Origin of the sequence: Sphingomonas sp. Leaf4 (assembly GCF_920939515.1) — a bacterium.
Lineage (GTDB): Bacteria > Pseudomonadota > Alphaproteobacteria > Sphingomonadales > Sphingomonadaceae > Sphingomonas.
Map to the genome: position 1 here is coordinate 56,893 of NZ_CAKLBB010000008.1, position 56,611 is coordinate 113,503.

At 68.7% G+C, this 56,611-nt stretch carries 53 protein-coding genes (2 of these 53 running past the window's edge); 33 read left to right on the top strand and 20 right to left on the bottom strand.

All coding sequences use genetic code 11. The annotated features are described in order from the left end of the window. From LRA89_RS13340 to hflK, 3 genes are all read right to left on the bottom strand, one after another. Nucleotides 1-1,185: the 5' portion of a Do family serine endopeptidase gene (locus LRA89_RS13340; protein WP_230770924.1), read on the bottom strand. Its footprint begins 345 nt before the window's first position; only the first 1,185 of its 1,530 coding nucleotides appear in the window; the start codon lies at nt 1,183-1,185; its stop codon lies beyond the left edge, outside the window. Between the two features lie 92 nt (nt 1,186-1,277). Then, entirely contained in the window at nt 1,278-2,147 is an 870-nt protein-coding gene (hflC, locus tag LRA89_RS13345; RefSeq protein ID WP_230770926.1) for a protease modulator HflC, read from the bottom strand. Continuing rightward, nucleotides 2,144-3,289: a protease modulator HflK gene (hflK, locus tag LRA89_RS13350; protein ID WP_055761832.1), complete on the bottom strand. Its 1,146-nt coding sequence runs from the start codon at nt 3,287-3,289 to the stop codon at nt 2,144-2,146. The genes hflC and hflK overlap by 4 nt, the downstream gene beginning before the upstream one ends. 70 nt (nt 3,290-3,359) lie before the next feature. Here hflK and LRA89_RS13355 point away from each other — a divergent pair, with 70 nt between their 5' ends. Continuing rightward, nucleotides 3,360-4,328, top strand: a complete 969-nt coding sequence (locus LRA89_RS13355; RefSeq protein WP_230770928.1) for an Mrp/NBP35 family ATP-binding protein — start codon at nt 3,360-3,362, stop codon at nt 4,326-4,328. Between the two features lies 1 nt (nt 4,329). After that, nucleotides 4,330-4,752 (top strand): CoA-binding protein, encoded by a 423-nt coding sequence (locus LRA89_RS13360; RefSeq protein WP_230770930.1) that lies wholly within the window; start codon nt 4,330-4,332, stop codon nt 4,750-4,752. A gap of 545 nt (nt 4,753-5,297) precedes the next feature. On the opposite strand, the gene LRA89_RS13365 is transcribed toward LRA89_RS13360, so the two are convergent. Beyond that, on the bottom strand, nt 5,298-6,002 hold the full coding sequence (locus LRA89_RS13365; RefSeq protein ID WP_230770932.1) for a c-type cytochrome: 705 nt from the start codon (nt 6,000-6,002) through the stop codon (nt 5,298-5,300). 116 nt (nt 6,003-6,118) lie between these two features. Here LRA89_RS13365 and LRA89_RS13370 point away from each other — a divergent pair, with 116 nt between their 5' ends. Then, the gene (locus LRA89_RS13370) at nt 6,119-7,009 is read left to right on the top strand and encodes a prephenate dehydratase (RefSeq protein ID WP_056491853.1); all 891 of its coding nucleotides are present in this window, start codon (nt 6,119-6,121) and stop codon (nt 7,007-7,009) included. A gap of 84 nt (nt 7,010-7,093) precedes the next feature. Beyond that, complete coding sequence (locus LRA89_RS13375) at nt 7,094-7,759, top strand: hypothetical protein (RefSeq protein WP_056491856.1); 666 nt, start codon at nt 7,094-7,096, stop codon at nt 7,757-7,759. A 57-nt stretch (nt 7,760-7,816) separates the two neighbouring features. Here the strand turns inward: LRA89_RS13375 and nudC are convergent, their stop codons facing one another. Genes nudC through LRA89_RS13390 form a run of 3 tightly spaced genes read right to left on the bottom strand, consistent with a single transcriptional unit; the run spans nt 7,817 to nt 11,042 of the window. Next, nucleotides 7,817-8,686: an NAD(+) diphosphatase gene (gene nudC, locus LRA89_RS13380; protein ID WP_230770935.1), complete on the bottom strand. Its 870-nt coding sequence runs from the start codon at nt 8,684-8,686 to the stop codon at nt 7,817-7,819. Further along, nucleotides 8,683-10,014, bottom strand: a complete 1,332-nt coding sequence (locus LRA89_RS13385; protein ID WP_230770937.1) for a serine hydrolase domain-containing protein — start codon at nt 10,012-10,014, stop codon at nt 8,683-8,685. Before LRA89_RS13385 ends, nudC begins: the two co-directional genes overlap by 4 nt. Next, on the bottom strand, nt 10,008-11,042 hold the full coding sequence (locus tag LRA89_RS13390) for an A/G-specific adenine glycosylase (protein ID WP_230770939.1): 1,035 nt from the start codon (nt 11,040-11,042) through the stop codon (nt 10,008-10,010). The genes LRA89_RS13385 and LRA89_RS13390 overlap by 7 nt, the downstream gene beginning before the upstream one ends. A 28-nt stretch (nt 11,043-11,070) precedes the next feature. On the opposite strand from LRA89_RS13390, the gene LRA89_RS13395 reads away from it, so the two are divergent. From LRA89_RS13395 to LRA89_RS13410, 4 genes are all read left to right on the top strand, one after another. Continuing rightward, the gene (locus LRA89_RS13395) at nt 11,071-11,604 is read left to right on the top strand and encodes a DUF721 domain-containing protein (protein ID WP_055761856.1); all 534 of its coding nucleotides are present in this window, start codon (nt 11,071-11,073) and stop codon (nt 11,602-11,604) included. Then, nucleotides 11,604-12,299, top strand: a complete 696-nt coding sequence (locus LRA89_RS13400; protein ID WP_230770941.1) for a thioredoxin domain-containing protein — start codon at nt 11,604-11,606, stop codon at nt 12,297-12,299. Before LRA89_RS13395 ends, LRA89_RS13400 begins: the two co-directional genes overlap by 1 nt. A gap of 26 nt (nt 12,300-12,325) precedes the next feature. Continuing rightward, a complete protein-coding gene (locus tag LRA89_RS13405) occupies nt 12,326-13,054 on the top strand; it encodes a thioredoxin domain-containing protein (RefSeq protein WP_230770943.1) in 729 nt (242 codons plus the stop codon). A gap of 109 nt (nt 13,055-13,163) precedes the next feature. After that, a complete protein-coding gene (locus LRA89_RS13410) occupies nt 13,164-16,568 on the top strand; it encodes a chromosome segregation SMC family protein (RefSeq protein ID WP_230770945.1) in 3,405 nt (1,134 codons plus the stop codon). A gap of 291 nt (nt 16,569-16,859) precedes the next feature. On the opposite strand, the gene LRA89_RS13415 is transcribed toward LRA89_RS13410, so the two are convergent. Next, nucleotides 16,860-17,969, bottom strand: coding sequence for a glycosidase (locus LRA89_RS13415; protein ID WP_230770947.1), 1,110 nt, complete (start codon nt 17,967-17,969; stop codon nt 16,860-16,862). Further along, a complete protein-coding gene (locus tag LRA89_RS13420; RefSeq protein ID WP_055761872.1) occupies nt 17,966-18,256 on the bottom strand; it encodes a chorismate mutase in 291 nt (96 codons plus the stop codon). The genes LRA89_RS13415 and LRA89_RS13420 overlap by 4 nt, the downstream gene beginning before the upstream one ends. Before the next feature lie 137 nt (nt 18,257-18,393). Between LRA89_RS13420 and LRA89_RS13425 the strand changes: the two genes are divergently transcribed. Both LRA89_RS13425 and LRA89_RS13430 read left to right on the top strand, forming a co-directional pair. After that, a complete protein-coding gene (locus LRA89_RS13425; protein WP_230770950.1) occupies nt 18,394-19,407 on the top strand; it encodes a polyprenyl synthetase family protein in 1,014 nt (337 codons plus the stop codon). 121 nt (nt 19,408-19,528) lie between these two features. Further along, nucleotides 19,529-19,936, top strand: coding sequence for a hypothetical protein (locus tag LRA89_RS13430; protein ID WP_230770952.1), 408 nt, complete (start codon nt 19,529-19,531; stop codon nt 19,934-19,936). Between the two features lie 138 nt (nt 19,937-20,074). Here LRA89_RS13430 and LRA89_RS13435 read toward each other — a convergent pair whose 3' ends face one another. Next, nucleotides 20,075-20,623: a YkgJ family cysteine cluster protein gene (locus tag LRA89_RS13435; protein WP_230770954.1), complete on the bottom strand. Its 549-nt coding sequence runs from the start codon at nt 20,621-20,623 to the stop codon at nt 20,075-20,077. 177 nt (nt 20,624-20,800) lie between these two features. On the opposite strand from LRA89_RS13435, the gene LRA89_RS13440 reads away from it, so the two are divergent. Next, nucleotides 20,801-22,093: a dicarboxylate/amino acid:cation symporter gene (locus tag LRA89_RS13440; RefSeq protein ID WP_268934918.1), complete on the top strand. Its 1,293-nt coding sequence runs from the start codon at nt 20,801-20,803 to the stop codon at nt 22,091-22,093. A 70-nt stretch (nt 22,094-22,163) separates the two neighbouring features. Continuing rightward, nucleotides 22,164-23,657 carry a family 43 glycosylhydrolase gene (locus LRA89_RS13445; protein ID WP_230770956.1) on the top strand — a complete coding sequence of 498 codons (1,494 nt, stop codon included), beginning with the start codon at nt 22,164-22,166 and terminating at the stop codon, nt 23,655-23,657. Between the two features lie 918 nt (nt 23,658-24,575). On the opposite strand, the gene LRA89_RS13450 is transcribed toward LRA89_RS13445, so the two are convergent. Further along, entirely contained in the window at nt 24,576-25,565 is a 990-nt protein-coding gene (locus tag LRA89_RS13450; RefSeq protein WP_082466993.1) for an NAD(P)H-dependent flavin oxidoreductase, read from the bottom strand. Between the two features lie 89 nt (nt 25,566-25,654). Between LRA89_RS13450 and LRA89_RS13455 the strand changes: the two genes are divergently transcribed. Further along, entirely contained in the window at nt 25,655-26,071 is a 417-nt protein-coding gene (locus LRA89_RS13455; RefSeq protein ID WP_056493571.1) for a secondary thiamine-phosphate synthase enzyme YjbQ, read from the top strand. 256 nt (nt 26,072-26,327) lie between these two features. Here the strand turns inward: LRA89_RS13455 and LRA89_RS13460 are convergent, their stop codons facing one another. Further along, complete coding sequence (locus LRA89_RS13460) at nt 26,328-27,572, bottom strand: aspartate kinase (protein ID WP_230770960.1); 1,245 nt, start codon at nt 27,570-27,572, stop codon at nt 26,328-26,330. Between the two features lie 54 nt (nt 27,573-27,626). Here LRA89_RS13460 and ubiG point away from each other — a divergent pair, with 54 nt between their 5' ends. Further along, nucleotides 27,627-28,394, top strand: coding sequence for a bifunctional 2-polyprenyl-6-hydroxyphenol methylase/3-demethylubiquinol 3-O-methyltransferase UbiG (gene ubiG, locus LRA89_RS13465; protein ID WP_268934919.1), 768 nt, complete (start codon nt 27,627-27,629; stop codon nt 28,392-28,394). A gap of 79 nt (nt 28,395-28,473) precedes the next feature. Here the strand turns inward: ubiG and LRA89_RS13470 are convergent, their stop codons facing one another. Beyond that, nucleotides 28,474-29,019: a hypothetical protein gene (locus LRA89_RS13470; protein ID WP_230770962.1), complete on the bottom strand. Its 546-nt coding sequence runs from the start codon at nt 29,017-29,019 to the stop codon at nt 28,474-28,476. 105 nt (nt 29,020-29,124) lie between these two features. On the opposite strand from LRA89_RS13470, the gene LRA89_RS13475 reads away from it, so the two are divergent. Next, nucleotides 29,125-29,541 carry a DUF1810 domain-containing protein gene (locus tag LRA89_RS13475; RefSeq protein WP_230770963.1) on the top strand — a complete coding sequence of 139 codons (417 nt, stop codon included), beginning with the start codon at nt 29,125-29,127 and terminating at the stop codon, nt 29,539-29,541. Between the two features lie 162 nt (nt 29,542-29,703). Here LRA89_RS13475 and LRA89_RS13480 read toward each other — a convergent pair whose 3' ends face one another. Next, nucleotides 29,704-30,897, bottom strand: a complete 1,194-nt coding sequence (locus tag LRA89_RS13480) for a PQQ-dependent sugar dehydrogenase (protein ID WP_230770964.1) — start codon at nt 30,895-30,897, stop codon at nt 29,704-29,706. A 188-nt stretch (nt 30,898-31,085) separates the two neighbouring features. On the opposite strand from LRA89_RS13480, the gene rimP reads away from it, so the two are divergent. From rimP to pnp, 10 genes are all read left to right on the top strand, one after another. Then, nucleotides 31,086-31,646 carry a ribosome maturation protein RimP gene (gene rimP / locus LRA89_RS13485; protein WP_230770966.1) on the top strand — a complete coding sequence of 187 codons (561 nt, stop codon included), beginning with the start codon at nt 31,086-31,088 and terminating at the stop codon, nt 31,644-31,646. Nucleotide 31,647: 1 nt separating this feature from the next. Beyond that, nucleotides 31,648-33,270 (top strand): transcription termination factor NusA, encoded by a 1,623-nt coding sequence (gene nusA / locus LRA89_RS13490; protein WP_055761902.1) that lies wholly within the window; start codon nt 31,648-31,650, stop codon nt 33,268-33,270. Beyond that, nucleotides 33,251-34,006, top strand: coding sequence for a DUF448 domain-containing protein (locus LRA89_RS13495; RefSeq protein ID WP_414886717.1), 756 nt, complete (start codon nt 33,251-33,253; stop codon nt 34,004-34,006). Before nusA ends, LRA89_RS13495 begins: the two co-directional genes overlap by 20 nt. A gap of 4 nt (nt 34,007-34,010) precedes the next feature. After that, nucleotides 34,011-36,908, top strand: a complete 2,898-nt coding sequence (gene infB / locus LRA89_RS13500; RefSeq protein ID WP_230770967.1) for a translation initiation factor IF-2 — start codon at nt 34,011-34,013, stop codon at nt 36,906-36,908. Nucleotides 36,909-36,940: 32 nt separating this feature from the next. Next, complete coding sequence (locus LRA89_RS13505) at nt 36,941-37,510, top strand: hypothetical protein (protein ID WP_230770969.1); 570 nt, start codon at nt 36,941-36,943, stop codon at nt 37,508-37,510. A 3-nt stretch (nt 37,511-37,513) separates the two neighbouring features. Next, nucleotides 37,514-37,915, top strand: a complete 402-nt coding sequence (gene rbfA / locus LRA89_RS13510) for a 30S ribosome-binding factor RbfA (protein WP_055761908.1) — start codon at nt 37,514-37,516, stop codon at nt 37,913-37,915. After that, nucleotides 37,916-38,482 (top strand): thymidine kinase, encoded by a 567-nt coding sequence (locus LRA89_RS13515; RefSeq protein WP_230770971.1) that lies wholly within the window; start codon nt 37,916-37,918, stop codon nt 38,480-38,482. Continuing rightward, nucleotides 38,482-39,375, top strand: a complete 894-nt coding sequence (truB, locus tag LRA89_RS13520) for a tRNA pseudouridine(55) synthase TruB (RefSeq protein ID WP_230770973.1) — start codon at nt 38,482-38,484, stop codon at nt 39,373-39,375. The genes LRA89_RS13515 and truB overlap by 1 nt, the downstream gene beginning before the upstream one ends. 12 nt (nt 39,376-39,387) lie before the next feature. Further along, the gene (rpsO, locus tag LRA89_RS13525) at nt 39,388-39,657 is read left to right on the top strand and encodes a 30S ribosomal protein S15 (RefSeq protein WP_056493479.1); all 270 of its coding nucleotides are present in this window, start codon (nt 39,388-39,390) and stop codon (nt 39,655-39,657) included. 233 nt (nt 39,658-39,890) lie between these two features. Further along, nucleotides 39,891-42,224 (top strand): polyribonucleotide nucleotidyltransferase, encoded by a 2,334-nt coding sequence (pnp, locus tag LRA89_RS13530; RefSeq protein WP_230770975.1) that lies wholly within the window; start codon nt 39,891-39,893, stop codon nt 42,222-42,224. A gap of 66 nt (nt 42,225-42,290) precedes the next feature. On the opposite strand, the gene LRA89_RS13535 is transcribed toward pnp, so the two are convergent. Together LRA89_RS13535 and hisN are read right to left on the bottom strand one after the other, a co-directional pair. Then, nucleotides 42,291-42,806, bottom strand: a complete 516-nt coding sequence (locus tag LRA89_RS13535; protein WP_055761924.1) for a YciE/YciF ferroxidase family protein — start codon at nt 42,804-42,806, stop codon at nt 42,291-42,293. Nucleotides 42,807-42,877: 71 nt separating this feature from the next. Continuing rightward, nucleotides 42,878-43,660, bottom strand: coding sequence for a histidinol-phosphatase (gene hisN, locus LRA89_RS13540; protein ID WP_055761927.1), 783 nt, complete (start codon nt 43,658-43,660; stop codon nt 42,878-42,880). A 103-nt stretch (nt 43,661-43,763) separates the two neighbouring features. Here hisN and LRA89_RS13545 point away from each other — a divergent pair, with 103 nt between their 5' ends. The 3 genes from LRA89_RS13545 (at nt 43,764) to LRA89_RS13555 (ending at nt 46,545) form a co-directional block, all read left to right on the top strand. Then, a complete protein-coding gene (locus LRA89_RS13545; protein ID WP_230770977.1) occupies nt 43,764-44,747 on the top strand; it encodes a phospholipase A in 984 nt (327 codons plus the stop codon). Between the two features lie 71 nt (nt 44,748-44,818). Beyond that, entirely contained in the window at nt 44,819-45,367 is a 549-nt protein-coding gene (locus tag LRA89_RS13550; protein ID WP_056493491.1) for a peroxiredoxin, read from the top strand. Between the two features lie 119 nt (nt 45,368-45,486). Further along, entirely contained in the window at nt 45,487-46,545 is a 1,059-nt protein-coding gene (locus LRA89_RS13555) for a GGDEF domain-containing protein (RefSeq protein WP_230770979.1), read from the top strand. A 149-nt stretch (nt 46,546-46,694) separates the two neighbouring features. Here LRA89_RS13555 and LRA89_RS13560 read toward each other — a convergent pair whose 3' ends face one another. Further along, complete coding sequence (locus tag LRA89_RS13560) at nt 46,695-48,323, bottom strand: NAD(P)/FAD-dependent oxidoreductase (protein ID WP_230770981.1); 1,629 nt, start codon at nt 48,321-48,323, stop codon at nt 46,695-46,697. A 75-nt stretch (nt 48,324-48,398) separates the two neighbouring features. On the opposite strand from LRA89_RS13560, the gene LRA89_RS13565 reads away from it, so the two are divergent. The 3 genes from LRA89_RS13565 to LRA89_RS13575 all read left to right on the top strand — a co-directional run bounded on the left by LRA89_RS13565 (nt 48,399) and on the right by LRA89_RS13575 (nt 52,949). Next, a complete protein-coding gene (locus tag LRA89_RS13565; protein WP_230770983.1) occupies nt 48,399-50,768 on the top strand; it encodes a DUF3772 domain-containing protein in 2,370 nt (789 codons plus the stop codon). After that, nucleotides 50,765-51,511, top strand: a complete 747-nt coding sequence (locus LRA89_RS13570; protein WP_230770986.1) for a dienelactone hydrolase family protein — start codon at nt 50,765-50,767, stop codon at nt 51,509-51,511. Before LRA89_RS13565 ends, LRA89_RS13570 begins: the two co-directional genes overlap by 4 nt. Before the next feature lie 61 nt (nt 51,512-51,572). Beyond that, the gene (locus LRA89_RS13575; RefSeq protein ID WP_230770988.1) at nt 51,573-52,949 is read left to right on the top strand and encodes a M20/M25/M40 family metallo-hydrolase; all 1,377 of its coding nucleotides are present in this window, start codon (nt 51,573-51,575) and stop codon (nt 52,947-52,949) included. Here the strand turns inward: LRA89_RS13575 and LRA89_RS13580 are convergent. The 3 genes from LRA89_RS13580 to LRA89_RS13590 are packed head-to-tail and all read right to left on the bottom strand — an operon-like array spanning nt 52,933 to nt 54,922. Continuing rightward, on the bottom strand, nt 52,933-53,382 hold the full coding sequence (locus tag LRA89_RS13580) for a c-type cytochrome (protein WP_230770990.1): 450 nt from the start codon (nt 53,380-53,382) through the stop codon (nt 52,933-52,935). The two genes, LRA89_RS13575 and LRA89_RS13580, sit on opposite strands and share 17 nt — an antisense overlap. Beyond that, on the bottom strand, nt 53,379-54,230 hold the full coding sequence (locus LRA89_RS13585) for a PEP-CTERM sorting domain-containing protein (RefSeq protein ID WP_230770992.1): 852 nt from the start codon (nt 54,228-54,230) through the stop codon (nt 53,379-53,381). Before LRA89_RS13585 ends, LRA89_RS13580 begins: the two co-directional genes overlap by 4 nt. Before the next feature lie 32 nt (nt 54,231-54,262). Beyond that, nucleotides 54,263-54,922, bottom strand: a complete 660-nt coding sequence (locus tag LRA89_RS13590) for a GntR family transcriptional regulator (RefSeq protein WP_056493585.1) — start codon at nt 54,920-54,922, stop codon at nt 54,263-54,265. A gap of 195 nt (nt 54,923-55,117) precedes the next feature. Here LRA89_RS13590 and LRA89_RS13595 point away from each other — a divergent pair, with 195 nt between their 5' ends. Together LRA89_RS13595 and LRA89_RS13600 are read left to right on the top strand one after the other, a co-directional pair. Beyond that, nucleotides 55,118-55,804, top strand: coding sequence for an extensin family protein (locus tag LRA89_RS13595; RefSeq protein WP_230770994.1), 687 nt, complete (start codon nt 55,118-55,120; stop codon nt 55,802-55,804). A 49-nt stretch (nt 55,805-55,853) separates the two neighbouring features. Beyond that, on the top strand, nt 55,854-56,611 hold the 5' portion of the coding sequence (locus tag LRA89_RS13600; protein WP_055761956.1) for a TIGR00730 family Rossman fold protein. Its footprint extends 106 nt past the window's final position; the window shows 758 of its 864 coding nt (coding positions 1-758); it begins with the start codon at nt 55,854-55,856; its stop codon lies off the right edge, out of view.

Consider the following 56,611-nt stretch of genomic DNA (forward strand, 5'->3'; position numbering starts at 1 on the left):
GTTCGGGTCGAACCGCTCATTCTGCGCCAGCAACTGCTGTTCGGGCGGACGGGTGCCGAGCGTGACCGGAAGCTGCTGGCGACGACCGTCGCGCAGGATGTCGAGCGTCACGCGGCTGCCCGGTGCCTCCAGCCCGACCAGATAGGTCAGCGACTGTTGCGGGTTGATCTCCTTGCCGTTGACCGAGAGGATGACGTCGCCCGGACGGATCCCCGCCTTCGCCGCCGGCTGGTTCGGCGTGACGCCGTTGACCAGCGCGCCGCGCTCCTTGGCGATGCCCAGCGCACTGGCAATATCCTCGCTGACTTCCTGCTGCGTCAGGCCGAGGTAGCCGCGCGTGACCGACTGGCCCTGCATCAGCTTGTCGACGATCGGCTTGGCCTGTTCGGCGGGAATCGCGAAGCCGATGCCGATGCTGCCGCCGGTCGGCGACAGGATCTGCGAGTTGATGCCGATGACATTGCCCTGCATGTCGAACATCGGGCCGCCCGAATTGCCCCGGTTGATCGCGGCATCGGTCTGGATGAAGCGGTCGTACGGCCCCTGGCCGACGCGGTTGAGCGCCGAGACGATGCCCGCCGTCACCGTGCCCGACTGGCCGAGCGGGTTGCCGATCGTCACCACCCAGTCGCCGACCCGCGCCTGGCGCGAATCGCCGAAGCGGACGAACGGGAAATTCGCCCCCTCGATCTTGAGCACCGCCAGATCGGACAGCTCGTCACGCCCGATCAGCTTGGCGGTATATTCCTTCTGGTCGGCCAGCGTCACCTTGATCGATTCGACCGTGGCACCCTGCGCCCCGGCCGACACGACATGGTTGTTGGTGACGATATAGCCGGTGTTCGAGATCAGGAACCCCGACCCCAGCGACTGCGCCTCCTGCGTCCGGCCACCGCCGCCGCCACCGCCGCGCTGCCCGAAAAATTGTTCGAGCGGCGTGCCCGAGAACGGGTTCGCCTGCTGCTGCACGGTGATGCGCTGCGTGGTGGAGATGTTGACGACGGCGGGCGACAGCCGCGCGACCATGTCGGCGAAGCTCATCGGCGCGCCGGCGCGCGGTGCTGCAGCCGCGTTGATCGCGCCCGGTTCGTTCTGCGCGGTTTGCGCGTCCGACGGGTTGAGCGTCAGCGTCGCCGCAGCGCCGCCCAGCAGCAGTGCGGAAGTAATGGCGTAGGCGTAACGCACGATAGGATAGTCCTCTCAAATTGGCTCGCGACCCCTTTGGGAGCCAAGCGTGCCCGTCACTTGCTGAACGCGGATTGAATGTGCGGGAACGCTTACCGTTCCCGCCCGCCGAATTCGCGCAGATACCCGTCCTGCGGCGACAGGATGATCGACGTGCCGCCACTCTGCCCGCGCTGCGGGACCAACGTGGTGCGATACGACTGCATCGCGCGCCAGAAGGCATAGAATTCGGCGTCCTTGCCGAAGCTCTGCGCATAGATCTGCGCCGCGCGCGCCTCGGCATCGGCGCGCACCACCTGCGCGTCGCGGTCGCCCTGCGCGCGGATCGTCACCGCTTCCTGCTCGCGTGCCGACCGCATCCGTGCCAGCGCCGACTCGAGCGGGCTGCCGTCGGGCAGGTCGGCATGCTTGATCCGCACGTCGACGATCTCGGCACCGTACTGCCGCGCGGTGCGCTGAAGCGCGTTCTGGATATTGTCCATCACCGCGCCGCGTTCGGGGCTGAGCAGCGCGGCGAACGGCCGCCGGCCCAGCTCCGCGCGCAATGCCGACGACAGCAGCGGTTCGAGCTGCGCCGCGACCCGCTCCTCGGTATTGCCCGCCGACCCGGTCGAGATCACCGCCTGGAGCGGATTGACGATGCGGAAGCGCGCGAAGGCGTCGACCTCCAGCCGCAACTGGTCGGTCGACAGGACCGGCTGGTTGTTCAGCTCGATGTCGAGCACGCGCTTGTCGATCCACACGATGCGGTCGATGAACGGCACCTTGGCGATCAGCCCCGCGCCGGTCTGCCCGAATGGCTGGTCGGCGCGGTACGGGTTCACCGTGTCCACCGGCTGCTGGAAGCGCAGGATCACGCCCTGCCGCGTCTCGGGGACGATCACCAGCGTGCTGAACAGCACGATGGCGAACACCAGCAGCGCGATCGCCGCGACGATCGGGTTGCGCAGCACGCGGTTCATCGTGCCGCTCCCGTCGGCTGGGCGGTCGGGGCAGTCGGCGCGGCGGGGGCCGGGGCCTCCGCCTCGGGCGTCGCCTGCTGGCGGCGCACCTCGGGCAGCGGCAGATAGGTTTGCGTGCCCGGCTGGACGATCGTCTTGTCGGCGCGCGTCAACACCTGCTCCATGGTTTCGTAGTACAGCCGGCGACGGGTCACGTCGGGCGCCATGCGATATTGTTCGTAGATCTTGTCGAATTCGGTCGCGTCACCCTGCGCGCGGGCGATCACCTGCTGCGCATAGGCGCGTGAGCGGTTGAGGTTCGACTGCGCTTCCTGCTGCGCCGCCGTCACCGCCTTGAACGCATCGTCGACCTCGGCCGGGGCCGCCGCCTTCTGGATACTGACGCCCAGCACGCGCACGCCCGACTGATATTCGTCGAGCAGCCCCTGCATCCGCGTCTGCACCTCGACCTCGATCTCGCCGCGCCCCGATCCGATCGCGGTGGTCAGGTTCACGCCCGCCACCGCCGCGCGCATCGCACTTTCGGCGACCGCACGCACGGTTTCCTGCGGGTTCTTGATCTCGAAGACATAATCCTCGGGGCTCTTGATGTTCCAGCGCACCGAATAGGCGAGGTCGGCGATATTCTGGTCGCCGGTCAGCATCAGGTTGGGCTGGCTGCCGCCCGCCGGGAACACCTCGGTCCGGGTGTTCTGCACATCCTCCACCTGCACCCGCGCGATCGGCGCGGGCAGCGTCAACTGGATGCCGGGGTTGAGCGTGCGGCTGTAGCTGCCGAACATCGTCACGACGCCGCGTTCCTGCGGCTCGATCGAATGGATGCTGGTGAACGCGATCCAGATGACCACGAGCACGGCGACCGCCGCGCCCCACAGCCGGCCGACATTGGCGGGCAGTTGCGGCCCGCCGCCGCCCGGTCCGCCGCTGCGCGCGCGTTTCAGGAAATCCTCGAGCGAGGTCGACCCCCCGCCCGGCTTGCCGCGCCGGCCGCCCGGGGGCATCGACCACGGGTTGCGCGGGCCGTCGTCACCCCCGCCAGCGCCGCCGCCCGAGCTACCCTCCGAACCGCCGCCGCCCCATGGGCCCTTGTCGCTCATCCCCAGCACTTGCGCGCGTGCGCGCCGCCCCATGATCCATCGCATCTATCCTTTATAGGGGGCGTGCCGGCCTTTTACAGTGGTAACGAGGGCATGCCGCGCTACATCGCGCTCCATGAGCCGTTCCGAACCCGCCCAGGCGCTCTCCGCGCTGCTCGCCCCGGTCGCCGCCGGCCGCGCCACCATCCGCGTTCAGGATGGCCGCGCCAACATCATCCTCGACGTGACCGGGCTGCCGCCCGCCGCACGCGACGCGCTGGAGGCCGATGTCCGCGCGGTGGCCGGCGGCGTGCCCGGCATCACCGACGTCCGCGTCGCCCAGACCAGCGAGCGCACCCAGCAGCGCATCATCGCCATCGCCAGCGGCAAGGGCGGGGTCGGCAAGTCGACGCTCGCCGCCAACCTCGCCATCGCGCTCGCGGCGCAGGGCCGGCGGGTCGGCATGGTCGACGCCGACATCTATGGCCCCTCGCAGCCGCGCCTGCTGGGCAGCGAGGGGAAGCGTGCCGAGGCGCACGACAAGAAACTGGTGCCGGTCGTGACGCCGTCCGGCATCCCGCTGCTGTCGATGGGGCAGTTGGTGCCCGAGGGGCAGGCGATCGCGTGGCGCGGGCCGATGGCGGCGGGCGCGCTCACCCAGTTGGTCGATGCGCATTGGGACATGGTCGACACGCTGGTCATGGACCTGCCGCCCGGCACCGGCGACGTACAGTTGACCATGATCCAGAAGCACCGCCCGGCCGGCGCGGTGATCGTGTCGACGCCGCAGGACCTGGCACTCATCGACGCGGCGCGCGCGATCGACCTGTTCCAGAAGGCGAACGTGCCGATCATCGGCCTGGTCGAGAATATGGCGGGCTATGCCTGTCCGCATTGCGGCGAGATGTCCGACCCGTTCGGCCATGGCGGCGCGGAGGCGCGGGCGGCGGCGCTGGGCATCCCGTTCCTCGGCCGAGTGCCGCTGGCCACCGCGATCCGCACCGCATCCGACGCGGGCACGCCGCCTGCGGCCGGGAACGGCGCGGAGGCGCAGCCGTTCCAGAGCATCGCCGGACTCGTCGGCGACTGGCTGCAAGGACCATGACATGCTCGACGACGACGGCATCCGCACCCTGCTGAGCGATGCGCGGACGATCGCGCTGGTCGGCGCGTCGGACCGGCCCGACCGCGCCTCGTGGGGCGTGATGGCATTTCTCCAGCGGCAAGGCTACCGCGTGATCCCGGTAAACCCGCAGATCACCGGCGAGCATCTCCACGGCGAATTCGTGTTCCGCGACCTGTCGCAGATCGGGGAGCCGATCGACATCGTCGACATCTTCCGCAATTCCGCCGCTGCCGGCGACGCGGTGGATCAGGCGATCGCGGCGGGCGCGAAGGCGGTGTGGCTGCAACTGGGCGTCGTCAACGCGGACGCCGCTGCCCGCGCCGAAGCCGCCGGGCTGAAGGTGGTGATGGACCGCTGCCCGAAGATCGAGATTCCGCGACTGGGGGTAGCGGCGGTCGGGTAGGGCTAACTCAACCGGATGGAGCCGAGAACGTCGCCCCAGCGAAGGCTGGGACCTCCACCGGCTCCTGCTGTACGCTACCACCGGAAGATTCCCAGCCTTCGCTGGGATGACGGCCAGGGCTGATCGACATTCAACGAAATGGCTTCCAAATCTGCTCCCCTCCCTGACAAGGGAGGGGCTGGGGTGGGTCGGCCCGAGAGGAAACGGTAGCGCTCCACAACCGGCCCACCCACCCCCAAACCCCTCCCTTGTCAGGGAGGGGAGCCGCCAAGCGCCATCGTCTGGCTGAATGTCGATCGGCCCTATGGCTAATCGACATTCCGTCGGCCGTGACGCCGGCAAAAACCGTTTCCGTAACCCCGGACTTGTTCCGGGGTCCACCTGGCCGCGAACGCTGTCGCTGGTGCCTCGAACGGCATCAATCGCTGCGCTGTGGACCCCGGAACAAGTCCGGGGTGACGAAGGAGCGTGGTGTTTCCGACTACGGACTGCACCGGAAGCGCTGAATGTCGATCGTATCTGGTTCAAACGGGCGGGTTCAGAGACTACCGCCCCTTCTTCGCCGCCTGTTCCGCCGCCGCCGGATCGACCGAGGGCGCACCCGACGCCGGGGTCGCGGCATTCACCACATCGGCGCTGTCCGCCGGCTTGCCTTCGTCGGCCACATTGCCCTCGGGTGCTGCGGCATTGGCCTCCGCGCCTTCGGCCGGCGCGGCACCGGCGGCGGGGGCCGCCGGCAGCGGCAGGTTCGACCCCTGCGAATTGAGATAGGCGATGACGTTCGCCCGGTCCTCGGCGCTGCCAAGGCCCGCGAAGGTCATCTTCGTCCCCGGCGCATATTTGCGCGGGGACGTCAGCCACGCATTCATCGCGTCGAAATCCCAGTTGCCCGCCACCCCGGTCAGCGCGCCCGAATAGGCGAAGCCGGGAATATGGCCGTGCTTCTTGCCGAGCACGCCCCATAGGTTCGGGCCGATGCCGTTCGCCCCCCCCTGGTTGACGGTGTGGCACGCGGCGCATTTCTTGAAGACCTCGGCCCCCTTGGCCACGTCGGCGCTCGCCAGCAGCGTCGCGATCGGCACCGCCGCCGCCGCACCGCCGCCACCGGCCTCGACCGCGCCCTCGACCGGATAGCCGGGCTTGTCGGGCGCGCCGCTATGGAAGATCATGCCACTGGCGATGGTCAGGCCGAGGGCGGCGGCGCATCCGGCCAATACCCAGCCCGCGATCGTGTTCGTCCGGTCGTCCATGCGCTCAGCCGTCTCGCCTAATGGTGCTTATCTTTGGCCCATGCTTATACGGCAGCATCCGGCACTGGCAAGACAGGGTTGCCGATCCGGGCGACGACGGAGTATCGCGCCCACCCATGTACAAATACGCCGCCCCGGCGCGCCCGCTGGTGGCGCAGATGACACAGGCCGCCGCCCGCGAACCGCACCGCGCCGTCGCGTTTCAGGGCGCGCCCGGCGCCAATTCGCACGTCGCGCTGGCGCAGGCGTTTCCCCAAGCCTTGCCGCTCCCCTGTTTCGGCTTCGCCGACGCGATCGACGCGGTGCGTAACGGCGCGGCGGATTGCGCGATCATCCCGATCGAAAATTCGCTGCACGGCCGCGTCGCCGACATGCACTTCCTGCTGCCCGATTCGGGGCTGGTCATCACCGGCGAACATTTCCTCCCCATCCGCCACGCGCTGCTGGGCCTGGGGCCGATCGAGGCGGTGAAACAGGCGATGAGCCACGAACAGGCGCTGGGCCAGTGCCGCCGCTGGCTGACGGCGCGCGGGATCGAACCGGTCGCGCATCCCGATACGGCGGGGGCGGCGGCGTCCGCAGCGGCGATCGGCGATCCGGCGGTCGCGGCGCTCGCCCCGCCGGCGGCGGCCGGCCTCTACGGGTTGCGGGTGCTCGCCGACGACATTGCGGACGCCGACCACAACACCACCCGCTTCGTCGTGCTCGCCCGCAGCGCGCCCGACGACCTGCCCGCCGGCCCGTGCATGACGACGCTGATGTTCGAGGTGAAGAACGTGCCCGCCGCGCTGTACAAGGCGATGGGCGGCTTTGCGACCAACGGCGTCAACATGACCAAGCTGGAAAGCTATCAGCCCGCCGGCAGCTTCGCCGCGACGCAGTTCTTCTGCGACATCGAAGGCGCGCCGGGCGAACCGCACATCGACCGCGCGCTCGACGAACTGCGCTTCCACAGCAAATGGGTCCGCCTGCTCGGCAGCTATGCCCGCGCCCGCGCCCGGGGCTGACATACACCATTTGGAGTATGTGCGCCCGCCGCCGATCTATCCTAGGATGACAGCGCACGAGCGCGGCCAATCTGGGGGTGGAACATGGGGACGACATATCGGCTGGTCGCGGCGGCGATGGCGCTGGCGACGGCGGGCAGCGCTGCGGCATCGGAACGAAGCTATCGCGCCGATGCGAATGCGACGCGCAGCGTCGATCTCTCGCTCTGCACCAACCGGGTCTATGTGAAGGTGAAGGGCGATGGCGACACCGACCTCGACTTCACCATCACCGACGATCGCGGCAACGTCGTCCACCGCGACTTCGATTCGACCGACCTTACGTTCGTGACGCTCACGCCGCGCATCGACGGCGGCTGCGCGAGCTATGCGCTGAAGGTCCAGAACCGTGGCAGCGTCTACAATAATTTCGTCGTGACGATCGAGGATCGCGGCACCACCGCCTCCACCACGACCACGGCGGCCAACACCGGGCAGAACCGGCGGATTGCGATCCACAACCATACGGCGGAGGCGTTCCGCAAGCTCTACTGGTCGAACACCGCCGAAACGACCTTCCCGACGACCAACCGCCTCGGCACGAGCCCGATGAACGCGGGCAGCAACCGCAACTTCGACGTGAACGACGGCAGCGGCGCCTGCCATTTCGACTTCAAGGTCGAGACGGCCAGCGGGCGCAGCTATACCAAGAGCGACATCAACGTGTGTACCGAATCCTCGATCGAGTTCGGCACCGAATTCTCGCACTGAGCCATCCTCCGGGGGCAGGCCGTCGCAATAGCGCGCAAACCAACGGCCGGCCCCCGCTCAAACGGCGGCATCGTCCCCGTCGAGCCATGCCCTGAGCAGGCTGTGCGCGATCGCATAGGCGGGCGGCGCGAGGAACGGCGCACCGTCCTCCCCCGCCAGCGCGGCGCGAACCCCGGCGCGGTCGACCCACATCGCGTCCTCCAGCTCCTGTCCGTCGATCGCCAGCGTGGGCGCCGTGGCCGTCGCGATACAGCCGATCATCAGTTGCGACGGGAACGGCCATGGCTGGCTCGCGACATAGCGCACCGCCGTCACCCGTACCCCGGCCTCCTCCATCACCTCGCGCGCGACCGCTTCCTCGATCGATTCGCCCACTTCGACGAACCCGGCGAGCGTCGAATAGCGCCCCGCCGGCCACGACGGCTGCCGTCCGAGCAGCACCTGCCCGTCATGCTCGACGGCCATGATGACCACCGGATCGGTACGCGGAAAATGCTGCGTCGCGCAGGTCGCGCACGCCCGGGCCCAGCCGCCGCGCGTGACCGTGCTGCGGCTCCCGCAGCGCGCGCAGAAGCCGTGGCGGCCATGCCAGTCGAGCAGGCTGCGCGCGATGCCGTACAGCGCGACCTCGTCCCCCGGCAGTTCCGCCAGCGCCGCCATCAGCGCGGGCGACCGCATCGCCGGCTGCGTGGCATCGCCCGCCCCGGCGACGAACAGCGGCGCTCCGTCCAGCGCGCCCAGCCACAGCGCGTCGCCGCGCGCCGGGTCCATCGGCGTCAGCGCCAGCCGCCCGTCCTCGATCGACGGTTCCAGATTGCCCAGCACCAGCAGCCGCGCCGCCGGATCGGCGAGCGCGGCGGCGCAGGCGGCGGGATCGTCACGCTCGTGATCGCCACGGACCAGCCGTGCCGCGGTGAAGCCGATCATCGGACCGGCTGCGCCAGATCGCTCGCCAGCGCCCTGACCAGATCGGCGCGCAGCGGCCAGCGATCCGCCGGGAAATAATTGACCATGACGGTGCCACGCAGCCGCCGCGCCGGATCGACGAACGCGATCGTTCCCGCCGCCCCGCCCCAGCCATAAGTCCCCTTCGCCGGACGGCCGGGCAGCGATTCGAGGTAGACCGATCCGCCCGCGCCGAACCCCATCTTCGGCCCCGCCTCACCGCCGGTCCCGCCATCGACCCCGCCGAAAGTCACGCCGTCGGGCAGCAGGTTCGACATGCCCAGCGCCACCGTCTCGGGCTTCATCACCCGTCTGCCGTCCAGCGTGCCACCGTTCAGCAGCATGTGGAGGAACCGGTCGTAATCGCGCGCCGAACTGACCAGCCCCGCGCCACCATAGGGAAAGCTCGGCCGCTGGAGGAACACCGACGTCGCCGCCGGATCGACCGGGATCATCGTGTCGCCGGCAAAGGCATAGTTGGTCGCCAGCCGCGCCTTCGCGCTGTCGGGCACCTGAAACCACGTCGAGGTCATGCCCAGCGGGCCGAACATTCGCGTTTGCAGGAAGCGTTCGAACGACATGCCGCTCGCCACCTCGATCACCCGGCCCAGCACGTCGAGGCCGATCGAATAGCTCCATGTCGTCCCCGGATCGGCGATCAGCGGCAGGCCGGCGACGCGGTTGGCGAATTCCTCGAGCGACTTCGGCCGCGCCTTGGCCATCGCCACCTCGGCCTGCGCATTCACCGACGCGGGAATGATGCCCAGCCGCTCATATTCCTTGAGGAGCGGCCCCTTGGTGACGATGTTGTAGCCAAGCCCGGCGGTATGCGTCAGCAGGTGGCGCACCGTGATCGGCCGCGCCGCCGGACGGCTGGCGAGTGACGTGGCGGGATCGGTCAGCACCCGCATATTCCTGAACGCGGGGATGAAGTCGCCGATCGGCTGGTCGAGTTTCAGCTTGCCGTCCTCGACCAGCATCATCGCCGCCATGCCGGTGATCGGCTTGGTCATCGAATAGACGCGCCACAGCGTATCGGCATCGACCGGCCGCGCGGCCGCATCGGCGGCGGTGCGTCCAGCGGCGTGGACGCTGGTCCAGTCCGGCCCGCCGACCGCGATGACGATGCCCGGCGCCTTCTTGGTCGCGACATAATCACGCGCCAGCGCCTCGGTCGCGGGCAGGCTGCGCGTCGCTGCCGGGCGGGGTCGGGGGGCATGGGGCGGCGCGGTCTGCGCCGCGATCGGTGTCGCCAGCAGCAGCGCGAGTGAGGCGGTGGCCCCCTTCAGCGCCCAAGTCCTCGTCAGCATCGCATTCCCTCCACCAGCGGCACGGCCCGCGCGAACAGCGTCGGCAACCCGGCATCGGCGATTGCCGCCACCGGCCACCATTCGCCGTCCAGACCTTCGGGTGCTGCATCCGCCACCATGACGGTGCAGGCAAGATCGAAATGGGTGAAGCCGTGGCGCACCACCCCCACGGTGCGCCACGCGCCCTCGAACGGCGCGCCCGCCGTCCCCGGCGGCGCGTCCGCCCACGGCCCGGTCGGCAGCGCGCGCATGCCGCCCAGCATCCCCTTGTCGGGCCGCCGCACCAGCAGCACCGCGCCGTCGCGCTCGGCCCAGAACAAGGTGCCGTGGCGCTGCGGCTTCGCCTTCTTCGCCGCCTTGACCGGATAGGCATCGGGCGTACCGGCGGCATGCGCGGCGCAGGCCATGCGCAAGGGGCACAACAGGCATTTGGGGCTGCGCGCGGTACACACGCCCGATCCCAGATCCATCATTCCTTGCGCGAAATCCCCCGCCCGCGCGTCGGGCGTGATCGAATCGGTCGCGGCGCGGATCGCCGGACGCGCACCGGGCAACGGTTGCGCTATCGCGAACAGCCGCGACACCACCCGCTCGACATTGGCATCGACCACCACCGCCCGCCGGCCGAACGCGATCGCGGCGATCGCGGCGGCGGTATAATCGCCGATGCCGGGAAGCTTTCGCAGTTCGCTTTCGCTATCCGGCAGATGCCCCAGCGCCGCCACCACCCGCGCACATTTCAGCAGGTTGCGGGCGCGCGCATAATAGCCAAGCCCCGCCCACGCCGCCATCACCTCGCCGTCATCCGCCGCCGCCAGCGCCGCGAACGACGGCCAGCGCGCGCTCCACGCATCGAAATACGGCCGGACCGTCGCGACCTGCGTCTGTTGCAGCATCACCTCGGACAACCACACCCGATACGGGTCGGGCGGCGGCGATCCCGGCGGGCTGCGCCATGGCAGGCTGCGATGATGCCGGTCGTACCAGTCGAGCAGAAGATCGGCGACAGAGAGATGCTTGGCGTCCACGCCGGCTCTATGGCATGGGTCGGCGACAATGACGACGCGCACCCGCCCGCACCCGACGATTCCCGAACCCCGCCGCCGGGGGACCATGCGCCCGGTCAGCGAGCTGCTGCCCGACATCGGCGGCACCGCGTTCCGCAAGTTCGGCTTCGTCCAGTCTGCGGTGGTCAGCCGCTGGGGCGAGATCGTCGGCGATCGCTTCGCGCGCGTGTCGGCCCCCGAATCGATCCGCTTCCCGCCGGGCAAGCGCGCCGACGGCGTGCTGACGCTCACCGTATCGGGCGCGCACGGCACGATGATGCAGCATATCGCGCCCGAGATCATGGAACGGGTCAACCGCTTCTTCGGCTATGGCGCGGTCGCCCGGCTCCAGTTCCGCCATGGCGAGGTCCGCCCGCGCCGCGCGCTGCCGCCCAGGCGCGAGGCACCGGTGATCCCGGCCGACATGGGCGACAGCCTGCGCGACATCGCCGATCCCGAACTGAAGGCGGTGCTCACCGCGCTCGCCGGTGCGGTCGCCGCGCCCCCGCCCCCTGCCATTCCGATTCTGGGCAAGGTTCGCTGATGCGTATCCTCCTCCTCGTCTTCTCGTTCCTGCTGGCGCTGGTCGGCCTGCCGCACGGCACCGCCCATGCCGCACCGCGCCCCGCCGCCGCGCGCGACTGGACGACCAGCATCGTCTTCACGCCCGACGGCCGGGTGCAGGTCGGCAATCCGGCGGCGAAGGTCACGCTCACCGAATGGCTGAGCTACACCTGTTCGCACTGCGCCGACTTCGCCGCCGAATCGAAGGTCGAGCTGCACGCGCTGATCCGCTCGGGCAAGGTACGCGTCGATTATCGCACGATGCCGCGCGACGCGCTCGACCTTGCCGCCGGGCTGCTGGTGCGCTGCGCCGGCCCCGCCAAATTCCTCCGCCTCCACGACGCGGTGTTCGCCGGACAGAAGGCGATGCTCGATCGGGCGCAGGCGTTCGCCGCCACCCCGCCCGCGCAGCAACCGGCCGCGACGATCGGCGCGCGGCTGGTGCAACTGGCCGACGCCACGCCGCTGCGCGCCATCGGCCGGGCGGCGGGCGTCACCGACGCCGCCTACACCGCCTGCCTGAACGACGACGCCGCGCAGAAGCGCGTCATCGCCGTCGCCGAAGCCGCGCAGACCGCCAATATCGCGAGCACCCCCAGCTTCGAGGTGAACGGCCGCCGCGTCGAGGCGCACGGCTGGGCGGCATTGAAGCCGCAACTCGTCGCCACCCGTTAGACTGTCAGCAAAAGAGTATCGCCCCCATGCGTTTCCTCACCCCCCTGATCGCCCTCGTTGCCCTGTCGGCCTGTGGCGGCGGTGACGCCACCGGCAACGCCACTACCGCCACTCCGGTCGCGGGCGTCGCCGCGCCTGCCGGCAAGCCATGGACCGAAACGGTCGCGGTCACGCCCGAGGGCGGCTATCGCATCGGCAACCCCGATGCCGCGATCAAGCTGGTCGAATATGGTTCGCGCACCTGCCCGACCTGCGGCGCCTTCGCGCGCGAGGGCAACGAACCGCTCATCGCCAACTATGTCTCGACCGGCAAGGTCAGCTTCGAATTCCGCGACTTCGCGGTCCATGGCGCGCCCGATCTCGCCGCCGCCGTGCTTGGCCGCTGCAACGGCACCGCCACCTTCTTCCCGCTGCTCGAAGCGATGTACCAGGACCAGCTCGCCACGCTCGACCGGATGCAGGCGATCCCGCAGGCCGAACAGGCCCGGCTCCAGTCGATCCCGCCGGTGCAGGCGATCGCCGGCTGGGCCGATGCGGCGGGCTTCGTCGATTTCGTCAAGCAGCGCGGCGTCCCCGAAGCGAAGGCACGCGAATGCCTGCGCGACCAGAAGCTGATCGATCAGGTGGTCAAGATCACCGAGGAAGGCGGCGCGACCGTCACCGGCACCCCCACCTTCCTCATCAACGGCGAAAAGGTCGAGAACGCCGTGCAGTGGAAGGACATCGAAGCCGCGCTGAAGGGCGCCGGCGCCTGAGCGTACCGACTCCCCTCCCTGACAAGGGAGGGGCCGGGGGTGGGTCGGTCGGCGAGGAACGGTAACGCCCGCCCCGGCCTCCGCGCCCGGGGGAGGGGAAAAGCGAGAGATGGCCACCGCACCCCCCGCCCTCACCATCCGCCGGCTGCGCCTCACCGGCTTCAAGAGCTTCGTCGATCCCGCCGAACTGGTGATCGAACCCGGCCTGACCGGCGTCGTCGGCCCCAACGGCTGCGGCAAATCCAACCTGCTCGAAGCGCTGCGCTGGACGATGGGCGAGAACAGCGCGAAGTCGCTGCGCGGCGCGGGGATGGAGGACGTCATCTTCGCCGGCACCGCCACCCGCCCGCCACGCGACTTCGCCGAGGTCGCGATTCTGGCGGAGGATTCGGCGGGCGACGAGGTGGAGATCGTCCGCCGGATCGAGCGCGGCGCAGGCTCCGCCTATCGCATCAACGGCCGCGACGTGCGCGCGAAGGACGTCGGCCTGCGCTTCGCCGATGCCGCGACCGGCGCGCATTCGCCCGCGCTGGTCAGCCAGAACCGCATCGGCGCGGTCATTGCCGCCCGCCCGTCCGAACGCCGCGCGATGCTGGAGGAGGCGGCGGGCATCGCCGGGCTGCACGTCCGCCGGCGTGATGCCGAGGCGAAACTGCGCGCCACCGAAGCCAACCTCGAACGGCTGGGCGAACTCCTCGCCGAACAGGACGCGCGCATCGCCGCACTGCGTCGGCAGGCGAAGGCGGCGATGCGCTACCGCGACCTGACGGCCCGCATCCGCGTCGCAGAAGCGCGCGCGCTCTACGCCCGCTGGCGCGACGCGGCAGCGCGCGCCGATGCCACCCGCGCCGCTGCCCGCGCCGCCGACGCCGCCGTCGTCGTCGCCCATGCCGCGCACGAACAGGCCGCCACCGCGCAGACCCACGCCACCGCCACCCTCGCCACCACCCGCACCGCCGCGCAGTCGCTCCACACTCGCCTGTCCGAAGCGCAGCACGCCCGCGACGCCGCGCAGGCCCGCCTTGCCAGCGCCACCCGCCGCGTCGCCGACCTGACCGCACAGGCCGACCGGCTGACCGCCGACCACGCCCGCGAATCGCTGCTGGCGCAGGATGCCGCCGCCGCCATCGCCCGCCTCACCGACGAAGCCGACCGCCTGACCGAAGCGCTTGGCCATGCCCGCACCCGCCGCCCCGCGCTCGACGCAGCCCTCGCCGCCGCCGAACGCGATGCGCTGACCGCCGGCGAGGCGCATGCCGCCGCGCTCGCCGCGCAAGCCGCCGAAACCGCCGAGGCCCGCGTCGCCACCGCCGCGCACGATGCCGCCCGTGCCCGGCTCGACCGCGCCGAGCGCGACGCCGCGCGCCTCGCCGCCGAAGCCGCCACGCACCACCCGCTCGGGCCCCTGCTCGCCGACCGCGATTCGGCGCATGCAACGCGCACCGCCGCACTCGCCGCCGCCGGCGATGCCCGCGCCGCCATCGTCCGCGCCGACGCTGACGATCGCGCCGCGCGCGACGCCCGCGCCACCGCGCAAGCCACCCGCGCCGCCGCCGCCGCCGAACTGGCCGCCGCCGATGCCGAGATCGCCGCGCTCGACCGCGCGCTGCGCCGCCCGGGCACCACCCGGCTGATCGACACGATCCGGGTCGAGCCGGGCTATGAACGCGCGCTCGCCGCCGCGCTCGGCGACGATCTCGACGCCGGCATCGATCCCGTCGACGACCGCCACTGGGCCGCCGCGCCCGACCCCGCCCCGCCCCCTGCCGGCAGCCTCGCCGCGCATGTCGTCGCCCCGCGCCTAGCCGCCCGGCTGGCGCAGGTGCTGCTGGTCGAGCAGGATGACGGCCGCCCGCTCGCCCTTGGCCAGCGGCTCGTGACGCTTGCCGGCGACCTGCGCCGCTGGGACGGCTATGCCGCGCGCGCCGGATCGGGCGCGGCGGCGGCCGAACGCCTCGCCCGCGCCAACCGGTTGCGCACGTTGCGAGACGCCCGCGCCACGCTGGCCGAGCGCCGCGACGCCGCCGATGCCGCGCTGACAGCCGCCGACACCGCGATCACCACCGCGCAAAGGAACCTTACCGCCGCCCGCGCCGCGCTCGACGCCGCCGACGCCGCCGCGCGCACCGCGACCCGTGCCGAGGATCGCGCCAGCGCCGCGATCGAACGCGCGCAGGGCCGTGCCGACGATCTCGCCGCCCGCGCCGATCGCATCGCCCGCGACGTGGCCGACGCCCGCGCCGACCTGTCGAGCGCCGATGCCATCGTCGCCCGCCTCCCCGACGGCACCGTCACCCGCGCCCGCGTCGCCGACGCCGCCACCGCCGCCGACACCGCCCGCGCGAACGTCGCCGCCGCCCGCGCCGATGCGCTCGCCAACGCCTCCGCCGAGCGCGCCAACCACGCCCGCCTCACCGCCACAGCCAGCGAACGCACCGGCTGGCAGGACCGCGCTGCTCAGGCCGCCGGCCGGCTGCAAGAGATCGCGGCGCTCGCCGCCACCCTCGCCGCCGACCGCGCGAGCCTCGCCGACCGCCCGCAGCGGCTGGCCGCCGACCTCGCCGCCGCCGAGCGCGACCTCGCCGCCCTCCGCCCCGCTGCGGCGCAGGCCCATGCCGCCGAACAAGCCGCCGCCACCGACCTGCGCACCGCCGATACCGCGCTCGCCCGCGCGTCCGAAGCGCTCGCCACCGCGCGCGAGGCCCGCGCCGGCACCGCCGCCCGTGCCGAGGCCGACGAACAGCGCCGCCGCGACACCGCCCGCGAATCGGGCGAGCGCTTCCAGTGCCCGCCGGTGCTGCTCCCCGCGACCGGCTTCCCCGCCGCCGATGTCGGCGCGGCCGACACCGAAGCCGCGACCCACGACCGGCTGATCGCCGAGCGCGACCGGATCGGCGCGGTCAACCTGATCGCCGAGGGCGAACTGGCCGAACTGGAGGCGGCGCAGGGATCGGCGGCGCGCGACCGCGCCGATCTTGCCCAAGCGATCGCCCAGTTGCGCGGCTCGGTCGCCACGCTCAACCGCGAGGGGCGGCAACGCCTGCTCGCCGCCTTCACCGCGGTCGACGCGCATTTCCGCCGGCTCTTCGCCGCGTTGTTCGACGGGGGGCAGGCCGAACTGGCGCTGGTCGATTCGGACGATCCGCTCGAGGCGGGCCTCGAAATCCTCGCCCAGCCGCCCGGCAAGCGGTTGCAGTCGCTGACCCTGCTGTCGGGCGGCGAACAGGCGCTGACCGCCGTCGCGCTGATCTTCGCGCTGTTCCTCACCAACCCCGCGCCGATCTGCGTGCTGGACGAGGTCGACGCGCCGCTCGACGACGCCAACATCGACCGTTTCTGCGACCTGCTCGACCGGATGGCGGCCGACACCGACACCCGCTACCTGATCGTCACTCACAACGCGGCGACGATGAGCCGCATGCACCGCCTGTTCGGCGTGACGATGGTCGAGCGCGGCATCAGCCGGCTGGTGTCGGTCGATCTGGGGCGCGCGACGACGCTGGTGGCGAGTTGATTCACGCGGAGACGCGGAGAAGAAGTGAAAGCGATGATCGCGCAGAGGCGCGGAGGCGCAGAGGGGTTGCGCTTGCCGCGATAGCGGCTCTCTCATATCGGGCGGCAGCAGGGGTGAGGCTTCGCCGGATCGGTAACGCCGGCCTTACCCGGAACCTCTCTGCGCCTCCGCGCCTCTGCGCGAAAAACCCTTCCTTACGACGCATCCGTACCGAACACTGTTCCGGCGCAGCCACCCCGGCCCCCACGCACGCAACCCCTCCGCGTCTCCGCGCCTCCGCGTGAACCAAATCTACCCGAGCGAACGCCCGGACATCCGCGTCAACCGGCACGCCAGATCCGCCTCCCCCGACGCCACGATCCAGTCCTCCCCGTCGCGCACGATCCCCGTCGTGAACACCACCGGCTGCGGCAGATACGCCTGATGCGCGATCGGCGCGATCAACGCCGGGGCCGCCTCCAGCACCACCCGCGTCTCGTCGCGTTCCAGCACCTCTCGTGCATCGGCCGACAGCAGCGCGCGATAGGTGCGATACACCCCGACCGCGCCCTGCTTCTCGACACCGTGGTACAGCAGCATCCACCCGTCCTTCACCCGCACCGGCGGCGTCCCCCCGCCCAGCTTGGTCGCCGCCGCGCCCTTGAGTGGCCGCAGCGCCGGCCCCGCCAGCGGCTTCCAGTGCAGCATGTCGGGCGAGGTCGCGAGGTTGATACTCGGCCCGCTGCCCTCGGGCGAATCGGGCGCGGACACGAACCATGCGTCGGACAATGGCCGGGTCAGCGTCGCATAGCGCTCGCCCAGCCGTCCCTCGAACGGCACCATGTCCTTGTTGCCATGGTCGAGCACGATCCCCTCGCTCGTCCAGCCAAAGCCGTCGTCGGACCGGTACAACACGCTGCACAGCCGCCCGCCCGAAACACCGCACACCGTCATCCAGTAGGTGCCGTCGATCGCCACGATACGCGGGTCCTCGACACCATATTGCGCATAGTCCGCCGACGGTTCGACCGCGCGGTCGTAATGCACCGCCACCACCCGCGCGCCATCGGCCGACAGCTCGACCGGCAGCAGCCACGACAGCGAGGTGAGGCCGAGGAACGGATAGGCCCCGCCCTTCAGCGAAAAGAAGCGCGGATCGCTGACATCCGCCGCCGCCGCGTCGAATGAATCGAGCGTATAGCCCGCCGGCGTCCAGCGAATCGACCGCACCCGCCCATCCCGAACCGGCTCGGCCAGCGCCTCGGCGATCCGCACCAGCAGCAGCAGATTGCCGTTCGGCAGCCGCGTCAGCGCCGGATTGAACGCGCCCAGCACATAGGTCGGCTCGGCGATCCCCCGCCGTAGCGGCGACCGGCGAAGATCGACGTCGTCGGGCGCAAAGACGATCCGGTCGTCGCTCACGCCGCGCCGCCATCCTGCATCGATCGGTGATGCCGAATGACCTCGTCGATGATGAAGCGCAGGAACTTCTCCGAGAATTCGGGGTCGAGATCGGCGGCGCGCGCAAGGCTGCGCAGCCGCGCGATCTGCGCCTCTTCGCGCCCCGGATCGGCCGGGGGCAGTCCCTGCTCGGCCTTGTACCGCCCGACTGCCTGCGTCACCTTGAACCGTTCGGCCAGCATGCACACGAGCGCGGCATCGATATTGTCGATGCTCTGGCGGAAACGGTCGAGCGTCTGGTCGGGCATGGCAACATATCCTTCACGCCGGATGGGAGGGGCGGGCCGGCACCGCTTCGACTAACGCCTTTCGCGCCTGCGATTGCCCTGCGCAACCCCGCCTTTCCCTTGCGTTCGCCGGCCCGACAGGCCACATCGCTTGGGACATGACGGCTACCCTCCACCGCCTCGACAAGCGGACCGACCCCTCGCTCGATCCGATGATGGCGCTGGTCGCGGACGATATGAACCGCGTCAACGCGGTCATCCTCGATCGCATGCAGTCGAAGATCCCGCTGATCCCCGAACTCGCCGGCCATCTGATCGCGGGCGGCGGCAAGCGGATGCGGCCGATGCTGACCCTCGCCTGCGCCCGGCTGATCGGCTACGGCGGCACGCGCCACCATTTGCTCGCCGCCGCGGTCGAATTCATCCACACCGCGACGCTGCTGCACGACGACGTGGTCGACGGGTCGGACCTGCGCCGGGGCAAGCGCACCGCCAACATCATCTGGGGCAATCCCGCGAGCGTGCTGGTCGGCGACTATCTCTTCTCCAAATCGTTCGAACTGATGGTCGAGGCGGAAAGCCTGAAGGCGCTGCGCATCCTGTCGGGCGCATCGGCGATCATCGCCGAGGGCGAGGTGAACCAGCTCACCGCGATCCGCCGGATCGACACGCCCGAGGACCGCTATCTCGACATCATCGGCGCCAAGACCGCCGCGCTGTTCTCCGCCGCCTGTCGCATCGCCGCGATCGTCGCCGACCGGTCGGAAGCGGACGAGGCCGCGCTCGACGCCTATGGCCGCAACCTCGGCATCGCGTTCCAGTTGGTCGACGACGCGATCGATTACGTGTCCGACGCCGATACCATGGGCAAGGACGCCGGCGACGATTTCCGCGAAGGCAAGATGACGCTGCCCGTCATCCTCGCCTATGCGCGCGGCAACGAGGAGGCGCGCGGCTTCTGGCGCGACGCGATCTCGGGCAAGCGCGCGTCGGATACCGATTTCGCCCATGCGATCACGCTGGTGCAGGCCAGCCGCGCGGTCGACGACACGCTGGCCCGCGCGCGCCATTACGGCCAGCGCGCGATCGATTCGCTCGGCCGCTTCCCGAACGGCGCGGCCAAGGACGCGATGGTCGAGGCGGTCGAATTCGCGATCCGCCGCGCTTATTGAGAAGTACCGCGATTTCCGTCGCTTGGTACGTTGTCGCAACGGATTGGTAACAATACATCCGGCATGATGGTGCCGTTGCCCGCTGTGCGGTCGGGTGACGAAACCCTGTTTCGGAAAACGCATGACCCTGATCCCGATTGCCGACGACCCCGCCTTCGCCGCGGGAATCGACCCCGCGACCCGACGGCTCGACTTCGCGCTGTTCGGCCATTGGGATCTGCCGACCGTGACGCGGTTCGAAACCGCGATCCGCGACACGGTGGCGCGTCTGCCCTCCCTCGGCATCCGTCCGGGCGAACAGGTCGCGCTGTTCGACACCACCCGCTTCACCGTCCAGTCGCCCGACGTGCTGGCGGCGCTCGGCCGCATCGCGTCCGACCCGCGCGTCACCTCGCGCCGCATCGCGCTCGTCCTTGCCAGCGCGCTGCTCAGGATGCAGGCCAAACGGGCGATGCCGCACCTCGCCTTCTTCGACAGCCGCGACGCCGCGCTCGGCTGGCTCGCCGGCAACGAGCCGCCGCCGGCGTAGAGTCCGATCCATCCACCCCGAAATAAACGTCATCCCAGCGGAGGCTGGGATCTCCCGGGGCTGATGCGCGACAAGCGCCGCGAGAGGCCCCAGCCTTCGCTGGGGCGACGGTTCGATGCAGGTGGATCAAACGCCCTCTTAACCGAACATCCCATAGCGTTCGCGCCACCCCGCCACCTCGCCGCGCAGCGCCGCCGGCGCGGGCGCACCGGACAGGACCAGCGCGGCGACCTCCCGGTCGGGGTGCATCAGCATCTTGCGCGCGCCGTCGCTGAACCACACCGGGACCAGCCCGCCGCACAGCGCATCGAGCACCCGCCCCGCCATGCCGCTCCCGATCGCGTCGCTGCCCGGCATCAGGCGGATGTTGATCGACACCCCCTCGAAACAATTCTGCGGCTGCCGCACGAAATTCAGCGACACCAGCAGCCCCGAGCGGTCGGGCCGCGCCGCATCCGGCAGCGCCACCCGCCGCCAGCCGCAGAACCACGTTCGGCAGATCGTCGGCCGCACCGCATGGATCGCGCAACCGCCGTCGGTCACATGCACGCACGCCACCCCGGCGGGCTTGCTGAACTCAGGCGTATCGACGGTCAGCACCGAGCAACAGGCGGTGCAGTCGCCGCAGTCGCGCCCCGGCAACACCGGCCCCAGCAGCGTGGTTTCCAGATCGGCGGCGCTCGACATCGCCCCCGCCTGCCCCGCCCGACACGGCGATGCAAGGGGCCGGTAATTCCCACGGCACGCATGGGCTTTGAAACAAATGCTTGGGGGCCGCGAAGCGGGTCTGGATTGTCCGCTCCCGCCCGACCCCCGATCTACTAGGTTTGGCGTGCCCGACGCCGCCTTCTGGAGCCCGCCGTCGTGACACGTTCTTCGTACCGTCTGCCGTCGTTCGGCATCCAGGTCGCGGTCGGCATGGCGGCCGGCCTCGCGCTAGGCCTCGTCGCGCGCGAACTGGGGCCGGACAGCGCGCTGGCGACCACGCTCCACACCACGGGGCAGATCTTCGTCCAGTTGCTCAAGGCGCTGGTCCCGCCGCTGGTTTTCACCGCGATCGTCGGATCGGTCGCGGCGCTGCGCGACCTGACCAACGCCGCGCGCCTCGTCGCGCAGACGCTGTTGTGGTTCGCGATCACCGCGCTGATCGCGGTATCGATCGGCATCGTGCTGGGCCTGACGCTCCAGCCCGGCCTCCACGCCGGCGTCGACCTCGCGGCGGCCAAAGTGCCGACCACCACCGGATCGTGGATCGATTTTCTGAAAGGCCTCGTCCCCGCCAACGTGCTGGGCATCGGCGCGGGCACGACCATCGCCGATGGCGTCGCCACCACCAATGTCTCGTTCAACGTGTTGCAGATCATCGTCGCCGCCGTCGCGATCGGCGCGGCGGCGGTCAGCGTGGGGGAGGCGGGCAGCGCCTTCCTGTCGTTCAACGCCTCGGCGCTCGCCATCTTCCGCCGGCTGCTGCGCTGGGTGATCGCGCTCACCCCGATCGGCTCGGCCGCGCTCGTCGGCGATGCGATCGCGCGCTACGGCTGGAGCGCACTGTCCTCGCTCGGGCTGTTCGCCGGCGCGGTCTATCTCGGCCTCGCGCTCGTCCTGCTCGTCGTCTATCCGGCGCTCCTCGCGCTCAACGGTATTTCGCCGGGCTGGTTCTTCCGCCGCGCATGGCCCGCGATCCAGTTGGGCTTCGTGTCGCGCTCGTCGGTCGGTACGCTGCCCTTGACCGAGGAAGTGACCGAACGCGCGCTGGGCGTGCCGCGCAGCTATTCCGCCTTCGCCGTGCCGCTGGGCGCCACCACCAAGATGGACGGGTGCGCCGCGATCTATCCGGCGGTGGCGGCGATCTTCGTCGCGCAATTCTTCGGCGTCACGCTGCATGCCAGCGACTATGCGCTGATCGTCGTCGTCTCGGTGCTGGGCTCGGCCGCCACCGCTGGCCTCACCGGCGCGACCGTGATGCTCACGCTCACCCTCTCGACGCTCGGCCTGCCGCTGGAGGGTGCCGGGCTGCTGCTCGCGATCGATCCGATCCTCGACATGGGCCGCACCGCCGTCAACGTCGCCGGGCAGATGCTGGTGCCGACCATCGTCGCCAAACGCGAGGGGCTGCTCGCCGCGCCCGCCGACACTCCGGCAATCACGGCCACCTAACCCACTGTTTTCCTTCGCTCGAACCGGTCCGATCGGCTATCCCCCCGGCGAACTGCCGCCCGGAGGATCGATGCCACCCCTGCTCCCGCTCGCCGCCCTCGCGCTCCTCGCCGCCGCCCCGGCGCTCGGCCAGGGCACGATCCGCAACGACCGTTTCTGGACCGACACCGCCGGCACCCCGGTCTATTCGCAGGGCGGCGGCATCCTGAAGGTCGGCACCCGCTATTACTGGTATGGCGTGAAATATGAGGAAGCGGTCGCCTATGCCCGCGATCCCGCCACGCCGCACCCCAACCCCCATTTCGCCGCCGTCACCGTCTATTCCTCCGACGATCTAGTGACATGGCGCTACGAGGGCGACGCGATCAAGGCAGGAGCGACGGGCGAGCGTTTCCCGCGCGACGCATGGTTCGGGCGGCTTGGCGTCGCCTATCACGCCGCCACCCGCCGCTACGTCCTCGTCAGCCAGTACGGCGGCAAGGACACCGGCCCCGGCATCGTCTTCGCCACCAGCAAATCCCCCGCCGGCCCATTCACCTTCGCCCGCCATCAGCCGGTGATCGCCAACGTCTCGACCCCGACTTCGGGCGACCAGACGCTGTTCGTCGACGACGACGGCAAACCCTATCTGGTGTTCGGCAGCGGCGGCAGCCGCCGCGACCTCTACGTCGCCCCGCTGCGGCCCGACTATCTCGGTATCGAACCCGCCACGCGCATCTACACCGCCCCCGGCGCGGGCCGCGAAGGCAATGCGATGTTCAAGCATCGCGGCCTCTATTATTTCTGCTCGTCCGACCTCCACGGCTGGAACGCCTCGCGCAGCTACTGCATGCACGCCGACCGGATCACCGGCCCCTATTCGCCCGACCGGCTGCTGGAGGGGACGGCGGCGGATTTCTCGCACGTCTCGCAGAACGGCTTTTTCATCCCCGTCCACGGCAGCACCGGCACGACGATCGTCTATGCCGGCGATCGCTGGAGCGACTTCGCCGGCAACGGCCCCGGCTACAATGTCTGGGTGCCGCTGTCGTTCGACGGGCGCACCCCGCGCTTCTATTCGCTGAGCGAATGGCACCTCGACGCGAAGCGCGGGACGTGGGGTGTCGGCGCGAACAACAATTACGCGCTCAACCCCGGGTTCGAGGCCGACCGGGTAACGCAGACCCAGCTCGCCGGCTGGCAGGTGAGCTGGACCAGCATCAGGGACAACAGCCCGATCGTGAACCTGCGCGACGGCCGCACCGGCCGCTGGGCGCTGACCCTGCCCCACGCCGCCCCCAGCATGGCCACCGCGACGCAGGACGTGACGCTCCCCGACGGCGACTATACCCTGCGCCTCTGGATCAGGAGCAGCGGCGGCCAGAAGGTCGCGCGCGTCTTTGCGGTCGGCCACGGCGGCGCAGAGGTGGCGCAGACCCTGTCCGGCCGCATCGACGAGTGGCGTCAAATCACGCTCCCGACCATCCCGGTCCGCACCGGCCGCGTCCAGATCGGCGTGTACAGCGAGGGCCGGGACAACCAGTGGCTCCGCATCGACGACGTGAGTCTGACGCGCAACCGGTGACGCCAGCGCACCCCTGACAAGGATTCCGCTGCGAAGCCCCCGACGACTCCCGAAACCCGACGCACCCCGGCAGAGGCCGGGGTGCGAGAGAAGCGTTTCGCAGCGGAATCCCAGGGCCAATCGACATTTAACGAAATGGCTTCCCAATCTGCTCCCCTCCCTGACAAGAGTTTCGGGTCGGTCATGCCCCCGGCATGACCTGAACAGTGCGGGGCACTGTTCACCCGAAACTGGGCTGGGGGTGGGTCGGCCCAAGAGGAAACGGTAGCGCTCCACAACCGGCCCACCCACCCCCAAACCCCTCCCTTGTCAGGGAGGGGAGCCGCCAAGCGCCATCGTCTGGCTGAATGTCGATCGGCCCCAAGGTCAATCGACATTCAATCGGCCATGACACCAGCAAAGACCATCTCCGTCACCCCGGACTGGTTCCGGGGTCCACCCAGCCGCGAACGCTGTCGCAAGTGCCTCGAGTGGCATCGATCGCTGCACGGTGGACCCCGGAACAAGTCCGGGGTGACGAAGGAGGGTGGTGTTTTCGACTACGGACTGCACCGGAATAGCTGAATGTCGATCGGTCCTCGTCAGCAGGGGAAAAGCCCCTCCATGCGCGCCAGCGCACCGCAAACCGCGATGCAACGCACGAACGCCGCCCCAAAGCGCACCCGCTCCGCGCCTCCGCGCGAACCAATCCTGCCGTCCCGCAAACGACCGCTGTCCTACAGCGCCCACCCATGGCAGAATGACCGGTCCCGCTCTTTGACCGTCGCGAATCCCCTCAGGTGTCCGGTGGCATCCGCGATGGCGATCGTCGCCCGACGATCGCCAAACGAGGCGAAATTGCGGCGAAACCCACCGCACACATCACGCCATTAGTGTAAACTTTGTAAACTTTGGAGCAACCCCACCCGATTGATCGACTCAGGCGATCACCCGCCGGTCGAATGCTGCCGCCGCCTCGTCCATCAACGTGGCGATGATCGCGGCGGCGCTTTCCTCCTTCGTCACCATGCCGACCGACTGGCCGGCCATCAGGCTGCCATGCTCGACATCGCCGTCGATCACCGCGCGGCGCAGCGCGCCCGCCCAGTAATGTTCGATCTGCAACTGCGCCTCGGCCATCGCGACGCCGCCTTCGTCGAGGCTCTGCGCGACCTCGCGCTGCTTGGCGGTGAACAGCTCGCCGCCCGCGTTCTTGAGCGCCCGCACCGGGATGACCGGCAGGCGCGGATCGATCTGCACGCTCGCCACCGCATCACGCGCCGATGCGCGCAGGAACGCCTTCTTGAACGCCGGATGCGCGATCGATTCGGTCGCGCAGACGAATCGCGTGCCAAGCTGCACCCCCGCCGCACCCATGTCGAGATAGCCGGCGATCGCCTCGCCCCGGCCGATCCCGCCCGCGACGAACACCGGCACCTGATCCGCCACCTCGGGCAGCATCTCCTGCGCCAGCACGCTGGTGGACACGGGGCCGATATGGCCGCCGGCCTCCATCCCCTCGATCACCAGTGCGTCGACGCCCGACCGGATCAACTTCTTCGCCAGCGCCAGCGCCGGGGCGAAGGCGATGACCTTCGCGCCCGTCGCCTTGATCGCGTCGAGCGACCCCTTGGGGGGCAGCCCGCCGGCCAGCACGACATGGGTAACGCGGTGGCGCCCGCAGACGTCGATCAGGTCGAACAGCGCCGGGTGCATGGTGATGAGGTTGACCCCGAACGGCCGGGCCGTCCGTTCCTTCGTCGCGGCGATCTCGGCATCGAGCAGCTCGGGGGTCATCGCCCCGCACGCGATCACGCCGAAGCCGCCGGCGTTGGAGATGGCGGCGACCAGATGGCGCTCGCTCACCCACGACATCGCGCCGCACAGGATCGCAGTATCGGAGCCGAGGAAGTCGCAGCCACGGGCCATGCGGCGGGTCAGGCGCTCGCGCCCGGTCGAAAGGTTCGTCATGGCCCCGCCTAGCGCGACCGGGCGGCTTCGGGCAAGCAGGCGCGATGATACGACAGGAACATGGCGAGCTGGTGGTAACGACCAACGGACAGGGGCTGGTGCTCATCACCGGCCAGGTCCGCCACTGGATCGAGGCAACCGGCATCGCCAGCGGGCTGCTGACGCTGTTCTGCCGCCACACCTCGGCCTCGCTGCTGGTGCAGGAAAATGCGAGCGAGGCGGCGCGCGACGACCTCGAACGCTATTTCCGCCACATCGCCCCCGAAAGCGACCGCTATGCCCATAGTGAGGAAGGGCCGGACGACATGCCCGCCCACCTGCGCACCGCGCTGACCGACGTGTCGCTGTCGATTCCGGTGATCGGCCACCGTCCGGTGCTGGGCACGTGGCAGGGCATCTACCTGTTCGAACACCGCCGCGCCGCCCACCGCCGGCGTGTGGCGGTGCATCTTATCGGAGAGTGATTACCGCGAAATGATGTGGTAGCAGACCGTTCGAGTTCCGAGTTGGCAAAGCAACGCCATTAGATTTTGCATACTCGATGACCCGGTGCTCGAACATCGGACTCCAGCCATCGTGGTTCATGGCGTCGCATCTGTCGCAGGCCCAAAATCCATAACCGGAGATTTTTCGACCGGTCCACCGACCTCCGCCGGCTTCAGTCGCCGAGCCGCAAATGTCGCATGGTATAAGGACTTTAGGCTTGCTCATCTCCGCCCTCTACTCGGCATCCAGCCCGTAGGCGGTGTGGAGGACGCGCACCGCCAGTTCGGTATAATCCTCCTCGATCAGCACGCTGACCTTGATCTCCGAGGTGGTGATCGCCTGGATGTTGATGCCGCGCTCGCCCAGCGTCGTAAACATCGTCGAGGCGACGCCGGCATGGCTGCGCATGCCCACGCCCACGACCGAGATCTTGGCGACGCGCGTGTCGTGCAGCACCTTGCCATAGCCGATGTCGCCGCTCGCCTTGTCCAGCGTGTCGAGCGCGCGGGCCAGTTCGGCGGCGGGCACGGTGAAGGTCACGTCGGTCGATCCCGCCGAATGGGCGATGTTCTGGACGATCATGTCGACGTTGATGCCGGCATCGGCCAGCGGCGCGAAGATCGAGGCGACCGCGCCGGGCCGGTCGGGGACCGCCACCAGCGTGATCTTCGCCTCGTTCTTGTCGTGGGCGATACCGGTGATGAGCTGCCGTTCCATGTCCGTCACTTCCTCTTCGCCGACGATCAGCGTTCCACGATAGCCGTCCTCGTCGCGGCTGTCGTCGAACGACGACAGCACGCGCACGCGGACCTTTTCCTTCATCGCCAGCCCGACCGAGCGGGTCTGGAGTACCTTGGCGCCGACCGACGCCAGTTCGAGCATTTCCTCATACGTCACCCGCGCCAGCTTGCGCGCGCGCGGCACGATGCGCGGGTCGGTGGTATAGACGCCGTCGACGTCGGTGTAGATGTCGCAGCGGTCGGCCTGCATCGCCGCCGCCATCGCCACCGCCGACGTGTCCGATCCGCCGCGCCCCAGCGTGGTGATCCGGCCCGCCTCGCTCACGCCCTGGAAACCCGGGATCACCGCGACCTCGCCCGCCGACAGGCTCCGGTCGAGCGCGGTGGTGTCGACCGATTCGATCCGCGCGGTGGCATGCGCGTCCGACGTGCCGATCGGCAACTGCCAGCCGAGCCACGAGCGCGCCGGCACGCCGATCGCCTGCAGCGCGATGGCGAGCAGCCCGCTCGTCACCTGCTCGCCCGACGAGACGACCGCGTCATATTCGCGCGGATCGTACAGCGGCGAGGCTTCGCGGCAGAAGCCGACCAGCCGGTCGGTCTCGCCCGCCATCGCCGACACGACGACCGCGACCTCGTTGCCGGCCTCGACCTCGCGCTTCACGCGGGCGGCGACGTTGCGAATACGTTCGATCCCCGCCATCGAGGTGCCACCGAACTTCATCACGATCCGCGCCATGCGTGTCTGCCATTCATCCTTGGGGGGAATGGCGGCGGCTGATAGGAGGTGCCCATGACGAACGCAAGCAACGCAATCTTTGACGCGCCTAAAGCCGTTCCCGCGCAATCAAGCGTCGTGGCACGCGAAGCGGCCCATTTCGGCGCGATGGCGGCGCAATGGTGGGACCCGAAGGGCAGTTCGGCGATGCTCCACCGGCTGAACCCGGTCCGCCTCGGCTTCGTGCGCGCGGCGGTCGACGCGCATTGGGCGGGCGACGGCGCGGGCTTCACCCCGCTTGCCGGCCGGAGCGCGCTCGACGTCGGCTGCGGTGCGGGGCTGCTCGCCGAACCGCTCGCCCGGCTGGGCGCGACCGTTACCGGAGTCGATGCCGCGCCCGAGAATATCGGCGCGGCGGCGGCGCATGCGGCCGCGATGGGGCTGCCGATCGAATATCTGGCAGGCGGCGTCGAGGCGATCGCCGGGCGTACCTTCGATCTCGTTACCTCGCTGGAGGTGATCGAACATGTCGCCGATCCCGCCGCCTTCGTGGCGGGACTGGCCAAGGCGATTGCGCCGGGCGGGTTGCTCGTCGTCTCCACGCCCAACCGCACCGCGTTGTCGCGGCTCGCGATGATTACGCTGGCCGAAGGGGTGGGGATGATTCCGCGCGGCACCCACGACTGGCAACGCTTCCTCACCCCCGACGAACTGACCGCGCATCTGCGCGAGGCCGGGCTGACCGTCTCGCCGCCCGCCGGCCTCGCCTTCTCGCCGACGCGCGGCTTCACCCTGTCCGACAACACCGCGCTCGACTATTTCCTCACCGCGACGCGGGACTGACCTATCCCGATCGAAACGGACGTCACCCCAGCGCAGGCTGGGATGACGTTTGCGGGTCGGCTGGATCAGCCCATGACACTCACTTCCGGTCGAGGTTGATGATGAACAGCGGACCGAATTCGAACGTCTGCTTGCCCGTCGCCAGTTGCAGCGAGGCCGACAGCTCGCCTGCAGCATAATCGCGGTCGGCCTTGCCCGCCACCTGCAGGAATTCGAACTGGTCGCCGACCTCGACCGGCTGGCCGAACAGGCCGGTATAGGGAGCCTTGGCCAACTGCACCGAGGCATTGGCGATCCGCGCCTTGGTGCCCGCCGCCATGCCGGTCGCCCGCGCATGGAACGCAAGGACGAGTCGGTCGCCCTTGTTCACCGGCTGGGTCGTGGCGGAGGACAGCGAGATTTTCCACGGGTCCTTGTCGGCGGCGGGAATCACGACCCGCATCGCCTTGCCCCCGTCGACGCCCTTCACCCGCACCACCGGCGGCGGACTGCCAAGACCATAGACGCTCAGGCTGGCGGGCAATGGCGCGTTGATGACCTTTGCGGCGAAATCGTCGGCGCTCTGTGCCACCACCGGCACGGCGACCATCGCGGCCACGACGGCCACGGCTTGCAGGTATCGCATAGTCCCCTCCCAAGGATATTTGTTTGTCTGACAAGGCTAGACAACAGCATGGCCTGAAATCAAGCGATGGATTGTGCGTGGCGTCTCACCCGATAGGATGACGACATGACCGATCCGCTCGACCGATTCGTGGAAGCGCAGCGCGCGACCTGGGACCAAGCGCTGGCCGAACTGGTCGAGGGCGAGAAACGTGGCCACTGGATGTGGTTCGTCCTGCCGCAACTGCGCGGGCTGGGCTTCAGCACCATGGCGCAGCGCTACGGCATCGCCGATATGGAGGAGGCGAAGGCGTATCTCGCGCATCCCGTCCTCGGCCCGCGACTAAGGCAAGCGGCGCAGGCGCTGCTGGCGCACGACGGCCGCGACATCGACCGTATCCTCGGCAACGTCGACGCGATAAAGCTACGCTCGTCGATGACGTTGTTCGAGGTGGTGGCCGGGGACGACACGCCGTTCGGCGACGTCCTCGACGCCTTCTACGACGGCGAACGCGACGAACAGACGCTGGAGATGCTGCGGTAGCGTGATTCTTCCACCCTGAAACAAACGTCATCCCAGCGAAGGCTGGGATCTCCCGGGACTGGCGTGCGACAAGCGCCACGAGAGGCCCCAGCCTTCGCTGGGGCGACGTCAAATGCAGGTGGATCAAACGCTGGCCGACTCCCAGCGCCCGGCGACGCGGGATCAGCGCGGCGCGGTGAGTTTCAGCAACCGGCCCTGCGATCCTTGCGCGCCGTCCTCAATCACCCAGATCGCGCCGTCCGGCCCCTGTTCGACGTCGCGGATGCGCGCGCCCATGTCCCACTGATCGCCCTTGGTCGCGCTGGTGCCGTTCACGTCGACGCGAATCAGCGCCTTGCTCGACAGGCCACCGATGAACAGGTCGCCACGCCACTGGGGAAACATCGCCCCCGAATAGACGATCAGGCCACCCGGCGAGATTACCGGGTTCCAGCTTACCTTGGGCGCTTCCAGATCGGGGCGTGTCGCATGGCGCGGGATCGGCCGGCCATCGTAATGATCGCCGTCCGACACCAGCGGATAGCCATAGTTCTTGCCCGCGACGATCAGGTTGACCTCGTCGCCGCCCTTCGGCCCCATCTCCTGTTCCCACAGATTGCCCTGTGCGTCGAACGCCAGCCCCAGCAGGTTGCGGTGGCCGTACGACCACACCGCCGGGTGGAATCCCCGCGCAGTGAGGCCGGGGTCGCCCGCCGGCTTTCCGTCCAGCGTCAGGCGCAGCACCTTGCCGAGCGTCGCCTTGGGGTCCTGCGCCGGATCGAACTTCTGCCGCTCGCCATTGGTGAAGAACAGATGCCGGCCATCGGGCGCAAACGCGATCCGCCCTGAATAATGGCCGTCGCCGCTGACGAACGGCGTGGCGCGGAACAGCGCCTCGATCTCGCCCAGCCGCATCTCGCCGCCATTGCCACCCTCGGCCGCGCGCAGCCGCCCGCGTGCCAGCACCACGCCCTTGCCGCCGTCGCCCGCGGTCGAATAGCTGAAATACACCCGGCCGCTGGTCGCGAAGTCGGGTGCCGGCACCACGTCCATCAACCCGCCCTGCCCCGCCGAATCGACCGGAATCGTCGCCACCACCTGTCGCTGCCGGCCATCGGCGCTCAGCAGCAGCATCTGTCCGGCCTTTTCGGTCACGAGGATGCGGCCGTCGGGCAGGAATGCCAGTGCCCATGGCGATTCGAGATCGGCGACGGGCTGAACCACGAACGGCTTGCCTGCCTGCGTCGGGGCCGGGGCGGGCACGGTCGTCGCGGCGGGGGCGGGGCTGGCCGGCCCCGGCTGCGCCTCCAGTTCGCCGCCGGAATTACAGGCCGCGAGCAACGCGATGGCGGGAATCAGCGAACGGAACGGAGACATTGGCGGCCCTCATGCGACGGTATCGACAGGATAACCGGCCAACGCACGGGGTTGCGGCATGCTCCCGTTCCCTCTTGCCGGGACATGCGATTTTACCTATATGCCGGTTGCTTCCTCGACATCGTCAACGTGCCGGGGCCGGTTCCATCAGGGACCGGCAGCGAAGCGACGTAACCTGTGGAGACGGCATGGCGAATATCGCCGAACTGACGCGACTGATCGAACCGGAGGCGAAGGCGTTGGGCTTCGCCCTCGTGCGCATCAAGATGTTCGGCGGCAAGTCCGACCCGACGCTGCAGGTGATGGCCGAGCGGCCCGATACCCGCCAGCTCACGATCGACGATTGCGCCGAACTCTCGCGCCGCATCTCGGACCTGATGGACGAGAACGACCCGATCGAGGAAGCGTACCGGCTGGAGGTATCGTCGCCCGGCATCGACCGCCCGCTGACGCGCCTCGCCGATTTCGACGACTGGAAGGGATTCGAGGCGCGTGTGACGCTCGACGCGCCGATCGACAGTCGCAAGCAATTGACCGGCATCCTGATCGGCACCGAGGGCGACAACATCACGATCGACGTGCGCAAGCACAAGACGATGACCGTGCCCTTCGCCGCTATCATCGATGCCAAGCTCGTCATCACCGACGCGCTGCTGAAGGCGACGGCCCCGCTCTCTGTCGACGGTGCCGAGGAATATGAAGACGAACCGGCCGACGACGATGCGGCCGATCAAGAAGGACTGAACTGACATGGCCACCGCCGTCACCGCCAATCGCGCGGAACTGATCGCGATCGCGAATTCGGTCGCTTCCGAAAAGATGATCGACAAGGGCATCGTGATCGAGGCGATGGAGGACGCGATCCAGCGCGCCGCCAAGACCCGCTACGGTTCCGAGAACGACATCCGCGCCAAGCTTGACGCGACGACCGGCGACCTGCGCCTGTGGCGCGTGCTCGAAGTCGTCGAGTTGGTCGACGATCACTTCAAGCAGATCGGCGTCGCCGACGCGCAGAAGCTGCAAAAGGGTGCCGTGCTCGGCGACTATATCGTCGATCCGCTGCCCCCGATCGAATTCGGTCGCATCCAGGCGCAGGCATCGAAGCAGGTCATCCTGCAAAAAGTCCGCGACGCCGAACGCGAACGCCAGTTCGAGGAGTTTAAGGACCGCCAGAGCGAGATCATCACCGGCGTCGTCAAGCGCGTCGAATTTGGTCACGTCGTCGTCGATCTCGGCCGTGCTGAAGGCGTCATCCGCCGCGACCAGCAGATTCCGCGCGAAGCGGTCCGCGTCGGGGATCGCGTCCGCTCGCTGATCCTGAACGTGCGCCGCGAGAATCGCGGGCCGCAGATCTTCCTGTCCCGCGCGCACCCCGACTTCATGAAGAAGCTGTTCGCGCAGGAAGTCCCCGAAATCTACGACGGCATCATCGAGATCAAGGCTGCGGCACGCGATCCCGGCTCGCGCGCCAAGATCGGCGTCATCAGCCACGACGGCTCGATCGATCCGGTCGGTGCCTGCGTCGGCATGAAGGGCAGCCGCGTGCAGGCCGTCGTGCAGGAGATGCAGGGTGAGAAGATCGACATCATCCCGTGGTCGCCCGACACCGCGACGTTCGTCGTCAACGCGCTTCAGCCCGCCAACGTCGCGCGCGTGGTGCTCGACGAGGAAGAGGACCGGATCGAGGTCGTCGTCCCCGACGATCAGCTCAGCCTCGCCATCGGCCGTCGCGGCCAGAACGTGCGTCTCGCCAGCCAGTTGACCGGCAAGGCGATCGACATTCTGACCGAGGCCGATGCGTCGGAGAAGCGCCAGAAGGAATTCATCGAACGCTCGGGCATGTTCGAGCGCGAACTGGACGTCGACGAGACGCTGGCGCAGCTTCTGGTCGCCGAAGGCTTCGGCGAACTGGAAGAAGTCGCCTATGTCGAGATCGAGGAACTGGCCGGCATCGAGGGCTTCGACGAGGATCTCGCGCAGGAGCTGCAAAGCCGGGCGCAGGAAGCGATCGAACGCCGCGAACAGGCCGCCCGCGAGGAGCGCACCACCCTCGGCGTCGAGGACGATCTGGCGGAGCTGCCGTATCTGACCGAAGCGATGCTGGTCACGCTCGGCAAGGCGGGCATCAAGACGCTCGACGACCTCGCCGATCTCGCGACCGACGAACTGGTCGAGAAGAAGAAGGCCGAACCGCGCCGTCGTGGTGACGATGCGCCGAAGCGCGAGGCGCCGAAGGGCGGCATTCTCGCCGAATATGGCCTGAGCGACGAACAGGGTAACGAGATCATCATGGCCGCACGCGCGCATTGGTTCGCCGATGACGCCGCCCCGGCCGAGACTTCGGAGGACGCAGTTGCGGACTCCGAACAATGATACCGCGCGGCTGACCGAAGGCCCCGAGCGTAGCTGTATCCTGTCGCGCGAGCATGGCTCACGCGACGGGCTGGTGCGACTCGCCCTGTCGCCTGACGGCGATGTACTGCCCGATGTGCGTGCCAAGGCCCCCGGGCGTGGTGCGTGGATCGGCGTGGATCGCAAGACGCTGGAAACCGCGATCGCCAAGGGGCGGTTGCGTGGGAGCCTGGCGCGCGCGTTCAAGGGCGCGGCGCTGACGATTCCCGACGACCTGCCTGAACGGATCGAGGAGGCGCTGCGGCGCCACGCGCTCGACCGGCTGGGGCTGGAGGCCAAGTCCGGCTTCGTCGTGGTCGGCGGCACCGCGATCGACAAGGCGGCGCGCCAAGGCAAGCTCCATGCGCTGTATCATGCGTCCGATGCCGCCGCCGATGGTGCCGGCAAACTGGCGCAGGCATGGCGTGTCGGCACCGACGACGAAGGTTCTGGTCGCAGGGGATTGGCATTGCCGGTCACGCGCACCATATTGTCGTTGGCGCTTGGGCGCGAAAATGTGGTACATGTCGGCCTGACCGACGCACGGGCGGCACAGCGAGCCAATGACGCGCTGTCCCGCTGGCTGCACTTTATCGGACCCGAACCTATCCCTACGCCTTGCGAAAGCGTTTCGCAGGGCGCATCGACGGCGCAATCTGCCGGCATTTCTGATGCCGGCCATATTGGCCTCGACCAATTGAAGCAGGAACCTGAGTAACCGGATGAGCGACATCGACAACGACAAGCCGAAGCTGGGCACCCGTCAGCCGCTCGGCGTCAAGCGCACCGTTGAGACCGGCAAGGTGAAGCAGAGCTTCAGCCATGGCCGCTCCAACACGGTGGTCGTGGAGGTGAAGCGCCGCCGCGAACTCCGCCGCCCGGGTGAGGAACAGGGTGCCGAACAGGCTGCCCCCGCCCCGACTCCGGCCGTCGCCGCCACGGCGCGTCCGGCACCGGTCGCACCGCCGCCCCGCCCGGCGGCGAGCAACGCCGGCCTTTCGCGCCACGAGCTGCAGGCCAAGCTGCTGCGCGAGGCGGAGGAAGCCCGCATGAACGCCGCCGAGGAACATCGGCGTCGCGACGAGCGGATCGCCCGCGAAGCGGTGGAAACCGAACGCCTGCGCGTCGAGGAAAAGGCGCGTGCCGCCGCCGAGCCCAAGGCCGAACCTGCACCCGCACCCGAGCCGGAAGCTGCACCCGCGCCCGCCCCGGAACCAGCGCCCGCGCCTGTTCCGGTTGCAGAGCCGACTTCGGCACCCGTATCGACGCCTGCGCCGACACCGGCACCGGCACCGGTCGTGGAAACCCCTGCACCTGCTCCGGTCGCGGAAACTCCCGCACCTGCCCCGGCCCCCACGCCTGCGCCGGCCCCGGCACCTGCCCCGGTCGCAGCGAAGCCTGCCCAGGCTCCGCTGCGCGCTGCCCCGCCGCGTCCGGCTCCCGCGCCGGCCCCGCAGCCGATCGTTCTGACCGCCGACCCCAATCGGCCGGCCCCGCGCCGCTTCACCCCGGTGCAGCGCCCGGAGATTCCCAAGCCGCAGCCCAAGCCCGAGCCGGCCCCCGCGCCTGCTCAGGCTGCTGCTGCCACGGCCGCTACTCCGGCACGCCCTGCCGCGGCCGGCGCGACCGCGCTGCGTTCCGCTCCGTCGGGCACCGGTCAGGCGACCCCGCGTCGCAACGAACCGGCACGGCCCGCGCCGTCGCGCGACCGCAAGGGCGACGATCGCCGCCAGTCGGGCAAGCTCACCGTTACCCGCGCGCTGGGCGACGACGGTGCGCGCTCGCGCAGCCTCGCCGCGCTCAAGCGTGCCCGTGAAAAGGAGAAGCGTGGCTTCGGTGGTCCGCGTGAACCGCAGATCAAGCAGGTTCGCGACGTTCAGGTGCCTGAAACGATCACGGTGCAGGAACTCGCCAACCGCATGGCCGAAAAGGGTGCCGATCTGGTCAAGACGCTCTTCAAGATGGGTTCGCCCGTCACGATGACGCAGACGATCGATCAGGACACCGCCGAACTGCTCGTCACCGAATTCGGCCACAACATCGTTCGCGTGAGCGATGCCGATGTCGACCTGGCGCTCGACACGACCGAGGATCTGGCCGAAACGCTTCAGTCGCGTCCGCCGGTCGTGACGATCATGGGCCATGTCGACCACGGCAAGACCTCGCTGCTCGACGCGCTGCGCGGCACCGACGTGGTACGCGGCGAAGCCGGCGGCATCACCCAGCATATCGGCGCCTATCAGGTGACGATGAAGGACAAGTCGCGGATCACCTTCCTCGACACGCCTGGCCACGAAGCGTTCAGCGAAATGCGCGCGCGCGGTGCCGACGTGACCGACATCGTGATCCTCGCGGTCGCCGCCGACGACGGGCTGATGCCGCAGACGATCGAGGCGATCCATCACACCCGCGCCGCCGGCAAGCCGATGATCGTCGCGATCAACAAGGTCGACAAGCACGAGGCGAACCCGCAGCGCATCCGCGAACGCCTGCTCGAACATGACGTGCAGGTCGAGGAAATGGGCGGCGAGACGCAGGACGTCGAAGTCTCGGCGCTCAAGAAGACCGGCCTCGAGCAACTGATCGAGAAGATCCAGCTCCAGGCCGAACTGCTCGAGTTGCAGGCCAACCCCGATCGCCCGGCGGAAGCCAGCGTGATCGAGGCGAAGCTCGACAAGGGCCGTGGTCCGGTGGCGACCGTGCTGGTCCGGCGCGGCACGCTGCGGGTCGGCGACGTGTTCGTCTGCGGCGCGGAAAGCGGCAAGGTCCGTGCGCTGATCGACGACAAGGGCCGTCAGGTGAAGGAAGCCGGTCCGTCGACTCCGGTCGAGGTGCTGGGCATGTCGGGCGTGCCGATGGCGGGCGATCCGCTGCAGGTGGTCGAGAGCGAGGCGCGTGCCCGCGAGGTCGCCGAATATCGTCAGGGCGTGCTGCTCCACAAGCGCACCACCCAGGCGCCGGCCAGCCTCGAGAGCATGTTCTCGGCGCTCAAGTCGAAGCAGGCGATCGAATATCCGCTGGTGGTCAAGGCCGATACCCAGGGGTCGGTCGAAGCGATCGTCGGGGCGCTCAACAAGATCTCGACCGACGATATTCGGGTGCGCATCCTGCATTCGGGCGTCGGCGGCATCACCGAGAGCGACGTGACGCTGGCAGCGGCATCGGGGGCGCCGATCATCGGCTTCAACACCCGTCCCAACGCCAAGGCGCGCGAGATCGCCGAGCGGAACAAGGTGGCGTTCAAATATTACGACGTCATTTACACGCTGACCGACGAGATTCGTGCGGGCATGGCGGGTACGCTCGGGCCGGAAGCGTTCGAGACGGTCGTCGGCCGCGCCGAAATCCGCGAGGTCTTCTCGGCGGGCAAACATGGTCGGGCCGCCGGTCTGCTGGTCGTCGAAGGGATCATCCGCAAGGCGCTCAAGGCACGCATCACGCGCAACGATGTCATCATCTATCAGGGTGAAATCGCATCGCTGCGTCGCTTCAAGGACGATGTCCCCGAAGTGCGCGCAGGGCTCGAATGCGGTGTCACGTTCACGCAGAACTTCACCGACATCAAGGCGGGCGACTACCTCGAAACCTATGAAGTCGAACTGCGCGACCGTACGCTGTGAGTGAAGGGCGGCAGGGGGCGACCCTTGCCGCCATGCTCTGGCCCAGGCTCCGCTGGTGCGGCGTCTGGGTGGTCGGCGGGGCGGCGGCATTGTTCGTCGCCAATCTGTTCGGTGGCCGAGCGATGCTCGTCGCGGTCGGTCTGCTCGGCGGTTGCTGGCTCCTGCTGGCCCTCGATGGCGTGCGGACCGGCTGGCGCTGGCGCGGAATCGGCATTCCGGCGTTGCTGCTGGTCCTGTTACCGGTCGTCGCGGTCCCCTTCGCGGGCTTTGCCGGCGGGCGGGTGCTCTACTGGTCGCATGTCGCACCGTCGTGGTGGTCGCTTCGCTCGCATGGCCCGGCCTTCGATGCGGCGCTTGCGGGCGGCGAATTACCTCCCGGCGCTGTTGCGGTCGACCGCGATGGCAACCGGACCGCCTTCCGCACCATCGGTGATCCTTCGGCGCACTGGGCGGGGATCGTTCATGATCCGACCGATCGCCTGACCGCCGCGCGCGGCTGGAACGGCGGACCGGTCGGGCGCGATATTGCCGCCATGTTCGGCAGCACCACCATCTGGTGCCAGCGACTCGACAGTCACTGGTTCCACTGTCAATTCGGTTGAGCCATGTCAGACACCACCCCCGAAACCCGCTCCGTCCGCTTGTTGCGCGTCGGCGAACAGGTCCGCCACATCCTCGCAGAAATTCTCGCGCGGGGCGATGTGCATGACGACGTGCTCGAAAAACACTTCGTCTCCGTCACCGAAGTGCGCATGTCGCCCGATCTGCGCCATGCGACGGTGTTCGTGAAACCGTTTCTCGGCAAGGATGAGGGCGTCGTGCTGAAGGCGCTGCGCACCAACACCGCCTATCTCCAGTCGGAGGTCGCGCGGCGGGTGAACCTGAAATATGCCGCCAAGCTCAAGTTCCTGATCGACGAAAGCTTCGACGAAGGCGGTCGCATCGACCAATTGCTGCGCGATCCCAAGGTCGCGCGCGATCTGGAACCGGGCGACGCAGAGGACTGAGTGGCCAAGCTTTACTTCTATTATGCGTCGATGAACGCGGGCAAATCGACCACGCTGCTGCAAGCCGACTTCAACTATCGCGAACGCGGGTTGACGACGATGCTGTTTACCGCCGCGATCGACACGCGCGAGGGGATGGGCGTCATCGGCTCGCGCATCGGCCTGTCGGCCCCCGCCATCCCGTTCGATACCGCGAGCGACCTGTTCGCCGCGCTCAGTGAAACGCCGGTCGATTGCGTGCTGATCGACGAGGCGCAGTTCCTGACCGGTGCTCAAGTTGATCAACTGGCGGCGGTGGCCGACGATCTGAACGTGCCGGTGCTCGCCTATGGCCTGCGTACCGACTTTCTTGGACAGTTGTTCCCCGGATCGGCGCGGTTGCTGGCGATCGCCGATGCGCTGGTCGAACTGAAATCGGTGTGCGACTGCGGACGCAAGGCGACGATGAACCTGCGCGTCGATGCGACCGGCCACGCGGTCCGTGAAGGGCAGCAAACCGAGATCGGCGGCAACGACCGCTATGTGGCGCTGTGCCGCCGTCATTTTTGCGAGGCGATGCGGGACTGATGCACGGCTGGATCATCATCGACAAGCCGGTGGGCCCGGGCTCGACGCAGGTCGTCTCGGCGGTCAAGCGCGCGCTGCGCCATGGCGGCTATGGCAAGTACAAGGTGGGCCACGGCGGCACGCTCGATCCGCTAGCCTCGGGCGTGCTGCCGGTCGCGGTCGGCGAAGCGACGAAGCTGGCTGGGCGGATGCTCGATGCGTCCAAGACCTACGACTTCACGATCCGCTTCGGATCGCAGACCGATACGCTGGATCTGGAGGGCAAGGTGATCGCCGAATCGCCGGTCCGCCCGACCCGCGCCGCGATCGAGAATGTGCTGGCGCGCTTCACCGGACCGATCGAACAGGTGCCGCCCGCCTATTCGGCGCTGAAGGTCGATGGCGAACGCGCCTACGACCTAGCGCGCAAGGGCGAGGAGGTGGTGCTCGCCACGCGGGCGGTGACGATTCACGACCTGCAAATCGTGGCGGCCGATGGCGATCCGCTCGAAGACGTCACCCTTACCGCCTATGTCTCCAAGGGCACCTATATCCGCAGCCTTGCCCGCGACATCGCGCTCGCGCTCGGCAGCGTCGGCCATGTCACGATGCTGCGCCGGACGAAGGCCGGGCCGTTCACGCTGGAATCGGCCATTTCGCTGGACAAACTGGCCGAAATGGGTCAGGGGCGCACGCTTGAAGAAACGCTCCTGCCACTGGGGGTGGGGCTGGACGACATCCCGGCTCTATCGCTGGACGCCGATCAGGCAGGGCGGCTCCGTCAGGGGCTTCGCTTGATCGGTTTCGCTGCGGCCGACGGTCTGGGCTTTGCGACGCTGGACGATGTACCGGTGGCGCTGGTCGAAACCCTCGCCGGGGAAACCCGGGTCGTGCGCGGCTTCAACCTCGCATAGAAAGGATCTACGATGTCGATCACTCCCGAAAACCGTCAGGCACTGATTCAGGAACATGGCCGCGCCGAAGGCGATACCGGCAGCCCTGAAGTACAGGTCGCGATCCTGACGACGCGCATCCAGAATCTGACCGAACACTTCAAGACCCATGCGAAGGACAATCATTCGCGTCGCGGTCTGCTGATGCTGGTCAACAAGCGGCGTTCGCTGCTCGACTATCTGAAGAAGAAGGACGCGGAGCGCTACAGCGCGCTGATCGCGAAGCTCGGCCTTCGGAAGTAACGGACAAGGGCGGCCCCCACGGGCCGCCCTTTTTCCATGACCACGGTCGCACGACCGTGCGTGAGATTCCCCGGAAAACGGGGTATGGGCTTTGTGACCGGTTGACCGGCCAAGCCGTCCCGCCGCAATCCGGCGATGCGGGACACCGGGCCGAAACGGCCTGATCCAAGGGGTGGAGGTTCCACCCAAGCTGCCCCGGCGCGCATCTGGCCGCCGGACGCGAAGGAAACGATATGTTCGATATCAAGAAAAGCACCATGGACCTGGGTGGCAAGACGCTCACCCTCGAAACGGGCCGCGTCGCGCGGCAGGCGGACGGCGCGGTCATCGCGACGCTCGGCGAAACCGTGGTGCTGTGCGCGGTCACCGCCGCACGCTCGGTGAAGGAAGGGCAGGACTTCTTCCCGCTGACCGTCCATTATCAGGAAAAATATTCGGCGGCGGGCCGTATCCCCGGCGGCTTCTTCAAGCGCGAGCGCGGTGCGACCGAGAAGGAAACGCTGACCAGCCGCCTGATCGACCGTCCGATCCGCCCGTTGTTCCCGGAAGGGTTCTACAACGAGATCAACGTGATCTGTCAGGTGCTGTCGTATGACGGCGAGAACGAGCCGGACATCGTCGCGATGATCGCGGCGTCGGCGGCGCTGACCATCTCGGGCGTGCCGTTCATGGGCCCGATCGGCGCGGCGCGCGTCGGCTATGTCGATGGCGAGTACGTCCTGAACCCGACGCTGGAGCAGGTGAAGGCGGGCGATCTCGACCTCGTCGTCGCCGCCACCGGCAATGCGGTGATGATGGTCGAATCCGAAGCCAAGGAGCTGTCGGAAGAGATCATGCTCGGCGCGGTCGTGTTCGCGCATGATGCGTCGAAGAAGATCGTGAACTGCATCATCGATCTGGCCGAACAGGCCGCCAAGGAGCCGTGGGAACTGGCCCCGGTCGCCGACCAGTCGGCCGCCAAGAAGAAGCTGAAGACGCTGATCGGCAAGGACCTTGCCGCAGCCTACAAGCTGACCGACAAGCAGGCGCGCCAGAACGCGATCAACGACGCGCGCACCAAGGCACGCGAAGCCTTCGCCGACCTGAAGGAAAGCGATCCGGCGCAATATCTCGGCACGCTCAAGCTCGTGAAGAAGCTCGAAGCCGAGATCGTTCGCACCGCCATCCTGAAGGACGGCCGCCGCATCGACGGTCGCGACACCCGCACGGTCCGCCCGATCGAGGCGATGGTCCACTTCCTGCCGCGCGCGCACGGTTCGGCGCTGTTCACCCGCGGCGAGACGCAGGCGATCTGCACGACCACGCTCGGCACCAAGGACGCCGAGCAGATGATCGACGGGCTGAACGGCCTGCACTATGAAAACTTCATGCTGCACTACAACTTCCCGCCCTATTCGGTCGGGGAAGTCGGCCGCTTCGGTGCGCCGGGCCGTCGCGAAGTCGGCCATGGCAAGCTGGCGTGGCGCGCGCTGCACCCGGTGCTGCCGTCGAAGGAAGAGTTTCCCTACACCATCCGCGTCCTGTCGGACATCACCGAGTCGAACGGCTCGTCGTCGATGGCGACGGTCTGCGGCGGTTCGCTGTCGATGATGGACGCGGGCGTGCCGCTCAAGCGTCCGGTGTCGGGCATCGCCATGGGCCTGATCCTCGAAGGCAAGGACTATGCCGTCATCAGCGATATCCTCGGTGACGAGGATCATCTGGGCGACATGGACTTCAAGGTCGCCGGCACCAGCGAGGGCATCACCTCGCTCCAGATGGACATCAAGATCGCCGGTATCACCGAAGAGATCATGAAGGTCGCGCTGGCACAGGCCAATGAAGGCCGCGCGCACATCCTCGGCGAAATGGCCAAGGCGCTGGGCGAAACCCGCGGCGAGCTGTCGGCGCATGCCCCGCGCATCGAAACCTTCACGATCGACAAGTCGAAGATCCGTGAAGTGATTGGCACCGGCGGCAAGGTGATCCGCGAGATCGTCGCCACCACCGGCGCGAAAGTCGACATCGATGACGAGGGCGTCATCAAGGTGTCGTCGTCCGATCCGGCGCAGATCGAAGCCGCGATCAACTGGATCAAGGGGCTGGTTGAAGAGGCCGAGGTCGGCAAGATCTACAACGGCAAGGTCGTCAACCTCGTCGATTTCGGTGCGTTCGTGAACTTCATGGGCGGCAAGGACGGCCTCGTCCACGTCAGCGAAATCCGCAACGAACGGACTGAGAAGGTTTCCGACGTCCTGTCCGAAGGGCAGGAAGTGAAGGTCAAGGTTCTCGAAGTCGATCCGCGCGGCAAGGTTCGCCTGTCGATGCGCGTCGTCGATCAGGAAACCGGTGCCGAGCTGGAAGACAGCCGCCCGGCGCGCGAACCGCGCGAGCGCGGTGAGCGTGGTCCGCGCGGCGACCGTGGCCCCCGCGAGGGTGGCGATCGCGGCCCGCGCGAAGGCGGTGATCGCGGTCCGCGTCGCGACGGCGGCGACCGTGGCCCGCGCCGCGACCGTGGCCCGCGTCGCGAGGAATCGAAGGACGACGGCGGCAACGCCGGCCTGCCTTCGTTCATCACCGACAACTAAGACGTCGACCTGACGCAAGAAGGGGGGCCTGCGGCGACGCAGGCTCCCCTTTTTCGTTGCAGCGGATCAGGCTTCGGCGAGTTCGGCCTTGGCGTTGACCTTGTGCTCGGCCATCGCCGTCAGCTTCTCGTCGGTCGCGCGTTCCTCGGCGAGCGTCTCGGCGAGCAGGCTGGCAAGGTCCTCGCGGCCCAGTTGCCGCGCCCATGCGATCAACGTGCCGTAGCGGGTGATCTCATAATGCTCGACCGCCTGCGCCGAGGCGATCAGCGCCGCGTCCAGCACCTTCTTGTCGGCGATCTCGCCGGCGACCTCGTTCGCTTCCTTGATGATACCGTCGATCGCCGGGCAGGTGACGGCCTTCTTGGTCGCGCCGTGCAGTTCGAACACTTGGTCCAGCCGGCGGATCTGCCCCTCGGTTTCCGCCAGATGCCGCTCGAACCCGGCCTTCAGCTCGGGATCGGTCGCCTTTTCGGTCATCTTGGGCAGCGCCTTGAGAATCTGGTTCTCGGCGTAATAAATGTCCTGCAATTGATGGACGAACAGGTCGTCGAGCGTGGCGATGTCCTTGGAAAACAGGCCCATGACAGGTTCCTTCGCTTGTGGGGTAATGCCCCCTCAACGATGCGACGGCCTGCTGGTTGCCTGTTCGTGCATCAGCCGCCGCGACAGGCGAGCGCTGCGACGACATCCTCCAGCCGGGCGGGGTCGCCGAGCGCGATGACCTCGCCGATGCTGCCGGCATGGAGCGGATCGCCCGCCCAGTCGCTCATCGTGCCGCCGGCGCCTTCGACGACGGGCACCAGCGCGGCGAAGTCGTGGAGCTTCAACCCCGCCTCGACCACCAGATCGATATGGCCCGAGGCGAGCGTGCCATAGGAATAACAGTCGCCCCCCAGCACGGTCGAGCGGACCTTCGCCTCGACATGCTCGAAGCCGTGCAACTGCCCGTCATCGAACAGTGCCGGGCTGGTAGTGGCGAGTAGCGCATCGGCGAGCGTCCGGCACCGGCGGGTCTGCGCCGGGCGACCGTTGAAGGTCGTGCCGCGGCCGACCGCGCCTAGCCAGCGTTCGGCGATGATCGGCTGGTCGATAATGCCGAGGACCGGCCAGCCGTCCTCGACCAGCGCGATCAGCGTACCGAAGATCGGCCGGCCGGCGATGAACGAGCGGGTGCCGTCGATCGGGTCGAGCACCCAGTTGCGCCCACTGCTGCCTTCGCGGACACCATATTCCTCGCCTTGTATGCCGTCAGACGGCCGTTCGCGTTCGATGATCGCGCGCATCGCTGCCTCCGCCTCGCGGTCGGCCAGCGTCACCGGGGAAGCGTCGTCCTTGATCTCCAGCCCGAACTCGGCACGGAAGCGCGGGCGGATCGCCGCGCCCGCCGCATCGGCAAGTTTCATCGCGAGGGCGAGGTCGGCGGCGGTGACGGGCATGCGGGACCTTTTCGGCAGCGTGGATCGCCCCCGAATAGGCGGGGTGACGGCCAAAGCGCAAAGGATACTCGCAGCGGTCGCAAATCGCTGCCACACCCGCCTCATGCTGTTCCTCGCCCTGCTCGCCGCCGCCCCGCCGCAAATCCGCATCGTCGCCGAACCGCCGGCATCGATCGCGGCGGCAAGCGAGGGCGTCACCGTCTTCGCGCTGAACGAAGGTGATGCCGCCACCGATACGGTTCCGGTGCCGATCGACGTGGTAGCGGCCGACGGCACCTCGCTGCGCATCATGCCGGAGAACGACGCGGCGGTATCCGTCCCGGCTGGTGGGTTCCGCCGGCTGCGCTACCGGACCGTCACCGCGCCACCGCCGCCGGCCCGCGAAACGGTGGTCGCGACCGCTGACGGCACCGTGTCGGGTTTCCTCGACCGGTTCGAACCGCATGAACCGATCTATGGCGTGTTCGGCTTCGGATCGGACGGGGCGAAGCTGCAATTCAGCCTCGCCGTGCGACCGTTCGACGGCGCGGGGGTGCTGGACGGTGTGCGGGTTGCATGGACGCAGACGATGTTCTGGGCGATCGACCAGTCGTCGGGGCCGTTCCGCAGCACGAACTACAGCCCCGAAGTCTATTACCAGCGCAGCATTGCGCCGCGCTTGGTGGCGGCGGGCGGCTATGCCCATGATTCGAACGGGCGCGGCGACGTGGGGTCGATCGACGTGAACCGTCTTTACCTTGCCGCCAGCTATGCTTTGCCGCTTGGCGACGACTGGCAGGTCGAGGTCGCGCCGAAGCTGTGGAGCTATGTCGGCACCGGCTACCGCGATCTCGATCGCTATTGGGGCAACTGGTCGCTGGGCGCGGCGATCGGGCAGCGCGACGGGCTGAAACTCGCCGCAAGGCTACGCAATCCGCTGGGCGTCCGGCGCGCGGGCGAGGCGCAACTTTCCTATCCGCTCGCCCGGATCGGCGGCGGCACCGCGCTCTATCTCTTCGGGCAGGCGTTCAGCGGCTATGGCGAGGCGATCGACGACTATCGGCTGCGCACCACGACCGCGCGTATCGGCGTCAGCTTCACCCGCTAGGGACAGGATGGCACCGCCTTGCGAAGCTGCTAGGCTGTGCGCCAATCGTCACTCCCCAAGGATCTGATCCGATGCGTATCGCCCTGATTGCCGCCGCCCTGTGCCTGCCCTTCGCCGCGCCGCTGTCGGCCGCGCTCGCGCCGGGAGCGAAGGCTCCCGATTTCACCACCCGTGCAGCAATCGCCGGGCGGGCGTTCACGCTCAACCTGCGCTCGCAACTGCGCAAGGGTCCGGTGGTGCTGTACTTTTTCCCCGCCGCCTTCACCGGCGGCTGCAATGCGGAAGCAAAGGCGTTCGCCGATGCGGTCGATCAGTTCAAGGCGGCGGGGGCGACCGTCATCGGCATGTCGGCCGATCCGATCGACAAGTTGCAGACGTTCAGCACCCAGCATTGCGCCGGCCGCTTCGCCGTCGCCGCCGCATCGCCCGCCACGATCCGTGGCTTCGACGTGGCGCTGTCGCGTCCCGCCACCGGCGGACAGCCCGCCCGCGTGATGACGACGCGCACCAGCTATGTCATCGGCCGCGACGGGCGGATCGCCTTCGTCCATTCCGACATGAACCCGGCCGATCACGTCCGCACCACGCTGACGGCGGTACAGGGCCTCGGCCAACGGTGATCGGTTCGTCTGCGAAACGGACCTTCCCAAAAGGTTAACGGCGCGGCAACCTGATTTTAGCGGTCGCTCGCTACCCCCTGCCGCTCAACCTTTGACCGGCAGGGAGACGGCGCTTGTTCATGGACCGACAGATCGAAAGCGCGCCGGACGCCACGGCCGATGGTCTGTTTCAGGCAATCGGCCGCTTTCTGTTCGACCAGCGGCTGGAGCCGACGCCGGTCAACTACGGCTTCGCCTATCGCGTCCTCGGCGATCCGGCGGGGCCGCTGGCATATGCCGTGGCGACGCTGACCGATGGCGGGGTCCGGCTGACCAGCGACGAGGTGCTGACGCTCGGCGAACGGGTCGAGGCAGGGGATGTCGTCGGTCGCCGGATCAGCCCGCCCGACCGCCGCCTGTCGTTCCACGCCGAAACCGAACGACAGGTCGCGGGCTTCGAATCGATCATGCAGGGAATCGTCCACGAAACCCATGCCTTCGGTCGCGATCTCGCCGCGAGCGAGGATGCGTTGCGGCGGTCGCGCGAAACCCATCCCGACAGCGACCTGTTCCTCACCGAACTGGCGCGGATCACCGCGCAGATGCGCGAACGGGTCGACGTCGCCGAAGCCCGGCTGGCGCAGGCGACGCAGGAAGCGAGCGAGCTGCGGCGGCAACTCGCCCGCGCCCGCGACGATGCACGGCGCGATGCGCTGACCGGCCTGCCCAACCGCCGGGCGTTTGAGGAAGCGCTGGCCGTCACCACCGGCGATTCGTGCCATCTGGCGATCTGCGACGTCGATCATTTCAAGGCGATCAACGATCGCTACGGCCATCCGGTCGGCGACCGCGTGTTGAAGGCGATCGGCGCGACGCTCGCCCGCGCCTGCGAGGGGCATCTCGTCGCCCGCTATGGCGGGGAGGAATTCACCGTGCTGCTGAGCGACGTTTCCGCCGACGAAGCCTGTGCCCTCCTCCAAGCAGCCCGCAGCGCGGTCGCGGCGCGGCGCTATCGGTTGCGCGAGAACGACCAGTTGATCGAGGGCATCACCCTGTCGGCAGGGATCGTCACCTTGCGCGGGGACGAAAGCGCGTCGGATGCGCTGCGCCGCGCCGATGGCTATCTCTATGCGGCGAAGCAGGCCGGGCGCGACCGGACGGTCGGCGAATTCTGTCAGGGATCGGTGGAGATCACCTGACCGGAGCAGGGCGTGTCCGTCCTGTTCCGTTTCGCCGACCTTCAGCGCCGTGTCGTCGCGCCCGGTGCCGCCCGGCTGGTTTCCACGATCCTGTTCCCGATCGCGGCAGCGACCCTGCCCGTCGCCACCGTGCCGGCGGTCGCTTGGGGTCAGCGGGCGGCGGTCATTGCCTTGGCCACCGCTTCGGCGACCTTGATCCCGTCGACCGCCGCCGAAAGGATGCCGCCGGCATAGCCCGCCCCCTCGCCCGCCGGGAAGAGTCCGGCGGTGTTGACGCTCTGGAAATCCTCGCCCCGTCGGATGCGCACCGGCGACGAGGTCCGCGTCTCGACCCCGGTCAGCACCGCATCGGGATGGTCGTAGCCCGGGATCGTCCGCCCGAACACGACCAGCGCCTCGCGCATCGCCTTCACCACGAAATCGGGCAGTACCTCGGCCAGATCGGTCAGCGTCACGCCGGGGCGATAGGAGGGTACGACGCTGCGCAACGCCGTGGAGGGCCGTCCGGCGAGGAAGTCCCCCAGCAACTGCGCCGGCGCGCGATACCCGCCCCCGCCCGCGTCATAGGCCTTCGTTTCCAGCGCGCGTTGCAACGCGATGCCGGCAAGGGGGTGGCCCGGATAGTCGCGCATCGGATCGATGCCGACGACGATCCCCGAATTGGCATTGCGTTCGTTGCGCGAATATTGGCTCATGCCGTTGGTCGCGACCCGTCCCGGCTCGGAGGTGGCGGCGACCACCGTACCGCCGGGACACATGCAGAAGCTGTAGACGGTGCGCTGGTTGCTGCAATGATGCGATAGCGTATAGGCCGCCGCCCCCAGAACGGGATGGCCGGCGCACGGGCCGAAGCGCGCTTGATCGATCCAGCTTTGCGGATGTTCGATCCGCACGCCGACCGAAAACGGCTTCGCCTCCAGCATCACGCCGCGATCGTGGAGCATTTCGAACGTGTCGCGCGCGCTATGCCCCAGCGCCAGCACCACCGGCGCATCGACCGCCATCGTTTCCCCGGTTGACAGGTGCAGCGCTGCCAGCCGCCGCGTGCCATCACCCTGCGTTTCGATGGTCAGATCGTCGACCCGGTGGCCGAAACGATATTCGCCGCCGAGTGCCTCGACGGTCGCCCGCATCGATTCGACCATCTGGACCAGCCGGAACGTCCCGATGTGCGGATGCGCCTCGGTCAGAATTTCCGGCGGCGCCCCTGCCTTCACGAATTCGATCAGCACCTTGCGGCTGAGGTGGCGCGGGTCCTTGATCTGGCTCCACAGCTTGCCGTCGGAAAAGGTGCCCGCCCCGCCCTCGCCGAACTGCACGTTCGATTCGGGGTTCAGTTCGCTCCGCCGCCACAGGCCCCAGGTGTCCTGCGTGCGCTCGCGCACCACCTTGCCGCGATCGAGGATGATCGGGCGAAATCCCATCTGCGCGAGGATCAGCCCGGCGAACAGGCCGCACGGCCCGGCGCCCACGACGATCGGTCGCGGACCGGCATAGTCGGCGGGCATGGTGGTGACGAAGCGATAGCCGGTGTCGGGCGTCGGCCCGACCGTCCGGTCGCGGCGGGTGCGCCCCAGCACCTGCGCTTCGTTCTTCAGCGTCACGTCGACCGAATAGACGAGCTGAATATCGTCCTTGTCGCGCGCATCATGCGCCCGGCGGGCGATGGTATAGCGGATCAGGTCGCGCGGGGTGATCCGCAGCTTGTCGCGAATCGCGGCGACCAGCGCCTCTTCGGGATGATTGAGCGGCAGTTTCAGTTCGGTGATGCGCAGCATCGGCGCATTTAAACGCGGTCGCCGGCGAAGGGAACCGCCTTGGCGTGCCGCGGCGATGACGATAGGCCATGGCGCATGACGCCGCTTTCCCGGATCGTGTTCGCCCTGTTCGTGCTGCTGATGGCGCCTGCCGCCCGGGCGCAGTCGGACCCCGTGGCCTATGCGCCCCGGCTAGACCGCGCGGCGAACGAGCTGGGCACGGTCGATGGATTGCTCGACACCCGCCCCGAACGCGATGCCCGCGCTACCTTGCGAACCCGTGCGCAGGTGGTCCGCAGCGACACGCTCGACGCCGCACAGCAGTCGCAGGCCGAACTGACCCGGATCGACGCGCGCCTCGCCCAACTGGGGCCTGCCGCGACCGGCGAGGACCCGGCGATCCGCAGCGAACGCGCCGCCTTGGCCCGCCAGCACGGCGTCCTCGATTCGGCGACCAAGCGCGCGCGGCTGCTCGCGGTCGAGGCGCAGCAACTGATCGACGAGATCAGCGCGGGCGAGGCCGCCGAATTCAGCCAGAAGCTGTTTGGCAAGGTATCCTCGCCGCTCACGCCGGCGTTCTGGAGCGCGATCCTCCACGCCGTACCGCGCGACCTGCACCGGTTGCAGCGCTTCGTCGCCGTCGAGGCCATGACGATCGGCCGGCCGGGGTTGCACCATCTGTGGCCGCTGCTGACCGGGCTGGCCGTCGCCATCGCGCTGCTGGGACCGGCGCGGCTGGCGATGGGGCGGGTCGGGCAACGCCTGCTGATCGAAGGCGCGCCGGGCCGCCGGGTCCGGCGATCCGCCAACGCGCTGTGGCGGGTGCTGGTCGGCACGCTCGCCCCGTTGCTGGCGACGGCGGCGGTAGTGGCGGGTGCGCGCTGGTCAGGGCTAGTCGCCGACCGCTGGGACGGACCGCTCGACGCATCGATCTTCGCGATCGGCTTCGCTAGCTTCGCCAGCGCGGTGCTCGGCGCGGTGCTGATGCGCGGCCAGCCGAGCTGGCGCGTCGCGCCGATCGGTAACGATGCCGCGAACCGGCTGCGCCCGTTCTCGTTCCTGCTCGCGATACTCGCGGCGGTCGCGGTAATGCTCGATTCGATCAATGCCGCGATCGGCGTCAGCGATGCGGCACGCACCGCGGCGCATGCGCTGCTGGCGCTGCTCCACCTGTCGCTCATCGCCGCCGCGCTGTTCGCGATCGGCCGGCTGCGCAGCACGCGCGACGACGGCACCGCTGCCCCCGCCGATACCGGGCGCGCCGCGATCGCGCTGGTCGCATGGGGCATCGTCGTGGTCGCGCTGCTGGCACTGGCGATCGGCTATATCGGCTTCGGCCTGTTCCTCGGGCAGATGGTCGCGTGGACCGTGGTGCTGGGCGGCGCGGTCTATCTGGCGCTCACTGCGATCGACGATGTCGCGACCTCGGCGTTCGATCGCGGCAGCCGGCTGGGGATCGCGCTGACGCGCGGGCTGGGGGTGCGCGGCGGTACCGTCGACCAGTTCGGCGTGCTGCTGTCGGGCGTGTTGCGGGTCCTGCTCGCGGTCGTCGCGCTCGGATTGTGGCTGCTGCCGTTCGGCGGCAGCGGCGTGGCGGACGTGTTCGCGCGGCTGGGCGATCTGGCGCGCGGGGTCGAGGTTGGCGGGGTCGCCATCTCGCCGGGTGCGATCCTGCGCAGCATCGTCGTGCTGGTCATCGGGCTGACGCTGGTGCGCGGCTTCATGCGCTGGCTGGAGGGGCGCTATCTTCCCGCCACCGATCTGGATGGCAGCGGGCGCAATTCGGTTAGCTTGGTAGCGCGCTATGTCGGCATCGCGCTGGCGGTCATCTGGGCGCTCGCCTCGCTCGGCATCGGGATCGAGCGGATCGCGCTGCTTCTCTCGGCGCTGTCGGTCGGCATCGGCTTCGGGCTTCAGGCGATCACCCAGAATTTCGTTTCCGGCCTGATCCTGCTCGCCGAACGACCGATCAAGATCGGCGACCTGATCCGCGTCGGCACCGACGAGGGCGACGTGAAGCGCATCAGCGTGCGATCGACCGAGATCACGCTCGCCGACCATTCGACGCTGATCGTCCCCAATTCCGAACTCATCACCAAAAGCGTGCTGAACAAGACGCTGGCGTCACCGCTCGGCCGCATCCAGATTCAGTTCTCGGTCCCGATCGGCACCGATGCGGCGCGGGTCCGTGCGATCGTCCTCGAAGCGTTCGCGCGCGAGGACGCGATCCTCACCGATCCGGCCCCAGCCGCCTTCATCGACTCGATCGTCGACGGGCGGATCGCGTTCAACTGTTTCGCGCATGTCGATTCGCCCCGCTCGGCCTATGGCGCGCGCAGCAACGTGCTGCTCGAACTGCTCGTCCGCTTTCCCGCCGAGGGGATCGAGATGGGCACGGTGCCGCAGCGGCTCGAACTGGTTTCGCCCTTGCCAGCACCGGCCGACGACCGCACAGGCACCCCATGATCCTGCTGACCGATCCGCCCGTCGACCTGCCCGTCCGCGAGGGCGCGGTGATGCGCACCCATGTGTTCCGCCCGGCGGCGCAAGGGCGCTTCCCCGGTGTCGTGCTCTATTCGGAAATCTATCAGGTGACGGCGCCGATCCGGCGGCTGGCGGCGTTCCTCGCCGGGCACGGCTATGTCGTGGCGGTGCCCGAGGTCTATCACGAATACGAAGCGCCGGGCACGGTGCTGGCCTATGATCCGGCGGGGACCGATCGCGGCAACGAACTGAAATTCGCCAAGCCCGTCGCCGCGTTCGACGCCGATGCAACGCGGGTGATCGACTGGCTGGAACGCCATCCCGCCTGCACCGGCGCGATCGGTGCCGCCGGCGTGTGTCTGGGCGGGCATCTCGCCTATCGCGCCGCGCTCGACCCCCGCGTGCGCGCCACCGCCTGTTTCTACCCGACCGACATTCATTCGGGCACGCTGGGCGAGGGCCGAAGCGACGACAGCCTCGCGCGTATCGGCGAGATCGCCGGCGACATCCTGTTCGTCTGGGGGCGGCAGGACCCGCACGTCTCCTTCGCCGGACGCCAGGCGATCCGCGAGGCACTGGAGAATGCCGGCACCCGCTACGAATGGCACGAGGTCAACGCCCAGCACGCCTTTCTGCGCGACGAGGGGCCGCGTTACGATCCGGCGCTGTTCGTGCAGGCGACGGCATGGATGCTCGCGCTGTTCCAGCGGGCGTTGCGCGACTGAGCCTTGCATGGACGCGGGCGGCGCGGCACCAAGCGGTGTCCGCTTCGTGGGAGATCGAGTGATGCGCCGTCTGGCCGCCCTGTTGTCCGCCGCCCTGCTCGCCACTCCCGCGCTGGCGCAAGGTCCGACCACCCCCGGTGGCCGGGAAGCGCTGTCGCTGCTGTCCCGGGGAATTGCGTTCCGCACCGTCGCCGGTCAGGGGCAGGTGCCGGTCTATGCCGCGTATCTGAAGGCGCAACTGGTCGCCGCCGGCCTCCCCGCCGACGCGATCGAATTCGTGGCCATGGGCGATACCGGCTATCTGGTGGCGCGCTATGCCGGGCGCGACCGGGCGGCCAAGCCGACCGTGCTGCTGGGGCATATGGATGTCGTTGCCGCCGATCCGGCCGACTGGACGCGCGATCCGTTTACCCCGGTGGTCGAGGGCGGCTATGTGTTCGGGCGCGGGTCGCTCGACAACAAGGGCGACGTCTCGATCCTCGTCGCGACGCTGATGCAGTTGAAGCGCGCCGGCTGGGTTCCGGCGCGCGATGTCGTGCTGTTGCTGACCGGCGACGAGGAAACGACGATGGCGACGACCCGCGCCGCCGCCGAACGGTTCAAGGATGCCGCGCTGGTGCTGAACGCCGATGCCGGCGGCGGCACGCTGAACGAGGCGGGCAAGCCGACCGTCTATGGCTTGCAGGCGGCCGAGAAAGTGTACGGCGACTTCCGCCTGACGATTACCGATGCCGGCGGCCATTCCAGCCGCCCGGGGCCGGTCAACGCCATCGCCCGACTGGCGGCGGCGGTCGGCCGGATCGCCGCCTATCGCTTCCCGCCCGAACAGAATGCGATCACCAAGGCGTATCTGGCAGGCAGCGCCGCCAACAACCCCGGCCCCACCGGCGACGCGATGCGCGCCTTCGCCGCCAACCCGAACGACACCGCCGCCGCCGATCTGCTGTCGTCGAAGCCCGAATTCGTCGGACAGGTCCGCACCACCTGCGTGCCCACGCAGTTCAACGGCGGGCATGCGCCCAACGCGCTGCCGCAGCGCGCGGTCGCCAACATCAACTGCCGCATCTTTCCCGGCACCTCGCGCGCGTCGATTCAGGCGAAGCTGACCAGCCTCATCGCCGATCCGGCGATTCGGATCGAGCTGATCGACAACGGCACGATCGAGGCGGGAGCCTCCCCGCTCGAACCGCGCGTGCTGGCGGCGGTGCGGGCGGCGGTGGCGAAGCGCGCGCCGGGCACGCCCGTCATCCCGGCGATGGAAGCGGGCGCGACCGATTCGATGCACTTTCGCGCGCGCGGCATCCCCGCGTTCGGCATCGGCAGCGTGTTCATGAAGCCATCGGACGAATTCGCCCATGGTCTGAACGAACGCCTGCCCGTCGCGTCGTTCGATGCCGGGGTCGCGTGGTGGGAATCGCTGCTCAGGGCGCTGGCGTGATCGGTCCTGCCGAGCGCAGATAGGCGATGACGTCGGCACGCCGCAGCGGGTCGGCGATCCCGCCGAACATCATCCGCGTCCCCGGCACCATCGCGACGGGGTTCGCCAGCCAGCGGTCCATCGTCGCCGCGTCCCATCGTCCGCCATGGTCGATCAGCGCCTGACTATAGCCGAAGCGCGGATCGGCGGCGACGGCGCGTCCCATGATGCCGTACAGATTGGGACCGGCGAGCGCCTGCCCACCCTGTCCGATCGTATGGCACTGGCCGCATTGCCCGAAGGCGCGTTTGCCGGCATCGACGCTGGCGACGCGCAGCAGCGCGTCGAGCGAGGGGTTCGGCCCCGCCGCGCGCAATCGGGCCGCGCGGTCGTCGTCACCACCGCCGCAACCCGCCAACAGCACCGCCAGCGCGAACATCACCGCCGCTCTCATCGATCGCGCCGCACCGTTTCCCACGCCACCCGCTGCAACGCGACCGCCGTCTGCGGCGACAACCCCAGATCGCGCGCGGCGCGCTCGTCTGCCCCTAGCTTGCGCACGTCATGGCCCGTCACCTGTCCGAAGATCGTCAGCGCCTCGAGATAATAGCCCTCGGTGCTGCCGTGATAGTGATCGTTGCCCCACAAGCCGATCTTGCCCGGATCGATCCCGTCATAGGGGTTGGCGTCGGCAAGGCCGGCGGCGATCGCGCGGTTCCACGCCAGCCCGACCGGCACGACGCGGCGGACGCCCGGTGCCTGCCGCTTCGCCGTCCGGTTCGCCCTCGCCAGGTCCTCGGCCATCGTCGCGATCGGCTTGCCCGACCACGGGCTGCCGGGGCGGTAGGTCAGATCGGCGCGCGACCATGTGCTGACCAGCCGCACATCGGCCCGGGGGTTGCGCGCCCGGATCAGCGCCGCGAGCCGCGCGGCGGCGGCGGCATGGCGCGTCGGATCGCCCGGCCGCTGCGCATCGAGCGTCGAATAACCCTGCAACAGCACCACGTCCCATCGCCGGTCGATCTGCGCGCGTTTGTTGGCGGCGTGATACGCCAGGTCCTTGCCCGGCGACGTTTCGAGAGACACCTGCCACTCCAGCCCGGCCTGTTCGGCGAAGCTGCGGAACAACGCGGGCACACCGCCGATCCCCTCGCCGTTCAGGTCGGTGACGCTGTCGGGGCGGTAGCGTTCGACCGGCGATCCCGCGCCGAAGGTGAAGCTGTTGCCGACGAACAGGATGTCGCGCGCCGCCGCCGGCGACGCGGTCAGGATCAGACAGAGGGTCAGGACGGTACGCAGCATCCCGGCCACCCTATCGGGTCCCACATCCGGCGTCACGCCGCCTTGCTGGCGGCCTCGAACTCGGCGCGCAAATCCTCGATGGTGGCGATCAGATGGCCCTTCAGCATCGCCTCCACCGCCGGTCCGTCGCCGGCCAGCCATGCGTCGAGGAGCAGTTTGTGTTCGACATGCGCCCGGTCGCCCCGTCCGGCGGGGCGCAGATGGGCGACGACATAGCGTTCGGCGAGGACCGACAGGCGTTCGACCAGTTGCACGGTCAGCTCGCGTCCCGGCGCGCGGACCAGCGCGGCATGGAACGCGCGGTTGCACGCCGCCGCCTCGACCAGATCGCGGGTCATCGCCGCGTCGAGCCGTTCGAACGCATCGAGCAACTGCGCGCGATACGTGTCGTCGGCACGGGTCGCCGCATAGGCCGCCGCCGCGGGTTCGACGACGATGCGCAACTCGTAGATTTCCTCGGCCTGTCCCGCCGACATCGGCTGGACGGTATAGCCCCGGTTCGCCTGGCTGGCGATCAGCCCCTCCTGTTCCAGCCGGGCCAGCGCCTCGCGCAGCGGAATCTTGCTCACGCCCAGTTCGGCGGCGAGCGAATCCTGCCGGATCGGCGCGCGTTCGATCAACGCCCCGCTGACGATGCGTTCGCGCACGATTTCGAAGACGCGGTCGGACAGGGTACGGACGTGAAGCGTCACACGATATTCCTTCGGCGGCGGAGGCATTCACGCCGAAGCGTGTCGTTAGGCATATGCGCTGATTGTTTCAGATGCCCGCCCCACGATCAATCCGCTTTGTGACACCGGTATCCAAAATATCTTCGACGTGAGTGGGTTACCGCCGGTCGCATCCCGACTTGCGCGCGCGGACCGCGCATGGGACGTCACCGGGCAATGTCCGCCCCGTGGTTCCATGCCCTTGCCCTCTCCGCGATCCTGCTGTTGTCGGCCTGCGCCGGCGGCGAGCGCGATACGCCGGCACCGCCCGCCATCCGCCCCCGCCCGGCCGGACCGATCACGCTGACCGGCGCGACGCCGCGCGACACGCAGCAATGCTATGCCGATCTGTCGGCGGCGGGGGTCCGTTTCAGCCCGCTGCCCGACCGCGATTACGGTTCGGGTTGCGTGGTGCTGGGCGCGGTGCAGTTGCTCGACATCGGCGTGCCGGTTGCGGGGCTGAAGGCGATCCGCTGTCCGGCGGCGCGGGCGATGATCGGCTGGATCCGCCATGGCGTGCGCCCGGCGGCACGGCAGATGCTGGGCAGCGACGTGGTGAAGATCGACAGTTTCGGCACCTATGCCTGTCGCGGGATCGTCGGCGGGGGTGCGCGCTCGGCCGGGCGGGTGTCCGAACACGGCCTTGCCAACGCAGTCGACATCGCCGCCTTCGTGCTGGCCGACGGGCGGCGAATATCGATCGAGCGCGACTGGAACGGCGACGATGCCGACAAGCGCGAGTTCCTGCGCGTGATCCAGCGATCGGCCTGCAAGCGATTCGTCACCACCCTCACCCCCGATTACAACGCCGCCCATTACAATCACCTCCACCTCGACATGGGCGGGCGACCGCTATGTCGTTGACGTATCGCGCTTGCTTGGGCGGGGGGCGGTGATTACAAGTCCATCGTCTATGACCGACACCAAAGTCCCGTCCCGCGTGTTCCGCGGGGCAAAGCAGGAAGCCGAAGCCGCCCGCACGCAGCTCGCCACCCCGCAGACCGAGCATCCCGCCTATCGCCTGGCGTTCCAGGACATGGAATTCCTGCTGCGCGAGGATCTGCGCCCGGTGCGGTTCCAGCTCGAACTGCTCAAGCCCTCGCTGCTGCTCGACGAGGCGAACATCGCCTCGACCTTCGTCATCTACGGCTCGGCGCGCATTCCCGAGCCGGACAAGGCCGAGATGCTCCTCGAGCTGGCGCAGGACGATGCCTCGCGCGCGATCGCCGAGCGGATGATCGCCAAGGCGCGGTATTACGACGTGGCGCGCGAGCTGGCGTTCCATGCCAGCCAGTTCCCCAACGACACGAACGGCAAGCGCCATTTCGTCGTGTGTTCGGGCGGCGGTCCCTCGATCATGGAAGCCGCCAATCGCGGCGCGAACGAGGCGGGCGCCGAATCGATCGGGCTCAACATCGTCCTACCGCATGAACAGGCGCCCAACCCGTATGTCACCCCGGCGCTGTCGATGCAGTTCCACTATTTCGCGCTGCGAAAGATGCACTTCCTGCTGCGCGCGCGGGCGGTGGCGGTGTTCCCCGGCGGCTTCGGCACATTCGACGAAAGCTTCGAATTGCTGACACTGATCCAGACCGGCAAGATCGATCCGATCCCGGTGCTGTTCTATGGCCGCGAGTTCTGGGAACGGGTCGTGAACTGGGACGCACTGGT

Coding starts and splice junctions, on each gene's coding strand:
- LRA89_RS13365 (WP_230770932.1), bottom strand. CDS start 6,002: ATGGACGACCGGACGAACACGATCGCGGGCTGGGTATTGGCCGGATGC.
- LRA89_RS13430 (WP_230770952.1), top strand. CDS start 19,529: ATGACCCTGATCCCGATTGCCGACGACCCCGCCTTCGCCGCGGGAATC.
- rimP (WP_230770966.1), top strand. CDS start 31,086: ATGGCGAATATCGCCGAACTGACGCGACTGATCGAACCGGAGGCGAAG.
- LRA89_RS13565 (WP_230770983.1), top strand. CDS start 48,399: ATGACGCCGCTTTCCCGGATCGTGTTCGCCCTGTTCGTGCTGCTGATG.
- LRA89_RS13535 (WP_055761924.1), bottom strand. CDS start 42,806: ATGGGCCTGTTTTCCAAGGACATCGCCACGCTCGACGACCTGTTCGTC.
- LRA89_RS13555 (WP_230770979.1), top strand. CDS start 45,487: ATGGACCGACAGATCGAAAGCGCGCCGGACGCCACGGCCGATGGTCTG.
- LRA89_RS13560 (WP_230770981.1), bottom strand. CDS start 48,323: ATGCTGCGCATCACCGAACTGAAACTGCCGCTCAATCATCCCGAAGAG.
- LRA89_RS13550 (WP_056493491.1), top strand. CDS start 44,819: ATGCGTATCGCCCTGATTGCCGCCGCCCTGTGCCTGCCCTTCGCCGCG.
- LRA89_RS13580 (WP_230770990.1), bottom strand. CDS start 53,382: ATGAGAGCGGCGGTGATGTTCGCGCTGGCGGTGCTGTTGGCGGGTTGC.
- infB (WP_230770967.1), top strand. CDS start 34,011: ATGAGCGACATCGACAACGACAAGCCGAAGCTGGGCACCCGTCAGCCG.
- LRA89_RS13480 (WP_230770964.1), bottom strand. CDS start 30,897: ATGTCTCCGTTCCGTTCGCTGATTCCCGCCATCGCGTTGCTCGCGGCC.
- nusA (WP_055761902.1), top strand. CDS start 31,648: ATGGCCACCGCCGTCACCGCCAATCGCGCGGAACTGATCGCGATCGCG.
- LRA89_RS13370 (WP_056491853.1), top strand. CDS start 6,119: ATGTACAAATACGCCGCCCCGGCGCGCCCGCTGGTGGCGCAGATGACA.
- LRA89_RS13450 (WP_082466993.1), bottom strand. CDS start 25,565: ATGGCCCGTGGCTGCGACTTCCTCGGCTCCGATACTGCGATCCTGTGC.
- LRA89_RS13420 (WP_055761872.1), bottom strand. CDS start 18,256: ATGCCCGACCAGACGCTCGACCGTTTCCGCCAGAGCATCGACAATATC.
- ubiG (WP_268934919.1), top strand. CDS start 27,627: ATGACGAACGCAAGCAACGCAATCTTTGACGCGCCTAAAGCCGTTCCC.
- nudC (WP_230770935.1), bottom strand. CDS start 8,686: ATGATCGGCTTCACCGCGGCACGGCTGGTCCGTGGCGATCACGAGCGT.
- LRA89_RS13470 (WP_230770962.1), bottom strand. CDS start 29,019: ATGCGATACCTGCAAGCCGTGGCCGTCGTGGCCGCGATGGTCGCCGTG.
- LRA89_RS13570 (WP_230770986.1), top strand. CDS start 50,765: ATGATCCTGCTGACCGATCCGCCCGTCGACCTGCCCGTCCGCGAGGGC.
- LRA89_RS13435 (WP_230770954.1), bottom strand. CDS start 20,623: ATGTCGAGCGCCGCCGATCTGGAAACCACGCTGCTGGGGCCGGTGTTG.
- truB (WP_230770973.1), top strand. CDS start 38,482: ATGCACGGCTGGATCATCATCGACAAGCCGGTGGGCCCGGGCTCGACG.
- hflC (WP_230770926.1), bottom strand. CDS start 2,147: ATGAACCGCGTGCTGCGCAACCCGATCGTCGCGGCGATCGCGCTGCTG.
- LRA89_RS13505 (WP_230770969.1), top strand. CDS start 36,941: ATGCTCTGGCCCAGGCTCCGCTGGTGCGGCGTCTGGGTGGTCGGCGGG.
- LRA89_RS13460 (WP_230770960.1), bottom strand. CDS start 27,572: ATGGCGCGGATCGTGATGAAGTTCGGTGGCACCTCGATGGCGGGGATC.
- LRA89_RS13425 (WP_230770950.1), top strand. CDS start 18,394: ATGACGGCTACCCTCCACCGCCTCGACAAGCGGACCGACCCCTCGCTC.
- hisN (WP_055761927.1), bottom strand. CDS start 43,660: ATGCCCGTCACCGCCGCCGACCTCGCCCTCGCGATGAAACTTGCCGAT.
- rbfA (WP_055761908.1), top strand. CDS start 37,514: ATGTCAGACACCACCCCCGAAACCCGCTCCGTCCGCTTGTTGCGCGTC.
- LRA89_RS13400 (WP_230770941.1), top strand. CDS start 11,604: ATGCGTATCCTCCTCCTCGTCTTCTCGTTCCTGCTGGCGCTGGTCGGC.
- LRA89_RS13355 (WP_230770928.1), top strand. CDS start 3,360: ATGAGCCGTTCCGAACCCGCCCAGGCGCTCTCCGCGCTGCTCGCCCCG.
- LRA89_RS13410 (WP_230770945.1), top strand. CDS start 13,164: ATGGCCACCGCACCCCCCGCCCTCACCATCCGCCGGCTGCGCCTCACC.
- LRA89_RS13375 (WP_056491856.1), top strand. CDS start 7,094: ATGGGGACGACATATCGGCTGGTCGCGGCGGCGATGGCGCTGGCGACG.
- pnp (WP_230770975.1), top strand. CDS start 39,891: ATGTTCGATATCAAGAAAAGCACCATGGACCTGGGTGGCAAGACGCTC.
- LRA89_RS13575 (WP_230770988.1), top strand. CDS start 51,573: ATGCGCCGTCTGGCCGCCCTGTTGTCCGCCGCCCTGCTCGCCACTCCC.
- LRA89_RS13395 (WP_055761856.1), top strand. CDS start 11,071: ATGACGACGCGCACCCGCCCGCACCCGACGATTCCCGAACCCCGCCGC.
- LRA89_RS13545 (WP_230770977.1), top strand. CDS start 43,764: ATGCTGTTCCTCGCCCTGCTCGCCGCCGCCCCGCCGCAAATCCGCATC.
- LRA89_RS13385 (WP_230770937.1), bottom strand. CDS start 10,014: ATGCTGACGAGGACTTGGGCGCTGAAGGGGGCCACCGCCTCACTCGCG.
- hflK (WP_055761832.1), bottom strand. CDS start 3,289: ATGCGATGGATCATGGGGCGGCGCGCACGCGCGCAAGTGCTGGGGATG.
- LRA89_RS13475 (WP_230770963.1), top strand. CDS start 29,125: ATGACCGATCCGCTCGACCGATTCGTGGAAGCGCAGCGCGCGACCTGG.
- rpsO (WP_056493479.1), top strand. CDS start 39,388: ATGTCGATCACTCCCGAAAACCGTCAGGCACTGATTCAGGAACATGGC.
- LRA89_RS13405 (WP_230770943.1), top strand. CDS start 12,326: ATGCGTTTCCTCACCCCCCTGATCGCCCTCGTTGCCCTGTCGGCCTGT.
- LRA89_RS13585 (WP_230770992.1), bottom strand. CDS start 54,230: ATGCTGCGTACCGTCCTGACCCTCTGTCTGATCCTGACCGCGTCGCCG.
- LRA89_RS13595 (WP_230770994.1), top strand. CDS start 55,118: ATGTCCGCCCCGTGGTTCCATGCCCTTGCCCTCTCCGCGATCCTGCTG.
- LRA89_RS13360 (WP_230770930.1), top strand. CDS start 4,330: ATGCTCGACGACGACGGCATCCGCACCCTGCTGAGCGATGCGCGGACG.
- LRA89_RS13445 (WP_230770956.1), top strand. CDS start 22,164: ATGCCACCCCTGCTCCCGCTCGCCGCCCTCGCGCTCCTCGCCGCCGCC.